At 63.9% G+C, this 57,671-nt stretch carries 46 protein-coding genes and 2 pseudogenes (1 of these 48 cut by a window edge); 18 read left to right on the forward strand and 30 right to left on the reverse strand.

Annotation, left to right across the window (positions count from 1 at the left end; genetic code table 11):
• The first annotated feature begins 51 nt into the window (after positions 1-51).
• Positions 52-1,122 carry a diguanylate cyclase gene (locus tag LIX93_RS14665; RefSeq protein ID WP_226504777.1) on the forward strand — a complete coding sequence of 357 codons (1,071 nt, stop codon included), beginning with the start codon at positions 52-54 and terminating at the stop codon, positions 1,120-1,122.
• A 244-nt stretch (positions 1,123-1,366) separates the two neighbouring features.
• Here LIX93_RS14665 and mntP read toward each other — a convergent pair whose 3' ends face one another.
• Together mntP and LIX93_RS14675 are read right to left on the reverse strand one after the other, a co-directional pair.
• Positions 1,367-1,933 carry a manganese efflux pump MntP gene (gene mntP / locus LIX93_RS14670; protein ID WP_226504778.1) on the reverse strand — a complete coding sequence of 189 codons (567 nt, stop codon included), beginning with the start codon at positions 1,931-1,933 and terminating at the stop codon, positions 1,367-1,369.
• A 254-nt stretch (positions 1,934-2,187) separates the two neighbouring features.
• Entirely contained in the window at positions 2,188-2,853 is a 666-nt protein-coding gene (locus tag LIX93_RS14675) for an ATPase (RefSeq protein ID WP_226504779.1), read from the reverse strand.
• Positions 2,854-3,054: 201 nt separating this feature from the next.
• Here LIX93_RS14675 and LIX93_RS14680 point away from each other — a divergent pair, with 201 nt between their 5' ends.
• Both LIX93_RS14680 and yfcF read left to right on the forward strand, forming a co-directional pair.
• A complete protein-coding gene (locus LIX93_RS14680) occupies positions 3,055-3,612 on the forward strand; it encodes a thioredoxin domain-containing protein (protein WP_226504780.1) in 558 nt (185 codons plus the stop codon).
• 127 nt (positions 3,613-3,739) lie between these two features.
• Entirely contained in the window at positions 3,740-4,366 is a 627-nt protein-coding gene (yfcF, locus tag LIX93_RS14685; protein ID WP_226504781.1) for a glutathione transferase, read from the forward strand.
• Here the strand turns inward: yfcF and LIX93_RS14690 are convergent, their stop codons facing one another.
• Positions 4,367-5,698 carry a PLP-dependent aminotransferase family protein gene (locus LIX93_RS14690; protein ID WP_226504782.1) on the reverse strand — a complete coding sequence of 444 codons (1,332 nt, stop codon included), beginning with the start codon at positions 5,696-5,698 and terminating at the stop codon, positions 4,367-4,369.
• Positions 5,699-5,788: 90 nt separating this feature from the next.
• Here LIX93_RS14690 and LIX93_RS14695 point away from each other — a divergent pair, with 90 nt between their 5' ends.
• Complete coding sequence (locus LIX93_RS14695) at positions 5,789-6,685, forward strand: DMT family transporter (RefSeq protein ID WP_226504783.1); 897 nt, start codon at positions 5,789-5,791, stop codon at positions 6,683-6,685.
• A 54-nt stretch (positions 6,686-6,739) separates the two neighbouring features.
• On the opposite strand, the gene LIX93_RS14700 is transcribed toward LIX93_RS14695, so the two are convergent.
• Together LIX93_RS14700 and LIX93_RS14705 are read right to left on the reverse strand one after the other, a co-directional pair.
• The gene (locus LIX93_RS14700) at positions 6,740-7,126 is read right to left on the reverse strand and encodes an ester cyclase (RefSeq protein WP_226504784.1); all 387 of its coding nucleotides are present in this window, start codon (positions 7,124-7,126) and stop codon (positions 6,740-6,742) included.
• A 120-nt stretch (positions 7,127-7,246) separates the two neighbouring features.
• On the reverse strand, positions 7,247-8,011 hold the full coding sequence (locus tag LIX93_RS14705) for a sulfite exporter TauE/SafE family protein (protein ID WP_226504785.1): 765 nt from the start codon (positions 8,009-8,011) through the stop codon (positions 7,247-7,249).
• Positions 8,012-8,086: 75 nt separating this feature from the next.
• On the opposite strand from LIX93_RS14705, the gene LIX93_RS14710 reads away from it, so the two are divergent.
• Positions 8,087-8,968 (forward strand): LysR substrate-binding domain-containing protein, encoded by an 882-nt coding sequence (locus tag LIX93_RS14710; protein ID WP_226504786.1) that lies wholly within the window; start codon positions 8,087-8,089, stop codon positions 8,966-8,968.
• A gap of 18 nt (positions 8,969-8,986) precedes the next feature.
• Here LIX93_RS14710 and LIX93_RS14715 read toward each other — a convergent pair whose 3' ends face one another.
• Positions 8,987-9,388 carry a VOC family protein gene (locus tag LIX93_RS14715; protein WP_226504787.1) on the reverse strand — a complete coding sequence of 134 codons (402 nt, stop codon included), beginning with the start codon at positions 9,386-9,388 and terminating at the stop codon, positions 8,987-8,989.
• 65 nt (positions 9,389-9,453) lie between these two features.
• Here LIX93_RS14715 and LIX93_RS14720 point away from each other — a divergent pair, with 65 nt between their 5' ends.
• Complete coding sequence (locus LIX93_RS14720; protein ID WP_226504788.1) at positions 9,454-9,759, forward strand: hypothetical protein; 306 nt, start codon at positions 9,454-9,456, stop codon at positions 9,757-9,759.
• 60 nt (positions 9,760-9,819) lie between these two features.
• Here LIX93_RS14720 and LIX93_RS14725 read toward each other — a convergent pair whose 3' ends face one another.
• The 9 genes from LIX93_RS14725 to LIX93_RS14765 all read right to left on the reverse strand — a co-directional run bounded on the left by LIX93_RS14725 (position 9,820) and on the right by LIX93_RS14765 (position 21,337).
• Positions 9,820-11,544: a GGDEF domain-containing protein gene (locus LIX93_RS14725; RefSeq protein WP_226504789.1), complete on the reverse strand. Its 1,725-nt coding sequence runs from the start codon at positions 11,542-11,544 to the stop codon at positions 9,820-9,822.
• Entirely contained in the window at positions 11,541-12,584 is a 1,044-nt protein-coding gene (locus LIX93_RS14730; protein ID WP_226504790.1) for an extracellular solute-binding protein, read from the reverse strand. The genes LIX93_RS14725 and LIX93_RS14730 overlap by 4 nt, the downstream gene beginning before the upstream one ends.
• A gap of 430 nt (positions 12,585-13,014) precedes the next feature.
• Positions 13,015-14,280, reverse strand: coding sequence for a Zn-dependent hydrolase (locus LIX93_RS14735; protein WP_226504791.1), 1,266 nt, complete (start codon positions 14,278-14,280; stop codon positions 13,015-13,017).
• Positions 14,281-14,414: 134 nt separating this feature from the next.
• On the reverse strand, positions 14,415-15,587 hold the full coding sequence (locus LIX93_RS14740) for an amidase (RefSeq protein WP_226504792.1): 1,173 nt from the start codon (positions 15,585-15,587) through the stop codon (positions 14,415-14,417).
• Complete coding sequence (locus LIX93_RS14745) at positions 15,584-16,576, reverse strand: ABC transporter ATP-binding protein (protein WP_346015223.1); 993 nt, start codon at positions 16,574-16,576, stop codon at positions 15,584-15,586. The genes LIX93_RS14740 and LIX93_RS14745 overlap by 4 nt, the downstream gene beginning before the upstream one ends.
• Before the next feature lie 11 nt (positions 16,577-16,587).
• Positions 16,588-17,646: an oligopeptide/dipeptide ABC transporter ATP-binding protein gene (locus LIX93_RS14750; protein ID WP_226504794.1), complete on the reverse strand. Its 1,059-nt coding sequence runs from the start codon at positions 17,644-17,646 to the stop codon at positions 16,588-16,590.
• A gap of 2 nt (positions 17,647-17,648) precedes the next feature.
• On the reverse strand, positions 17,649-18,542 hold the full coding sequence (locus LIX93_RS14755) for an ABC transporter permease (RefSeq protein ID WP_226504795.1): 894 nt from the start codon (positions 18,540-18,542) through the stop codon (positions 17,649-17,651).
• Positions 18,543-18,544: 2 nt separating this feature from the next.
• Positions 18,545-19,498, reverse strand: coding sequence for an ABC transporter permease (locus LIX93_RS14760; protein ID WP_226504796.1), 954 nt, complete (start codon positions 19,496-19,498; stop codon positions 18,545-18,547).
• 165 nt (positions 19,499-19,663) lie between these two features.
• On the reverse strand, positions 19,664-21,337 hold the full coding sequence (locus LIX93_RS14765) for an ABC transporter substrate-binding protein (protein WP_226504797.1): 1,674 nt from the start codon (positions 21,335-21,337) through the stop codon (positions 19,664-19,666).
• A 325-nt stretch (positions 21,338-21,662) separates the two neighbouring features.
• Between LIX93_RS14765 and LIX93_RS14770 the strand changes: the two genes are divergently transcribed.
• Positions 21,663-22,679 (forward strand): substrate-binding domain-containing protein, encoded by a 1,017-nt coding sequence (locus LIX93_RS14770; protein ID WP_226504798.1) that lies wholly within the window; start codon positions 21,663-21,665, stop codon positions 22,677-22,679.
• A gap of 39 nt (positions 22,680-22,718) precedes the next feature.
• Here LIX93_RS14770 and nadE read toward each other — a convergent pair whose 3' ends face one another.
• The 3 genes from nadE to LIX93_RS14785 are packed head-to-tail and all read right to left on the reverse strand — an operon-like array spanning position 22,719 to position 25,439.
• Positions 22,719-23,555, reverse strand: a complete 837-nt coding sequence (nadE, locus tag LIX93_RS14775) for an ammonia-dependent NAD(+) synthetase (protein ID WP_226504799.1) — start codon at positions 23,553-23,555, stop codon at positions 22,719-22,721.
• Positions 23,555-24,784 (reverse strand): nicotinate phosphoribosyltransferase, encoded by a 1,230-nt coding sequence (pncB, locus tag LIX93_RS14780; RefSeq protein ID WP_226504800.1) that lies wholly within the window; start codon positions 24,782-24,784, stop codon positions 23,555-23,557. Before pncB ends, nadE begins: the two co-directional genes overlap by 1 nt.
• Positions 24,785-24,791: 7 nt before the next feature.
• Positions 24,792-25,439 carry a nicotinamidase gene (locus LIX93_RS14785; protein WP_226504801.1) on the reverse strand — a complete coding sequence of 216 codons (648 nt, stop codon included), beginning with the start codon at positions 25,437-25,439 and terminating at the stop codon, positions 24,792-24,794.
• Between the two features lie 166 nt (positions 25,440-25,605).
• Here LIX93_RS14785 and LIX93_RS14790 point away from each other — a divergent pair, with 166 nt between their 5' ends.
• Entirely contained in the window at positions 25,606-26,319 is a 714-nt protein-coding gene (locus tag LIX93_RS14790; protein WP_226504802.1) for an NUDIX hydrolase, read from the forward strand.
• On the opposite strand, the pseudogene LIX93_RS14795 reads toward LIX93_RS14790, so the two are convergent.
• Together LIX93_RS14795 and LIX93_RS14800 are read right to left on the reverse strand one after the other, a co-directional pair.
• Positions 26,308-26,436: pseudogene (locus LIX93_RS14795) on the reverse strand (LysR family transcriptional regulator); the annotation flags it as partial. The gene LIX93_RS14790 and the pseudogene LIX93_RS14795 overlap by 12 nt on opposite strands.
• Before the next feature lie 55 nt (positions 26,437-26,491).
• Positions 26,492-27,415, reverse strand: coding sequence for a LysR substrate-binding domain-containing protein (locus tag LIX93_RS14800; protein WP_226504803.1), 924 nt, complete (start codon positions 27,413-27,415; stop codon positions 26,492-26,494).
• 106 nt (positions 27,416-27,521) lie between these two features.
• On the opposite strand from LIX93_RS14800, the gene LIX93_RS14805 reads away from it, so the two are divergent.
• From LIX93_RS14805 to LIX93_RS14815, 3 genes and pseudogenes are all read left to right on the forward strand, one after another.
• Entirely contained in the window at positions 27,522-28,310 is a 789-nt protein-coding gene (locus LIX93_RS14805; RefSeq protein ID WP_226504804.1) for a 2OG-Fe(II) oxygenase, read from the forward strand.
• A gap of 94 nt (positions 28,311-28,404) precedes the next feature.
• Entirely contained in the window at positions 28,405-29,262 is an 858-nt protein-coding gene (locus tag LIX93_RS14810) for a transporter substrate-binding domain-containing protein (RefSeq protein WP_226504805.1), read from the forward strand.
• 60 nt (positions 29,263-29,322) lie between these two features.
• Positions 29,323-29,745 (forward strand): annotated as a pseudogene (locus LIX93_RS14815) (glyoxalase); the annotation flags it as partial.
• A gap of 56 nt (positions 29,746-29,801) precedes the next feature.
• On the opposite strand, the gene LIX93_RS14820 reads toward LIX93_RS14815, so the two are convergent.
• Positions 29,802-30,299 carry an MgtC/SapB family protein gene (locus LIX93_RS14820; protein ID WP_226504806.1) on the reverse strand — a complete coding sequence of 166 codons (498 nt, stop codon included), beginning with the start codon at positions 30,297-30,299 and terminating at the stop codon, positions 29,802-29,804.
• An 863-nt stretch (positions 30,300-31,162) separates the two neighbouring features.
• Between LIX93_RS14820 and LIX93_RS14825 the strand changes: the two genes are divergently transcribed.
• The 5 genes from LIX93_RS14825 (at position 31,163) to LIX93_RS14845 (ending at position 43,634) form a co-directional block, all read left to right on the forward strand.
• Positions 31,163-39,799, forward strand: coding sequence for a glycoside hydrolase family 94 protein (locus LIX93_RS14825; protein ID WP_226504807.1), 8,637 nt, complete (start codon positions 31,163-31,165; stop codon positions 39,797-39,799).
• A gap of 74 nt (positions 39,800-39,873) precedes the next feature.
• Entirely contained in the window at positions 39,874-40,599 is a 726-nt protein-coding gene (locus LIX93_RS14830) for a Crp/Fnr family transcriptional regulator (protein ID WP_226504808.1), read from the forward strand.
• Positions 40,600-40,704: 105 nt separating this feature from the next.
• A complete protein-coding gene (locus tag LIX93_RS14835; protein WP_226504809.1) occupies positions 40,705-41,139 on the forward strand; it encodes a hypothetical protein in 435 nt (144 codons plus the stop codon).
• Entirely contained in the window at positions 41,136-42,620 is a 1,485-nt protein-coding gene (locus LIX93_RS14840) for an ATPase domain-containing protein (RefSeq protein ID WP_226504810.1), read from the forward strand. Before LIX93_RS14835 ends, LIX93_RS14840 begins: the two co-directional genes overlap by 4 nt.
• Positions 42,621-42,626: 6 nt before the next feature.
• A complete protein-coding gene (locus LIX93_RS14845; RefSeq protein WP_226504811.1) occupies positions 42,627-43,634 on the forward strand; it encodes a HAMP domain-containing sensor histidine kinase in 1,008 nt (335 codons plus the stop codon).
• A gap of 24 nt (positions 43,635-43,658) precedes the next feature.
• Here the strand turns inward: LIX93_RS14845 and LIX93_RS14850 are convergent, their stop codons facing one another.
• Positions 43,659-44,369, reverse strand: a complete 711-nt coding sequence (locus tag LIX93_RS14850) for a FadR/GntR family transcriptional regulator (protein WP_226504812.1) — start codon at positions 44,367-44,369, stop codon at positions 43,659-43,661.
• A 331-nt stretch (positions 44,370-44,700) separates the two neighbouring features.
• On the opposite strand from LIX93_RS14850, the gene LIX93_RS14855 reads away from it, so the two are divergent.
• Entirely contained in the window at positions 44,701-46,068 is a 1,368-nt protein-coding gene (locus LIX93_RS14855) for an MFS transporter (RefSeq protein ID WP_226504813.1), read from the forward strand.
• Positions 46,069-46,092: 24 nt separating this feature from the next.
• Positions 46,093-47,445 carry a glucarate dehydratase gene (gudD, locus tag LIX93_RS14860; RefSeq protein WP_226504814.1) on the forward strand — a complete coding sequence of 451 codons (1,353 nt, stop codon included), beginning with the start codon at positions 46,093-46,095 and terminating at the stop codon, positions 47,443-47,445.
• Positions 47,446-47,600: 155 nt separating this feature from the next.
• On the opposite strand, the gene LIX93_RS14865 is transcribed toward gudD, so the two are convergent.
• The 8 genes in view from LIX93_RS14865 to LIX93_RS14900 are tightly spaced (at most 12 nt apart) and all read right to left on the reverse strand, a layout consistent with a single transcriptional unit that may run on beyond the window.
• Entirely contained in the window at positions 47,601-49,232 is a 1,632-nt protein-coding gene (locus LIX93_RS14865) for an ABC transporter ATP-binding protein (RefSeq protein ID WP_226504815.1), read from the reverse strand.
• Positions 49,229-50,041, reverse strand: coding sequence for an ABC transporter permease (locus LIX93_RS14870; RefSeq protein WP_226504816.1), 813 nt, complete (start codon positions 50,039-50,041; stop codon positions 49,229-49,231). Before LIX93_RS14870 ends, LIX93_RS14865 begins: the two co-directional genes overlap by 4 nt.
• Positions 50,038-51,024, reverse strand: a complete 987-nt coding sequence (locus LIX93_RS14875) for an ABC transporter permease (protein ID WP_226504817.1) — start codon at positions 51,022-51,024, stop codon at positions 50,038-50,040. Before LIX93_RS14875 ends, LIX93_RS14870 begins: the two co-directional genes overlap by 4 nt.
• Positions 51,021-52,616 (reverse strand): ABC transporter substrate-binding protein, encoded by a 1,596-nt coding sequence (locus LIX93_RS14880; RefSeq protein ID WP_226504818.1) that lies wholly within the window; start codon positions 52,614-52,616, stop codon positions 51,021-51,023. The genes LIX93_RS14875 and LIX93_RS14880 overlap by 4 nt, the downstream gene beginning before the upstream one ends.
• Positions 52,613-53,977 (reverse strand): LLM class flavin-dependent oxidoreductase, encoded by a 1,365-nt coding sequence (locus LIX93_RS14885; protein WP_226504819.1) that lies wholly within the window; start codon positions 53,975-53,977, stop codon positions 52,613-52,615. Before LIX93_RS14885 ends, LIX93_RS14880 begins: the two co-directional genes overlap by 4 nt.
• Positions 53,978-53,989: 12 nt before the next feature.
• Entirely contained in the window at positions 53,990-56,446 is a 2,457-nt protein-coding gene (locus tag LIX93_RS14890) for a TonB-dependent receptor (protein ID WP_226504820.1), read from the reverse strand.
• A gap of 6 nt (positions 56,447-56,452) precedes the next feature.
• Complete coding sequence (locus LIX93_RS14895) at positions 56,453-57,421, reverse strand: ABC transporter substrate-binding protein (RefSeq protein WP_226504821.1); 969 nt, start codon at positions 57,419-57,421, stop codon at positions 56,453-56,455.
• 9 nt (positions 57,422-57,430) lie between these two features.
• Positions 57,431-57,671, reverse strand: partial view of a class II aldolase/adducin family protein gene (locus LIX93_RS14900; protein WP_226504822.1) — the final stretch only. Its footprint extends 587 nt past the window's final position; 241 of the gene's 828 nt are visible here — the last part of the coding sequence; the start codon falls outside the window, past its right edge; it ends in the stop codon at positions 57,431-57,433.

The raw sequence follows: 57,671 nt of genomic DNA on the forward strand, positions 1-57,671 counted from the left end.
TCATAGCGCCCGCCCCTTCTCGTCGCGGCCCTCGTCATTAGGTGATTCGCGATGACCACTCGTCCACGCAAAGGTCTTTCATTCGTCAAGCGCATGTACATGCCACGGGTCGTAGGGACCGGACTGGGCTTCTTTTGCGTGGCGATCGGCATCTGGCCCCTCGATCCGCCGTGGTGGACCTGGGCGCTGATGTTCCTCCATGCCTTCGCCTGGCCGCATTTGGCATTCCTGATCGGCCGTCGCGCCCGCAAGCCTTTTCGCACCGAGCGCCGCAGTTTGCTGTTCGATGCGTTTGCCGGGGGGGTGTGGGTGGGCGCCATAGGCCTCAATCCGCTGCCGAGCGTGATCATTCTATCGATGATCGCCATGGACAAAGTGGCCGCGGGCGGCTGGAACATGCTGTTTCGCACTTTGCTGATGCAAGCGCTGGGTATCGCCGCGGGGCTATGGTTGTTCGCTCCACCGTTGTTCCCGACCACCAGCCAGCTACAGATGCTCGCCTGCCTGCCGGTGCTCGTGGCGTACCCGATGGCCATCGGCATGATGTACAACCGCGTCACCCGGCAACTGGCTCAGCACAAGCGCATCCTGGCGCGCTTGAGCCAGACCGACAGCCTGACCGGCCTGATCAACCACGGTGCCTGGAAGAACCTGCTGCTGCGCGAGTTTACCCGCGCCCAGGGCGGTGCCCGGCACCACAGCATGGCGTTGATCGATATCGATCATTTCAAGCAGATCAACGATGCCTATGGCCATCTGGTCGGGGACGCGGTCTTGCGGACGGTGAGCAAGACCTTGTCCAGCCATCTGCGCAAGACCGACCTGGTGGGCCGCTATGGCGGCGACGAGTTCTGCGTGATTCTGCCGGATACCACCGCGCCGCAGGCCAGGGACATCCTCGAGCGCTTGCGCCGCGTGGTCAATGAATTCGAATACCCTGGCCTGCCGCAACTGTCCTTGAGCCTGAGCATCGGTATTGCCTCGTATGGCCCGCACCTGGCGGCGCCGGACATGTGGCTGCACGAAGCGGACATGGCCCTCTATGACGCCAAAAGTGCCGGACGCAATACCGTCACCGTGGCCAACGCCGCGTTAGGGCGTGGCACCGCGTCAACGGGGTGAATCCGAGCGGCGCGAGTTGACTGCGAGGGCCTCTTCGCCAACAAGCTCTGCTCCCACTGTGCCGCATCTGAGCCGTACACCCGTGGGAGCAAAGCTTGCTCGCGAAGGGGCCGGTCCAGCTTGCCCAGCACCCTGTAATCTCCCGTAGGCGCAGGGCTCAGGAGCGGTGATCACCGTGGGAACAGCTGAGTCGTACTCCTGTGGGAGCAGGCGGCGACGCGGCCGGTCGCCGCACCTACTCTGTTCAGGCCGACAGATGCTCGTACAGAATGGTCGCGCCCACCAGCATCAGCACCACACCCCCGATGATCTCGGCGCGCTTGCCAACCACGTTACCTAGCACACGGCCCAGCATTACGCCGATGGTCACCATGGTCATGGTCGCCAGGCCGATCGCTGCGGCTGCCACGAAGATATTGACGTCGACGAAGGCCAGACCCACGCCCACTGCCAGTGCATCGATACTGGTGGCGAAGGCGGTCACGGCAAGAATCCAGAACGAATGCTGGTCGGGTTTTTGCTCTTCTTCTTCGTCGTCGTGCTTCACGCCGTTATAGATCATGTGCAGACCGAGAATCACCAGCAGGGTAAAGGCGATCCAATGATCCCATTGCTGCACCCAGCGGGTCGCCGCCTGGCCGACGGCCCAGCCAATCATGGGCGTAATGCCTTCGATCACACCGAATATCAGGCCGGTGCGCAGCGCTTCTGAAAGACGAGGTTTGTGCAGGCTGGAGCCCTTGCCGATGGCCGCCGCAAATGCGTCGGTAGACATGGCCAGTGCCAGCAGAATGAGGGAAATGGGATTCACGGGTTACGTCCAGTCGGGCTATGAGTCAACGACACCTCCACACGCCCGACTTTAGGCATGAAAGTGTCGCTGGTCTCACCAACCGGAACGGTGTTCGCACCACGGCATGCTGCCGAGAATGTTGATACGAACGCTTGCACGTTGCTGTGCAAGCAGGCTACTCCCCAACGAAGGCCGCGATAATAACAGCCTGAAATGAAAAATCCAGCCAAATTTTTTTGGCTGGATCGGGGGCGGCTCGCTAATTGTAACAGTTAGTTACTTGCCACCCGGGCACCGTCGCCGGCACCGACCAGCGCCTGCAAAGAGCCGTCGAACTGCTGCAGGGCATTGACCTGCAACTGGCGCTGCTGGTCGATCTGCGCGGCAATCTGCTCGGCGCTCTTGTCGTGCACCCACACGGCAGACATCTGTTTCATTCCGGCGCCTTGGGCCTTGCCGATGTACTGCAGGTTGGCGTCGTAAAAGGTCGCCACGTAGCGCGCTTCAACCTGGCTGTTGCGCTGAGTCACCAGCTGGCTGTAGGCGTCGAGCATCACCGTAACGTCAGGATGAGCCTGCATCAGCGCATCGAGGTTGTCGTACACGGTGACTTTGGCGAAAGTCTTTTGCAGCGACCCCTGCAGCCAATCGATGGCCAGGCGCGGGTCGGAACTGTTGATGAACGCGTTGCGAATCCGCGTATCGAGCGTGCTGCCGGGCGCGCCCTGCTGGGCCATGGCGTGGTAGCGGGTGAGGTAATCGAGGGTACCGACGGTATTTTCGCTGTAGAGCACGCCCACGGTCTGCGACGACTTGAGGGTCACAGGGCTGTTGGCCACAGGCTGCAGGTGGCAGTTGTCACGACCGGTAGCCCCGGCAGTGGCGACGAATGCTCCAGTCAGTACGGCAACCAGCGTCAACAGCGTAGAAATCCTCATGGCAAGTGTCCTTCACAAGCAGGGTGGTGATGTGGCTATCCTCCTCCTTTTGCGCAAAAACAGTACTTGCAAAAATTGATGGTCACTATCGATTGCATGAATGGTGCGAATGGTTATTAGGTGGGCCAGATTGCAGTGACAGCTGAAACCTTTCACCCGATAAGGTCGTCCATAGCCTTATCCATTCCAGGAGAAACGATCATGTCCGACTTCCATGCCGATGCACTTACCTGGGGCCATGGCCCGCGCGTTTTTGAGGTGTTTCTCGAGCCCACCTGCCCCTTCTCTGTGCGTGCTTTCAACAAACTCGATGCACTGCTGGCGCTGGCCGGTGAAGCGCGCGTGACCGTCAAGATCCGCCTGCAATCGCAGCCATGGCATCTGTATTCCGGGGTTGTCACCCGCGCCGTGCTGGCAGCCTCCACAATGGAAGGTGGCAAACAATCGGCCAAAGCGGTGCTGGCAGCGGTAGCCGCCCATCGCGAGGAGTTCGAGTTCGAGAAACATGCCTTTGGCCCGAACATGGACGCCACGCCCAACGACATCATCGCCCGCCTCGAAGCCTACAGCGGTATCAAACTGGCCGAAGCCTTTGCCCGGCCGGAGCTGGAACAGACGATCAAATGGCAGTGCAAATATGCGCGCCAAAACGGCATCCATGTATCACCGACGTTCATGGTCGACGGGTTGGTACAACCGAATATCGGCAGCGGTGATTCGGTGGAGGACTGGGTCAAGCAGATGCAGCTGCAAGACTGACAACAAGGGCGCCGTCGTGCTGCCTTGCGGCGCCCATTCCTGGAGGGAATACGCGCATGAAAATCCTGCATTGTATTTCCTCTGCGTGATCTCGTAGCGTGTCCTCTCCCCCACAGGAGTGACCGCCATGAAGCCGCTGCAGCTCTATACCGACAACCTGTTTCTCAGTCCCTATGCCATGTCGGTGTTCGTCGCTTTGCATGAAAAAGGCCTCGACTTCGATCTGCTCGAGCTCGACCTCGAAGCCGGTGAACAGCACCGCGCAGGGTTCGCCGAGTTGTCGCGGACCCAACGCGTGCCGACGTTGGTGCACGGCGATTTCGTCCTGGCCGAGTCCTCGGCGATTACCGAATACCTGGAAGAGGCGTTCGCCCAAGTGCCGCTCTACCCTCGCGAGCTCCAGGCACGGGCCACCGCGCGGCAGATCCAGGCGTGGCTACGCAGCGATTTGCTGGTAATCGGCCAGGAGCGATCCACCTTGGTGGTCTTTTGCGGGCAACATTACGGGCCGCTGTCGGCGCGGGCGCAGGTCGCCGTCAGCAAGTTGCTCGAGGCGGCGCAGGCATGGCTGGCTGATGGCCGCGAGTACCTGTTCGGCGAGTGGTCGATCGTCGATGTCGACCTGGCGCTGATGCTCAACCGCCTGATCCTCAATGGCGACACGGTACCCGCTGCATTGCAGGCCTATGCGCAACGGCAATGGCAGCGCCCCAGTGTGGTGAAGTGGCTCGAGTTGCCACGGGCTGCGCTGTAATCAGGTATGGGCCTGCACCACCCATTTCACCCTGGCCAGCGCCTCGCGTAGCGTCTGCAGACTCACCGAGCCCAGCGCCAGGCGCAGCGCATGGGGCACCGGCGCACCGATTGCGAAGGGCTCGGCAGTCGACACAGAAATCTGCTCGCGCATCAGCGCCATGGCGATCTGATCGGCGCGGGCATCTTCGGCCAAGGGCAACCACAAGAAGTACGACGCGCGATGACTGTGCCACGACAACCCGGCCAGCGCCTGCGCAGCGACGGTCTGCCGAGCGCGGGCGTCAGCACGTTTTTGCACCTCCAGGGCGGCGACGGTACCGTCTTCGAGCCACCCTGTGGCAATGGCGGTCAACACACCTGCGGTGTTCCAGGCCGTCGCGCGGATACTGCGCTCGAGTGCCGGAACCAACGCAGCCGGTGCAGCGATGAAACCGACGCGCAAACCGGTCGCGACACTTTTCGACAAGCCCGAGACATACACCGTGCGCTCGGGCGCCAGGGCCGCCAAGGGCGCTGGCGGGTTGTCCGCCAAAAACGCATAGGCCGCGTCCTCGACGATCTGCACGCCATACAGACGCGCGATGGCCACCAACCGCACACGTTGCTCGGCAGGCATCACCCAGCCCAATGGATTGTGCAGGGTCGGCATGCTGTACACCGCACGCACCGGTCGACGCCGGCAAAGCGCCTCGAAGGCGTCGAGGTCCGGCCCTGTGGCAGTGACGGGGATCGCCACCAGTTCCAGGCGCAGGGCTTCGGCCAGCACCTTGAACCCCGGATAACTCAACGCATCCGCCGCAACCACGTCACCGGGCTGCAACAGCGCCATCAGCGCTACCGCCAGGCCATGCTGCGCACCATTGACGATCAACACCTGCTCGGCGGGCACTTGCACGCCGCGCTCGATCAAGTGCCGCGCCACCGCTGCGCGCTCGTGCAGGCGACCGCCGTGGGGGTGGTAGCGTAACAGCGATTCAAGGTCCCCGGACAACGCCAACTGCCGCAATGCCGCGCGCAACATCTCGGCCTGTCCTGGCAGCGACGGGTAGTTGAAATTCAGGTCGATCATGCCAGCGGCCACGTCCTGTTGATCGATCCCCAACCCGCGCGGCAACGCGATCTCCCGGACGAACATCCCTCGCCCCGCCTCACCACTGACCAGGCCCATGGCTTCGAGCTCGGCATACACGCGGCTGGCGGTGACCAACGCCATCCCTTCGCGAGCCGCCAGGTCCCTGTGGGTGGGCAGGCGCGTACCCGGCGGCAGAGCGCCGTTACGAATGTCGACGGCCAAGCTATCGACAAGAGTCTTGTAACGCGGGGGTGGCATCGGTAACTGTATCCATGACAATTTTTTGATTGTCCTGATACTCGCTCCTAGGATGGGCGCCTGACAACCCCTGCGACCGAAGTGAGCGCCATGGAAAAGACCTCTCGACTGCACGAACCGGCCTTGAGCCACAGTACCCGCGGATGGATCAACGGCTTGATCGGCGTGGTGATCTTCAGCGGCTCGCTGCCCGCAACGCGGCTGGCGGTCACCGCGTTCGATCCCTTGTTTCTGACTGCGGCGCGGGCGACCCTCGCGGCTTTGTTGGCCGTGATCCTGCTGTGGCTGTTCAAACCTCAGCGTCCGGCACTCGCGCAATTGGCCGCATTGATCGTGGTGGCGGCAGGCGTGGTACTGGGGTTTCCGCTGCTGACGGCGCTGGCCTTGCAGCACGTGACCGCAGCCCATTCGATCGTGTTCCTGGGGCTGCTGCCATTGGCGACCGCCATTTTTGCGGTGTTGCGCGGCGGCGAACGGCCACGGCGAGCGTTCTGGATTTTTTCATTGTTCGGCAGTGCGCTAGTGGTCGGTTTTGCGTTGAGCCAAGGCCTGACGGCAGCACCCAAAGGTGATCTGCTGATGCTGCTGGCCATCGTCGTCTGCGGCCTGGGTTACGCCGAAGGTGCGAAGCTGTCGAGAACCCTGGGCGGTTGGCAGGTGATTTGCTGGGCACTGGTGCTGGCACTGCCGGTGATGGCGACTTTGACGGCCGTGCTGATGCCCGCTTCTTTTGTGGCGATCAGCCCCAGTGCCTGGTGGTGCCTGGCCTATGTGTCGCTGTTCAGCATGCTGATCGGCTTCGTGTTCTGGTACCGGGGGCTGGCCCAGGGCGGTATCGCCGCGGTGGGGCAATTACAGCTGTTGCAACCGTTTTTCGGCCTGGCGCTGGCGGCGGGATTGCTGCATGAACAGGTGAGCGCCGGGATGGTCGGGGTGACAGTGGCGGTGATCGTCTGTGTGGCCGGGGCCAGACGGTTTTCGCGCTAGCGAGTGAGTAAACAGTTGGCCCTTGGCGGGCAAGCCTTGCTCCCACGGCGCCAACTACAGCTGCCTCTCGATCGCCGCCTTGTCGACGATCGACCACACCTGCCAGATCTTCCCTTCGCGATACTCGTAAAAAACGTTCTCCGTGAAATACAACCGCTTGCCGTTCACCGCCAAGCCGAGAAACTCGCCCTTGGGTGAGCAATCAAACTCCAGCCGGGCGGCGATGTGGGGTGGATCGCACATCAGCAGGCCGATGTTGAACTGCAGGTCCGGGATGTCGGAAAAGTCCTTTTCGAGCATCTGCCGGTAGCCAGCCACGCCCAGCGGCCGGCCGTTGTGATGTACGTCCGGGTCGACGAATTCGCCAAGATGGCCCCAGTCCTGCTGGTTCAGGCAGGCGATGTAACCGTGATAGTGATCGACTAGAACGTGCTTGAGCATTTGGGGATTCCGTCTGCAGAGGTGTGGCAGGCTTTGGCGCTATCGCAACAACGGTAGGTGCGCAAAAGGGCCCGGCGCGGGTGCCCGTCGCGGGTGTGATCGTTGGACGCTGGATGATGGCTAACCGTTCACCAGCAGATGCAGCCCGAGCGCGCCCATCCCGACAAAAAATATCCTCCGAAACCACAACCCATTGATGCGGCCGCGCAGCCATTGCCCCGCCAGCATGCCCAGCAGTGCTGGCGCCACCGCCAGTACCGACGCCCCCAACTCGGCGGTGCCCAACTGCCGATGCCACAACAGGCCACCCGCCAGCGCCAGGGTCGATACGGTAAACGATAGACCTAGCGCTTGCACCAACTCGTCACGACTCAACCCCAATGCACCGAGGTACGGCACGGCAGGAATCACGAACACACCAGTCCCTGCCGATATCGCCCCGGTCAGCAACCCACATAACGGCCCCACCCCTACCTCCCAGCGCCGAGCGATGCGCAGGGCCGGCGCCGCGAGTCCTGCCAGTGCGTAAATCAGCAACGCTGCGCCAAGGGCTCGCGCCATCCCCGTACCGCTGCCGAGCCCGAACCACAGCGTGCCAAGTACCGTACCCAGTACAATCCCCAATTGCATGGGCCACAGGCGCAACCCTACGCTGCGAAAATGCCCGCCGAAGGCCACCTGCCAGATATTGGTCAATGTCGCCGGCACGATCAACAAGGCGGCAGCCTGCACCGGAGCCATAGCCAAACCCAGCAGCCCCATGGAGACGGTAGGCAAGCCCAGGCCAATTACTCCTTTCACCGTGCCTGCGGCGAAGAACGTCGCCAATACCATCAAGGTGAGGGCCAGCCCGAGCTGTTGATAGAACGCGAGGATGTCTGTCATGGCGCTATCCTGCCCGTTCCCGGCACGGCTGAACATCTGCCATATACTGAGTCAGCCTCTTGTCTGGACAGAGCCATGCACTTCGACCTGATTGACCTGCGCTTGTTCATCAACACGCTGGAAGCCGCCAATATCACCGCCGGTGCTGAACGAAGCCACTTGTCCCTGGCAGCGGCCAGCGCGCGGATTCGAGCCATGGAAGCTTCGCTGGGTACGCCGTTGCTCAACCGCACTCGGCGCGGCGTCAACCCGACCCCGGCGGGTTTGGCGCTGGGCCAGCACGCACGGCACGTACTGCAACAGGTCGACCATCTACAGTTCGACCTCGCCCAATTCGCCCAAGGCAGCCAAGGCCAGGTTCGCCTGTTGTGCAACACCGCCGCGCTGACCGAGTACTTGCCGGAACTGCTGGCGGGATTTCTTCAACGCTTCAGCGGCGTCGACCTTGATGTTCAGGAGCGCCCGAGCCTGCAAAGCGTGCAGGATCTGCGCGATGGCAGGGCCGACCTGGCGATTCTTTCCGACGCGGTCGATACCAGCGGACTACAGACGCTGGCGTTTCGCGACGACCCGCTGGTGCTGATCATGCCCCGTCACCATCCTTTGACCCAGACGCCAAGTCCTGACTTCATTGCCAGCCTCGACCATCGCCACGTCTGCCTCGGCGCCCAAAGCGCCCTGGCGCTGCATCTGGACGAGCAAGCCCGACGCAGCGCTCGACGTTTGGCCGTACGGGTGCGAGCCGAGGGTTTCGACGGTTTGATTCGCATGGTCGCCCATGGCGCAGGGGTCGGCGTAGTGCCCCGCGCGGCGGCCGAGCGCTGCCACGGGCATCTGGATTTCATCATCGAGCCGCTGAGCGAACCGTGGGCCGCGCGCAAGCTTGTGCTTTGCGCTACAGACTTCGCCAGCTTGCCGGGGTATGCCAGGGGGCTCGTTGAATTGCTGCAACAATAGTGAAACGTGGGTGATCTGCTACCCCAGCCCATGCGCATGGACGAAACACAATTTGTTGCCCTCCGGATCGCGGCAATAGGCGCCGTAATAATCCGCGGCATAGTGCGGCCGCAATCCTGGGCCGCCCTCGTCCGTCGCGCCCATGGCCATTGCCGTTTCCCACGCCTTGCGCACCTGCTCCTGAGAGCACGCGGCGAAGCTCACCTGCGTGCCATTGCCGGCCGAGGCTGGCAGACCGTTGAAGGGCAACTGCACGTAGAACTGCGGCCAGGGTTTGCCAGGCGCGTGCCACCCGGCGCCTGGCGGCCCGCTGTCGTCTTCGTCCGGCATTCGGACCAGCCCCAGGTGCGGCAGAACCGCCGCATAAAACGCGATCATGGCGCCCAGGTCGCGTGCACCGAGCTGAATGTGGCTGAACATGGTATCTCCCGATGCTGAATGACCAGCAGTCTAGACGGTTGCCGGATCATCCCAAGTGCAAGCGAATGGCATCGCCAACGATCTTCGCCAGGCGCTCCAGGCGGCATGGTGTGGGCTATGCGGAACTGGCCACCCAAGCCGGCGCCGAACGCTCCGGCACGGCTCTGGCGATGGGCAACACGGGAGTGTTTCTGGTGCTGTTCGGCACACCGATCGTGGCATCTGCGCTGGTGGCGCATTGGGGCTGGGGGACGTTGTGGCTGGGGTGTGCAGTGTGCGGGGTAGCGGCGGCGGGGTTGTTTCCTCGGGTGGTGCGCAGCGCCAGCCCTTCGAGCGCATCGATACCGGAACCGCAAGTCGTGGGTCGCTGACGGCAGCGACAAGCTTGCGAAATGCCTGAACGGCCGCAGCAGGCCTGTACACTGAGCGCCCTACGCCTCATCCACCCTATCGAACGAATAACAATTTTTGCCCGCGCTCTTGGCCTTGTACATCGCGTGATCGGCATGCTGCATCAAGGTGCCGATGTCATCACCGTCGCGTGGGAACAGGCTGACGCCCATGCTGGCATGGATGTTCACGCTGTGGCCACCGATCAGCAACGGCAACTGCAGGCAAAGGTGCAGGCGCTGCAACAGGGTGACGATCTTCTGCGGGTCCTGGACGTTCTCGAAGAAGATCACGAATTCATCGCCGCCCAGGCGCGCCACGTTGTCGACGCCATCGCTGGCCGAGGTCAGCAGCCGCGCCACCGCCACCAGTACCTGATCGCCGAAGGCGTGGCCGTACTGATCGTTCAACTGCTTGAAATGATCCAGATCGACGAACAGCAGGGCCATTTTCTGGCCGTTGCGCCGTGCCGCCAACAGCGCTTGGTCGAGCAGCTCGAAGCAGCGTCGGCGATTGGGCAGATGGGTCAACGGATCGTGGCGGGCCAAATGTTCAAAAGCAGCGCGGCTGCGGGTGAGGTCTTCAAGCTGACTGAGGATTTCCTGCTTCATGGCCAGGAAACTGCGCGCCAACACCCCTAGCTCATCCTGCCGCGGCGCCAGGGTGCTGATCTTGCGCTCGCGAGAAAACAGCTCGACGGCGTCAGTCATCTTGCGCAGCGGGCGGATCAACGCGCGCGAGACGATAAACGCTACCAGCAACGCCAGCAGGCTGAAGAACAGCGCGATGCGGGCGATAGCGGTGCCGGCCCGTGAGGCCTGCGCCAGCACGTGGGCCTGGGGCTGGCCGAGGCCCAGCACCACGAATGGCTCGGAGTTGCGGGTGTCGTTGGACAGCCGCACAAAGGCGGCCACCAGACGATCCTCGCGAGGCTGCTCGACGCTGCGGCTGATCAGGCTATGGGCACTGGTGTCGCCCAGCAGCGTGCTCACGTCGGGAAACTCGTCCTGCAAAAACAGGCGCCGCCCCAGATCGAACCCGAACGTGCGGCGATGATCCGGATGCACCAGCAGGTCGCCCCAACGATTGGCCAGATAGACCTGATACTCGCTTGGCAGGTCGCTTTGCAGCTGGGTGAACAACTGGTCGAGGTCGACGTTGATCACCACCAGAGCGAAGATCTTGCCGTCCGCGTCTGCTACCGGCGTGCTGACATGCAGCGTCGGCTTGTCCAGCCCGGAATGCGCGCCCTGCTCGTGATTGATCACGATCGGCGAGATGCGCACCTCGCCTGGCTTCAGGCGCAGCGCCTCGAACACGTAGGAATAGTGGGCTTTTTCCTGCAGATCGGCGCCCTCGACCCGGACGATTCGCTGGCCGTCACGGTCCTCTCGCACCCATTCCAGGCCATGGTCGGTGGCGCTGATCAAGCGGATCTGCATGTAGTCCGGATGCGCGAGCAGCATCGCCCGGAACGACGCCGCCAGATCATCCTGCACGGTCGCACGCTGGCGCGGATCGCCGAGACTGCTCAGGCTCGCCAGGTGCGGGCCATTGCTCAACACCGTGGCGTCCAGCGAAATGTTGCGCAAGCTGCTGTGCAGGTTGCGCCCCAGCACCTGCGCCGAGGTCAGCAGATCGCGCTCGGCGGCCTGCAGCATCACTTCTCGTGAGTTGTTGTAGATCGAATAGCCGGCGAGCACCGTCGGCAGCACTCCGAAGACCGCCATCAGGCAGCCGAGCTTGAACGCGATACCGAACTTCATCGCACCTCCAGCAGCGGCGGTCGCTCACCGGAGACGATGCGCTGCCAGAGCGCGGCACGGCGCGCGTCGTCTTCGACCGGGCGCAGCCATATCAGGTGAACGGAGGTACTGGCGCCGTCCGGGTCCTGCAAGGTGTTGGCCAGCCCCTGGCGCTCGCTGAGCAAACGGCTGACCTGCGGCTCGAGCATGTAGTTGATCCACAGGCTCGCCAACGCCGGATCCTGTGCACCACGGCTGATGGCCCAACAGTCGAGCCAGGCCAGCGCGCCTTCGCGGGGGATGACGTAGCCGACATCCGCACCCGCATCTTGCAGCTGTTTGAGCTGCTGGCGGCCATAGTTGGCGAAGAGCAACGCCGCCTTATGGCTGCGAAACAACTCGGCGGCCTCCTCTGGCAGCGTGTAGAACGTCAGCACGTTGCGACGCAGCGCAATCAGGCGCTCGGACACCTTGGGGAAGTCCTCGGGCTTGATCTGGAACGGATCGCCGCCCAGCGACAGACTGGCCAGGGAAAAATTATGATTGCTGGTGTTGAACGCCAGGACCCGGCCCTGGAATTGCGGGTCCCACATGGCGTTGATGGAGTCCGGCGGCTGACTGAACTGCTTGCGATCGTAGATCAGGCCCATGTCCGACCACACATACGGCACCGCGTACAGCTTGCCGTTGACGCGGATATCGGGAATGCGTGAGTAGTCGCGAAACCGCGGCAGTTGCTGAGCGGTATTACTCACGCGCGAGGGCGTCAGCGGCTGCAGCAGGCCCTGATCGGCATAGTTGTGGATTTCCGCGGTATTGGCCGCGATCACATCGAAGTTGGCGCCTTTGTTCTCGCCGATCTTGCTGCGCAAGGCCTCGTCGCTGCCCACCAGGGTGATCTCGACCTTGACCTTGTAGCGCTTCTCGAAGGTCTGCACCACATCACTGTCGGCATATCCCGGCCACGTCAGGACCCGCAGCGTGCGCGGCTCTTCGGCCAGCGCCTGGGCAGCGGTCAGGAACACCAATAGGGCCAACCAGAGGGGACGCAAGTAGGGCATGGGCGGAGCTCGGGCATGCGATGGCGCCGAGTATACAGATGGCAATGTGCCGCTGCTCATTATCGTGATTTGGAGGTGGACCTTTGGTCGGATGGTCGGCTCCTCCCAGCACTTTACTCAAGCCCGACTTTTCAGGGAGCGTACGCCACCGTGACCGCCCCTTTGACGCGCCATTGGTGGGCTTCCTTGAGAAAATGCGCCGGACCACCCCGTCCGCTAGCTCCTGAAGCGCCCTGCTCTATAGAGAGAAACTGCCCGAAAACCCGCTGGGAAAGGTCCCAAGCGTAAGCAGTGCAAATGAGAAGAAATCTTAGATACCAGCTGCCGCCCGCCTACGCTTCGCACGGCTGGCCGAGGGTATAGCCTCTGGTGCTGAGCCTTCATGGCTGCCGATTCCGGCCAATTCAAAATCCAATCAGGCCTGCGGCCTCTACCCCGCCGCGCTGACCATCGCCCGCAACAACACCGCACACCCGGCGCCTAAATCCTCCGGGGTGGCGTTTTCGATTTCGTTATGGCTGATGCCTCCCTCGCAGGGCACGAAGATCATCCCGGCCGGGCCCAGTTCGGCGATGAAGATCGCATCGTGGCCGGCGCCGCTGACGATATCCATATGGCTCAAACCCAGTTGCGCGGCAGCGTCACGCACCGCATCGACGCACTCGGGGGCGAAGTCCAGCGGCGGGAAGTCGGCGGTGGGCGTCAGCACACAGGTCAAGCCATTCTGTGCGCAGGTTTCATCGATGGCCTGTCGCAACTCATCGACCATCGCCTGCAGCTTGTCGCTGTGCAGATGACGAAAATCAATGGTCATCTTCACCTCGCCGGGGATCACATTACGCGAGCCAGGGTGCAGGTTCAGGCAGCCAACGGTGCCGCAGGCATGAGGCTGACTGGCGTTGGCGATGCGGTTGACCGCAGTGACCACATGGGCGGCGCCGACCAGGGCGTCCTTGCGCAGCGACATCGGCGTCGGGCCGGCGTGGGCCTCGACGCCGCTCAGGGTCAGGTCGAACCATTTCTGCCCCAGGCAGCCCATGACCACACCGATGGTCTTGCGCTGGTCTTCGAGGATCGGGCCCTGCTCGATATGCGCTTCAAAGTAGGCGCCCACTGCATGGCCCAAAACCGGCCGCGGGCCGGCATAGCCGATGCGCTGCAGCTCATCGCCGACGCCCAGCCCTTGCTCGTCGCGCTTGGCGAGGGTCTCGGCGAGGTCGAATTTACCGGCGAAGACGCCCGAGCCCATCATGCACGGCGGGAAGCGCGAACCCTCTTCGTTGGTCCAGACCACCACTTCGATCGGCGCAGCGGTGTCGAGATCGAGGTCGTTGAGGGTGCGGATCACTTCCAGCCCAGCGAGCACACCAAAGCAGCCATCGAACTTGCCCCCGGTGGGTTGCGTGTCAATGTGGCTGCCGGTCATCACCGGTGCGCGTTGCGGGTCACTGCCGGGGCGGCGCGCGAAGATATTGCCGATGGCATCGACGCTGACCTCGCAGCCGGCTTCAGTGCACCACTGCACGAACAGGTCACGGGCCTGACGATCGAGATCGGTCAGGGCCAGACGGCACACGCCGCCCTTGACCGTAGCGCCGAGCTGGGCGAGGTCCATCAGGGACTGCCACAGGCGCTGGGTGTTGATCAGGGGGGCGCTGGTATTGAAGGGGCTGGTGGCGGTGGACAGGTTATTCATGATGGTTCTCCAATGACAGGTGTGCAGTCGTCGCCGGCCTCTTCGCGGGCAAGCCTTGCTCCCACAGTGCAAACGGATCCAGCGTTGCACCGGTGGGAGCAAGGCTTGCCCGCAAAGGCGCCCGCATGGTCACCTCAAATTCCAGCGATACGCACCGCCAGCTTGACCAAACTCAGATCACTCCCCCGCGGCCCCATCAGCGAGATCCCCAGCGGCGCGCCGTCCTTGTTGACCAGCGGCATGTTCAACTGCGGCATGCGGCACAGCACGGCGATGGCCAGCAAGTGGTGAGAGATCTGCCGGGTTTCTTCGATCTCTTCATCCTTGGCGCTCAGCAGCGGCGCGATGTCTGGCACGGTCGGCATCACCAACACCCGATTGCCCAGCAGCGCGTCCCAGCGCGCCGCGAAGGTTTCACGGAACGCACAGGCACCGTCGTACTGCTCATCGGTCACTGCCTTGGACCAGGCGAAACGTGCGGCCACGTCAGGCCCGAGGGCCAGGCCGTTGCGCTCGATGAACTCGCCTTGCGCCTCCCAGGCCTCACGTCCCTGGATATAGCGGAACGCCCAGTAGGCTTCTTTCAGGGACGGTAGTTCGCCGTCGAGTGTTTGCAGCGGGCCACCCACGGCACTGATCTGCGCCAATGCCGGGGCCAAGGCATCGATGGAAGCCGCCGGTAGCATCCCGAACAATTCGTCACTGCTCAACAGCTGCGGTTGCGCAGGCAGAGGTGCCGAGTCCTCGCCCAGCAGGCACTCGCCCACCAATCCGAAAAGCTTGGCATCGCGGGTGAAAAACCCGGCGGTGTCCATGCTCTCGCACAGCGCCTGAGTGTTTGCCAGCGAGATGCGCCCATGACTCGGGCGCAGGCCGAACAGCCCGCAGTAGCTCGCCGGCGTGCGCACCGAGCCGCCGGTGTCGCTGCCTATGGCAAAGTCGCACAAGCCGTTGGACACCGCCGAGGCCGAGCCCGACGACGATCCGCCGGGAATTCGATCATGGGCGGCGCCATTGCGCGGCGTGCCGTAGTGAGCGTTCTTGCCGCTCATGGAGAACGCCATTTCGTTGGTGTGGGCCTTGCCGATCAGTTCGGCGCCGGCATCGAGCAGGCGCTGGATGGTCGGCGCGGTCTGCGTCTTGATCCCGGACATGGCCAGCACGTGAGGATTGCCGCCGCCCGTGGGGTAGCCGGCCACGTCGAACAGGTCCTTGGCAGCAAAGGTATACCCGGCCAACGGACCGCTGGCCGCGTGGGGCACGGCGACGACGGGATAGGGCATGAAGGCAAAGGCGGAATCGGTCATGACAAGGACTCGCAAAGGGGTTGAACAGGCACCGGCTGCCAGTGGTGGCAGCTCACGCGGTGGTCGGCGATAACGGTTTCGATGGCAGGCACGGTGCTGCGGCATACATCGGTGGCCTGCGGGCAACGCGGGGCAAAGGTGCAGCCGGCCGGCAGATTGGCAAGGTCAGGGGGCGCGCCGGGGATGCTGATCATGCGCTCGCCCTTGCGCAGGCCGTCCTTGGGCCGGGTGCCCAGCAGCACCTGGGTATAGGGGTGCCGCGGGTTATCGAGCAACTCGGCCAGCCTGGCCTGTTCGACGATGCGCCCGCCGTACATCACGGCCACGCGGTCGGCCACCTCAACAGCGGCGCCGATGTCGTGAGTCACGAAAATGATCGACAGCCCCAACGCTTGCTGCAGTTCGCGCAGCAGGATCAGAATCTGGATCTGCACCGTGGCGTCCAGCGCCGTGGTCGGCTCGTCCGCCAACAGAATCTGCGGCTGACAGGCCAGCGCCAAGGCGATCATCGCGCGCTGGCGCATGCCCCCGGACATCTCGTGCGGGTAGGCGTCCAGGCGTTGTTCCGGGCTGGGAATGCGCACCCGCCGCAGCGCCGCCAGCGCCTGGCTGCGCGCCTCGGCCTTGGACAATGGCAGATGGCGGCGCAATGCCTCGATGATCTGCTGGCCGATGGTGTAGACCGGGTCCAGCGCCAGCAGCGGCTCCTGGAAAATCATCGCCGCCACCGGGCCGCGCAGGGCCTGCAACTGGCTGCGGGATAACGCCATAAGGTCCCGGCCGGCGATCTCGATCTGCCCTTCGATGCGCGTCGAGCGCTCGGAATGCAAACGCATCAAGGCGCGCAAGGTGACGCTCTTGCCCGAGCCGGATTCGCCAATCAGCGCCAGCACTTCGCCTTTGGCGACCTCCAGGCTGACGCCATTGACGGCCGACAAGGTCTGCCCCCCGCGCTTGAACCGCACCTTGAGGTCGCGCACGGCGACCATGGGTTGTTCGCTCATGCCAAGGCTCCTGTAAAGATCAACTCGGCCGTCGGGCTCTGGCTGTGCCCTGCCCCCGGCTGCACCATCAGGCACGCGGCGTAATGGCTGTCGCTGGTAACCGCCAGGGTCGGCGCGGTGTGCCCGCAGATCGCTTCGGCGTGCGGGCAACGGGTATGAAAACGACAGCCCGAAGGTGGGTCGATCGGGCTGGGTGGATCGCCCGAGAGCGGCGACACCAAGGTGCGCTGGTTCGGGTCCATGGACGGCATCGAAGTCAGCAACGCCTGGGTGTAAGGATGCTGCGCCGCCGAAAACAGCGACTCGGCGGGCCCGACTTCGACGATTTCCCCCAGGTACATGACCATGATCCGATCCGACAGATAACGCACCACGTGCAGGTCGTGGCTGATGAACACGTAGGTCAGTTGCAGACTGTCCTTGAGGTCCTGAAGCAGGTTAAGCACTTGCGCTTCGACGGACTTGTCGAGAGCCGAGACCGCTTCATCAAGGATCACCAGCCGTGGGTTCACCGCCAGGGCGCGGGCGATATTGACCCGCTGGCGCTGACCACCCGACAGCTCGTGGGCGTAGCGGCCAGCGAAGCGCCCCGGCTCCAGGCCCACACGGTCGAGCAAGTCGCGCGCCCGCTCCAGGGATTCGCGGCGGCTGACGCCATGCACCGAAGGCCCGAAGGCCACCGATTGCTCCATGGTCATGCGCGGATTGAGCGACGAGTAGCTGTCCTGAAAGACCATCTGCACCTGCCGCCGATAATCACGCAGCGGCAGTTGATGACCGCCCACCGGCATGGCATCGAACACCAGCTCGCCGCTGTCGTGGGCGATCAACTGCATCAACAGCCGCGCGGTGGTGGACTTGCCGCAACCGGACTCGCCGACCACGCCGAGGGTCTCGCCCTTGTGCACCACGAAATCGATGCCATCGACAGCGCGCACCACATTCTTTTTGCCTAACCCACCTTTCACCAGGCTCTTTGTTATAGAGAAATGCTTGACCAGTTTCTCCACCTTCAACAGGGGTTGCGCCGGACCGCCAATATCACGTTGCTTCATGCTCAGCTCCTGATCGCCATGGCCGCCCGCAAGCGGTCGGCGAGCACGTTGAATGAGATCGAGGTGATGAAGATCATCGCCCCCGGCAGCGCCGACACCAGCGGCTGGGTGTAGATCGCGGTGCGCAGCGTGTTGAGCATCAAGCCCCACTCCGGCTCTGGCGGGGTCACGCCAAGGCCGAGGAACGACAGGCCGGACGCGAGGATCATCGACACCGAAATCAACCCGGTGGTGAACACGAAGATCGGCCCCAGCACGTTGCCCAGCACCTGAGTACGGATGATGGTGAAGGCGCCCGCCCCCGAGGCCCGCGCCGCTTCGATGTAATCGCGGTTGCGCACCTGGGTGGTAACGCTCTCGGCGATCCGCGCCACTTGCGGCACGAACACCAGGGTCAGGGAGATCAGCGCATTGTTGACCCCTGCCCCCAGGGCACCGGAAAAGGCGATGGCCAGCAGCACCGACGGGAACGCGTAGAACACGTCTACGGTGCGCATGATCAGGCTGTTCAGCCAGCCACCGAAGTAGCCGGCGATCACCCCGATGGCGCCGCCGATAAAGAACGCGAAGATCACCGGGGTGATGCCCATGAACAGCGACAGCCGCGCGCCCAGCATCAGGCGCGAGAGCAAGTCCCGGCCCAGCTCGTCGGTGCCCAGCGGGAAGCCTGGCGTGCCGATCGGCTTGAGGCGTTTGAACATCGAGGTGGTGAACGGATCACCCGGCACTATCCACGGGCCCAATACCGCCAGCACCAGCAACGCCAGGATCACCAGGGCCACCGCCAGGGCAACCGGGTCGCGGCGCACGCGCCCGAACACTTCACGCCAGTAGCCTGGCGAACTCTCGACTGCTGCGATGACCGGCGCGGCCGGTCGTACCATCGACAGGTTCATGCTCAGCCCCTCTTGATACGTGGATCGAGCAGCGTCTGCAGGATGTCGACCAGCAGATTGAGCGCGACGAAAAACAAGGCCAGCACCCAGATCGTGCCCTGCAGCAACGGCAGGTCACGCTGGAAGATCGCCGAGTTGAGCAGCAGCCCGGTGCCGGGCCAGGCGAATACGGTCTCGACCAGGATCGAACCGCCCATGAGGTAGCCGATCTGCAGGCCCATGACCGCCATGGCGGTGGGCGCGGCGTTCTTCACCACATGCAGGAACAGCCCCCATTCGCCAAGGCCCTTGGCGCGCAGGCCGATGATGAATTCCTGGGAGAGGATCTCCGCCACCTGGGCGCGCACGGTGCGGGCGATGATGCCGGTGGGGATCACCGACAAGGTGATCGCCGGCAGGATCATGAACTGCAGGTGCGCCCAGTCCCATGCCCAGGCCGATTGCCCCATGGGGCCGCCACCGGTGGCGGGCAGCCAGCCCAGTTGGGAGGAGAACACGATGACCATCAGCATGCCCAGCCAGTAGTGCGGCACGCTGACGCCGATGGCCGAGAACGCCGAGGCGATCTTGTCCAGCCAGCTGTCCTGAAAGTACCCGCCGACAAAGCCGAACAGGCTGCCGAGGACGAAGCCGAGCAGGGTTGCCAGCACCGCCAGGCGCAAGGAGTAGCTGACGGCGTTGAGTACTTCGCTGGCGACCGGCCGGCCACTGGCGATGGACATGCCCAGGTCGCCATGCAGCGCGTGCCAGATCCACAGGCCGAATTGCACGGGCAAGGGTTTATCGAAGCCATAAGCCGTTACCAGTTGTTGGCGCAGGGCCTCGGAGGCATCCGGCGGCATCACCGACACCAGCGGGTCGCCGGGGGCCATGTGCACGAGCATGAAACACACCAGCGCCACGCCCAGCAGGATCGGGGTCGCCAGCAGCACGCGGCGAAAGATATAGGCAAGCATGGGCTTTCCTCTTGGGGTCGTTCACGGTTTTGCGGTGGCCTGGCGGGCCTCTTCGCGGGCAAGCCTTGCTCCCACAGAGCGAACAGTTCCAATGTCGTACATTTGTGGGAGCAAGGTTTGCCCGCGAAAGGGCCCTAAAGAGCCCCCCTCCTCCAGCAGGCTTCTCTAGTCCTGCTTGGACACCAGCGTCAGATCGATAAACCAGCTCTGCGGCTGCACCACACCGGTGACTTTCGGCGAGATGGCTCGCGGACCGACGTCGTGAGCGACGAACAGAAACGGCACTTCATCGACGATCGCCGCGTGCAATTTGCCGGAGGCCTCATCCAATGCCTTCGGATCGAAGGAATTGCGCACCTGGGTGATCAGCTTCTCGACCTGCGGCGAGGCGAAGTAGCCCCAGTTGTTGGAGACCGGCGGGAAAGCCTTCTCGCTGGAGAAGCGCACCATGCCGAAGTACGGGTCCATGACCGCCGCGCTGACGTTGATCGCGTTGGCGCCCTGGGCCGCAGGGTCCTTGGCGCCCAGGCGCCAGCCGCTGAACAGGGTGTTCCATTCGGTGACGGCGATGTCGACGTCGAAATAGCAGCTCTTGAGGCTTTGTTGGATGTATTCGTTCATCGGCAACGGCTGCATTTGCCCGGAGCCGGACGCCGAGGTCAGGACCTTGACCTTGACTGGATGGTCCTTGCTGAAGCCCGCATCGGCCATGAGTTTTTGCGCTGCCGCCTGGTCATAGTGGATCTTGAATTCAGGGTTGCCGTACCACGGCGAATCCTTCTCGTAGATGCCCGTGGCCTCCTGCATGTAGCCGCCCAGATAGGCTTTCAGCTCGCTGCGATCCAGGCACAGGTTGGCGGCCTGGCGCACGCGCTTGTCCAGCCATGGCGACCCGGGGGCGAAGGAGAACTGCCAAGGCCACAGGTGCGGCTGGCCGTTGGCGTAGATCTTGAAGCCCTTGCTTTTGATCTGGTCCATGGCATCGGGGGCCGGCGCTTCGATCCAGTCGACCTGGCCGGACAGCAACGCGGCGGTGCGAGCGTTGGCCTCAGGCAGCGGGATCAGTACCACGTGGTCGACCCGAGGGATGCGTTTCGGGTCCCAGTAGCCGGGGTTCTTGTCCAGCACCAGCTCCTGGCGCGGCACCATGCGGTCCATCTTGAACGGGCCGGTGCCCACCGAGTGGGCGGCGAAGGCAGTCCAGGCGAGCTTCGAGCGTTCGGCCGGATCGGTGGTGGTCGCCGGCACGGCGTCGAAGTCCTTCTGCCAGGCGGTCGGCGAGGCCATGAACAGGTTGGTGAGGTTGTAAGGCAGCACCGCATCCGGTTCGCTGGTGGTCAGCTCGACCGTGAGATCGTCGATCTTGTGCGCGCTGCGCAAGGTCGGCATGCGCGAGACGGTCATACCGATCTGCCCCGGTGCATATTGCGCGGCTTGCTTGTCGAGCACCTTGTTGACGTTCCACACCACCGCATCGGCGTTGAACGCGGAGCCGTCATGGAACTTCACTCCTGGGCGCAGCTTGAAGATCCACTTGGTGTGGTCGTCGGGCTTGACCGCCCATTCGGTGGCGAGGCCCGGCACCAGCGTGCTGGGTTTTTCGCCTTGGGAAAGGTCCCACTCCACCAGGGAGTCGAACATCGTGATACCGGTAAAACGATTGCCCTCGTAGCCTTGATCCGGCTGGCCGTAGGTCAATGGGATATCCGCCGCGGTCATGGCGATACGCAGAGTGCTTTCGGCCATCGCGGCCAATGGCGACAAGGCGCCGATGGCGATCGAGCAGGCCAGTGCCAGGCGGGTGAAGCGGCGTGCGCGAGTTGCTGAAGCGTGCGTCATGGCGTATGTCCCATCAGTCAGGTAAGGAGAGCTGGGAGGGTCCAAGGCAATGGCCATACCAACTTTTACCAGATGGTCTGGCGAAATATTCACCACAGCCTTTTTTCGCCTTATTTTCAGATAGATAAGTGTTTTAAAAAATCATCCCGCAAAACCACCCAAACGTTTGGGTAGTGTTGCGTGATGTTTCATGCAATCTTTTGGTACGCGGCGCTCCATAGTGGCGCAGCCGCATCGAGATGATGCTTTGACGCCCACCAGCGTGCGCAAATGGCGGCGGAAAATGCGATGCTCCCACTCAGCTTCTTGCGCTCAGGCCCACCTCATGAACAAACGCCCGGCCACGCTTCGCGGTATCGCCCAGGCACTCGACATCCATGTGTCGACGGTGTCCCGCGTGCTCAACGGCAACCTCGACCACGCCGGGCGGGCCGCGTCCAAAGAGACCATCGAGCGCATCCGCGCCCTGGCCGCCAGCCTCGATTACCAGCCCAATACCCATGCGCGCACCCTCAAGACCCGGCACAGCCACGAGATCGCCGTGCTGGTACCGCGGCTGTCGGATATCGTCCTGGCGACCATCTATGAAGGCATTGACGAAGCCGCCGGTGCCGAGCGCTATACCACCTTCGTGGCCAACACGCTGGACCTCCCGGAGCGCCAGCGCGAACGTGCCGAACGCGCCCTGGCGCGCAATGTCGCGGGCCTGATCATCAGCGATGTGCATTGCACGGCCGAGCCGGGTTTTCTGGAAGAACTGCAGGAGCGCCAGGTGCCTTTCGTGCTGGTCAGCCGCCGCCGCGGCGAGCATTGCTCGGTCACCTCGGACGACGAAATGGGGGGCCGCCTGGCCGCCGAGCATCTGTACTCCCAAGGCCATACCCGGGTTGCCGTGATCGCCGGCGAGCCGCACAGCAGCAACGCGCGGGACCGCACCGCAAGTTTCGTGGCGTATTACCGCGAACGCGGCATAGAGATCGGCGCCGAGCGCATCATCCCCGGCCACTTCGACACCGAGGCCGGGTTCAGCATCGGCGAACGCTTGCTCGCCCATCCACAGCCACCGACGGCGATCTTCGCCGTCAACGACTTTCTGGCGATCGGTCTGTTCGGCGCGATGCGCCATCGCGGCCTGGTGGCCGCCCGCGACATCGCCGTGGTCGGCTACAACGACACGCCCCTGGCAGCCCACCTGCAACTGACCAGCATCAGCACCAGCATGCACGCGCAGGGAATGCGCGCGGTGGAAACCCTGCTCATGCGCATCAAGGGTGAGCCGGTGCAGTCACATCGGTTTCCGGCGGCGTTGATTGTGCGGGACAGTAGTGTGTGTTCGCCCTGAGGCTCGGCGGCCTCCTCGCCGCCGCCCGTCACTCGACCTTCATTCAGGCACGATCGGCAACGCCCGTTTGTGCGCCGTCTTGAGATACGCCGCTTCGATGATCGCCACCGCCCCCGCTGGCAGCGGATTGCCTAGCAGATAGTTGTCGATGTCAGCGTAGGTGCAGCCGTAGGCCACCTCGTCCAGCTTGCCCGGCACTAGCTCTTCAAGGTCCGCCGTGGGCGGCTTGCCGACTAGTTGCGCGGGCGCGCCCAAGGTCTCGGCCAACAGCCGTACCTGGCCTTTAGTCAGCCCCGACAGCGGCGCCAGGTCACAGGCGCCATCGCCGAACTTGGTGAAAAAGCCCATCACCGCTTCCGCACCGTGGTCAGTGCCGACCACCAAGGCGCCGACGAAGTTGGCGATGGCGTATTGCGCCAGCATCCGGCTGCGGGCCTTGACGTTGCCCTTGGCGAAGTCGGTGAGCTCGGCGCTCGGCTGCAGGCCGTCGAGGTGGATATTGGCCATCAGGCCATCCACTGCGTCGGCAATATTGACGGTGGTTACCGCGTCGGCCTGGATGAACTGCAGCGCCAGCTGCGCATCCTGCTCGTCGGCCTGGGTCTTGTAGGGCAGGCGCACCGCGACGAACTTGACCGCGTGCCCCTCGCCGCGCAACTGCTCGACCGCCAACTGGCACAGGCGCCCCGCCGTCGATGAATCGACCCCGCCGCTGATGCCCAGCACCAACGCCTTGGCGCCGGAGTCGAGCAGCACGCCCTTGATGAATTCGACTCGGCGGGTGATCTCGGTGCGGGCAGTGGCGGTATCGATGATGCTTGGATCGATACCCAGTGCGGCCTGGATGTCGGCTTGCAGACGGGTTTGAATGTTCATCACTTGGCTCCCTGGTCGTTGACGGTGTCGACGCCGAACACGCTGGCGGCGTAGCGCAAAAAGCTTGGGTCTTCGCAGACGTTCTTGATCGGATCGTCGGAGAACTTCACTACCGGCTGGCCGTGCACCTTGACCAGCTTCATGACGATGCTCAGCGGCTCGACGCCTTCGACGTCGCAGGCCAGATTGGTGCCGATGCCGAAACCCGCGCGGGCGCGGCCACCGACGTGGCGGAAAATATTCAGCGCCTTCTCGAAATTCAGGCTGTCGGAGAACATCAATTCCTTGCTCCTGGGGTCGATGCGCAGCGCCTCGTAACGGGCGATGACCTTGTCGGCCCACACGCACGGATCACCCGAATCCTGGCGCAAGCCGTCATAAAGTTTGGCGAAGTAGAGGTCGAAGGTCTTGAGGAAAAAGTCCGTCGAGATGCAATCGGTCAACGCGATGCCCAGGCGCCCGCGGTACTCCTGTACCCAGCGTTCCAGGGCCATGCTCTGGCTCTGATCGAGGCGCGTCAGCTGCTGGTGGACCATTAGCCATTCGTGGGCCATGGTGCCGATCAGCGGCAGGTTGAATTCATAGGCCAACTGCGCGTTGGAGGTGCCGACGAACACCCCGGGGAAGTCGCGCTGCATCACGCTGACCACTTCACGCTGAGCGGCGAACGACAAACGCCGGCGGGTGGAGAAGTCAGACACCCGCAACTGCGACAGCTCCTCTTTGGAGGCGTTTTTCTCCAGCCATTCGAACTTCTGATAGAGCCGATCGCGCACTTGGCTCAAGGTCGCATCCGGGTAGCGATGGCGATTGCGCAGCTCGCTGACGGTGGCCAGGATCGGCATTTCGAACAGGATGCAGTGCAGCATCGGGCCGCGCACGCGGATGGCTAACTGGCCGTCCTCGACACCGATGTGCACGTAGCTGAACTTGAAGCGGAACAGCCCCAGAAAGCGCTGAAAATCAGGCGTCAGGTATTCACGAAAGCGCGCATCGAACAAGAACCGCAGCTCGTCATCGCGCATCTCGAGGCTGACCAGACTTTCGAGCTGCTCGCGCAGGTCCGGAATCAGATGCGTCAAGTCTTCCCTGGAGCGAACGATGAACTTGTACTCGACCTCGACGTTCGGCAATTGGTGCAGCACGGCCTGCATCATCGAGAACTTGTAGAAGTCGTTGTCCAGCAGGCTGTTGATGATCCGTGGTTGTTCGTTGTATGCGCTTTCCATGATGCCGTTACTCCTGAGTGGCCGCGATCAACGCCGGTTGATCGCTGATGACCTGAATCCCTGCTTGCTGCATCGCCGCCAGCGCGTCGATGCCACCCTGTTCACTGATACCGCGGCAGGCAGGCAAGTACAGCAGCACCGCAAACCCCGCTGAGGCCAGTTGCAGGGCCGTGGTCTTGACGCAAAAGTCCAAAGCCAAACCGCCAACGATCACGCGTTCGATGTCCTTGGCCTTGAGGAACTCGATGACACCCGTGGACAGCTTGTTGTCCAGATCGTGGTAGCAGGCGCCGTAAGGATGCAGATCCGGCTCCACGCCCTTCCACACGAAGTAGTCGTAGTCATAGGGAGTGGGTAATTCGTCCAGCAGGGTGAAGCCTTCGGTGCCCGGTACGCAGTGGCTGACCCAGGTGAGGTCGGCATGCTTGAGGCCGGTGGGCTGGAGCATGTTCTCGTGGCCGGTCACGAGCCAGGCGGGATTGCTGGCGTGGGCGTCCTTGCTGCCGACCCGTAGGCTGGCGAAACGAGCCATGAAGTTCAGCTCGCTGCCGATCTGCTCGCCACCTGCCACCGGCAGCTCGTCAGGGCACAGCGGGGTGAAGGACTTCTGCGCATCGACATCGAATGACGCGGTGGTGCGTTTGCTTAGAGTCATATCGTGTTCCTCCGTTGCCTGACTACAAAGTACACGTGATGTACCGTTATATCAACACTCGTCAAAAAACAATTAAAATTACTCTGCCAAAGGTGTAGCAAGGAGGCTTTCGAATTGCATACATGGTATCCGTCATGTACTTTTACCCCAAAGGAGAATTCTCGACATGCCCCAGACCGCACTCGAACACGGCAAGAGAATGGACTACCTGCACACCATCGACATGGTCGTGCTGCATTATTGCCGCAAGACCCAGGCCATCCAGGTATTGCTCAACCGCCGCCAGCAAGCCCCCTTCGCTGACAGCTGGGCGCTGCCGGGGCTGGTGCTCAACGGCAGTGTGCGCGATGTGACCATGGACGAAGGCGTGCAGCGCCTGGTGGCATCGAGCAAGATCGGCCTGGCACTCGACTATATCGAGCAGGTCGCCACCGTCGGCGATGCCTACCGAGATCCGCGCTGCTGGTCGTCCTCGACCATCTATCTGGCGATTCTGGCCCAGCCAGCCGCCTTGAGCGACGAGCAGAAATTTGTGTCGCTCAAGTCCCTGGAAAGCCGCGAGACGCGCCTGCCTTTCGATCACAACGAGCTGGTCGACAAGGTTCGCGAGCGGTTGTATTCGAAGTCGCTGTACACCAGCTTGCCGTTGCTGTTTCTGGGGCAGGAATTCAGTGCGCCGGAGGCGACGACGGTGTATTCGGTGGTACTGGGGCGGCCGGTGCTCAAGACCAGCATTCGCCAGCGGTTGTTGAAGCTGGTGGATGAGGGGTTTATCGCTGAGACCGGGCGCAAGAAATCCGGCGAGGGGATCAAGGCGCAGGCCACGGTGGAGAATCGGCGGCCGGGAGAGGTGTTCTATTTTGATCGTTCATTCGCCTGAACCCGGATGCCCCGCGACCGGCGCTTGCTCAGCCATCAACTCGGTAACCCACTCGATAAACACCCGCACCTTGCTGCTGATAGGGCGATTCGGTGGAAACGCGACGCACAACGGCAACAACGCGCTGCTGAAGGGCACTGGACCAGTCCCCATACGCTAGCGCACGTGTGAATCAGCGGGACGAGCCCGTACTACCCAGGGTCTCCCCACCCAGCAGCTCGATAAACCGCTGTACATTCGCACGCTTGCGCTTATCCGCCGGGACGAAAGCGCAATAGGCATGCCCCAACGGCAACGAAGCAGCCGACAACGCCAACAGCCGCCCCGCTTCGAGATCCGCCTGCGCCAACAGTTTCTGCCCCAAGGCAATCCCGCAGCCCAGCCGCGCCAAGGTAATCGACAGGCTCGACAACCCCGATCTGCGCCCCTGCGCCGGGTCCGGCGCTGGCTGTCCAACTTGCTGGGCATACCACTCGCTCCAAGTCGGATGCGACGCGTAATTGGGCCCCCACTGCGTATGGATGAACAGACTTTCGTGCACTTGGGACAGATCGAACGTCGGATTGCCATGGCGATACCAGAGTTCCGGCGCACAGAGCGGCACTACCTGATCATGGAATAGCGCAATGGCGGTCAACGACGGGTAGTGATAATCGCCGTAGCTGACGCGGATATCCACGTCATGCCGCGCCAGGTCGACCGGATCATCTTCCACCCGCACGTCAACCGACAACTGCGGGTAGATCTCCAGCAGGCTGGCCAGCTTGGGCGCCAGCCAGCCCTCGGCCAAGGAGAACGGCACGCTGACGATCAGCCGCGTGCGCATCTCACCCTCGAGAATGCGCGTGGTCATGGTCGCGATTTCGTCCAGCGCGCGCGAAGTCTGCGGATAGATCGCCAGGCCGGCGTCGGTCAGCGACAGGCGATTACCGTTGCGCATGAACAGCTTCTTGCCAAAATACTCCTCCAGATGACGCACCTGCTGGCTGACCGCTGCCGCCGATACGCCCAGCTCCCGGCCGGCCATGGCGAAGCTGCCCAGGCGGGCGGCCACTTCGAAAGTCCTGACGGCATTGAGCGGCGGTAGTCGTTTCAAGAAAAAAGCCTCCCTAAGTTTTACTGTAGGGAGCCTAACAATTTGTAGCATTGATGCGAAGTTTTTTGCGGGTTAGCTTGAAGGCTCAACCATTGGAGCCGACGCAATGAACAACGTCATCGATCTGCAACGTTACCCGCTGGACCGGGAGGGGACTGAAGAATGGACCGCTTTGGTCCATAGGGCACGTGAGGATCTGCAACGCGACGGCATGTTCAGCCTCGAAGGCTTCGTGCTCGCCGAACAGGTGCAACGGGCCGCAGCGCAGATTCAGCCGATCATGGCCAGCCAGTCCCATACCCACAAGCGCTCGCACAACATCTACTTCAAGCCGCAGATTCCCGAGCTGCCTGCCGACCACCCTGCCCTTCGCAGTGTCGAGACCGTCAGCCACACCCTGTGCGCCGATCAGTTGCAAGACACCTTGGTCACCGCCGTATACGAATATCCCGGGCTGGTCGCCTTCTTGGCCGCGGTCATGGAAAAAACCGCGCTGCACGTCATGACCGACCCTTTGGCGCGGGTCAACGTGATGAGCTATCGCCAGGGCGAAACCCTGAACTGGCACTTCGACCGCTCGGAATTCACTACTACCCTGCTCCTGCAGGCACCCGACCAAGGCGGGGAATTCCAGTACCGCAGTGACTTGCGCAGCAACGACGACCCCAACTACGCAGGCGTCGCGCAGTTGCTCGAGGGGCACGATCCAAAGGTGCAGTCGCTGCAACTACAAGCCGGCACCCTGAATGTGTTCCGCGGCAAAAATACCGCGCACCGGGTCACCCCCGTGCGCGGCCAGCGTGAACGCATGGTGGCGGTGTTTTCCTACTACGAAAAACCGGGGGTGATGTTCACCGCCGAAGAGCAGATCGGCTTCTACGGTCGGGCGTCCTGAACCCACACATAACGCGTCAACCACAATAAAAAGGATCCTGTGCTTCGCCCTTAGCTCGACCCTGCCACCTTTAATCCAATCGTTGGGGAACTTCATGGGTCACACCTACCGCGTCACCAGTAAAATCCTCGCCTGCGCCGCCCTCAGCGCCAGCGTGATGTTCTCGGGTTTTACCTTGGCCAAGGACTGGAGCACCGTTCGGGTCGCCACCGAAGGGGCCTATGAACCCTGGAACACTACCCTGCCGAGTGGCGAGATTTCCGGGTTCGAACCCGAACTGCTCCAGGACTTGTGCACCCGGCTCAAGCTCGATTGCCAACTGCAGGCGCAGGATTGGGACGGGATGATCGCCGCCTTGAACGCCGGCAAGTTCGATGTGCTGATGGATGCCATCGTGATCACTCCGGACCGCGCCCAAGTGGTCGCCTTCTCCCACCCCTATGCCAACACTCAAGGCGTGTTCGCCAGTGCCGATCCGAAGATCATCGCCTCCATGCCCAGCACCGACGTGCTCAAGCTCAGCGGTGATGCAACGGCGGACAAAGCCGTCATCGACACCCTCAAGGCATTGGTCAAGGGCAAGGTGCTGGGCATCCAGTCCGGGACCGCCTACACCGAATTCGTGGAAAAGAACTTCAACGACATCGCCACCATTCGCGAATACAAGAAGTCCGGCGAGCACATGATGGACCTCAGTGCCGGGCGCATCGACCTGGCCTTCGACGACGTGACTTTCTTCGCCTCCGCGCTGGAAAACCCGGACAACAAGGCCGTGCACATGGTCGGGCCGAAGATCGGCGGGCAGATCTGGGGCCCAGGCGAGGCCTTGGCGTTTCGCAAAAGCGATGACGACCTGCGCGAGAAATTCAATCAGGCACTGACCGCGGCGCTGGCAGATGGCACGGTGCAACGGCTGTCGCAGAAATGGTTCAAGGCGGATATTCGGCCCTGATCGAAGCTCACGCTTGTGCCCCCTGGCCTTCAAGTCGGGGCGCATTGTTGGTCCGGGGCCGAGGCGTTCTACACGCGCCTGGGCTTCGTCTGCACCGACCGTTTCATCGGCACAGACCCCTTCCTGCGCCCGGCCGGCACACTGGATCACCACACCTTATTCTTCATTCAGACTCCGCCGTTCATGAAGGGCATCGAGCACTTCACCTTCCACATGGCCGGGCCGACGGAGGTGATGCTGCCCGGCACCCGGTTCGTGGAAAAGTACTACGAGTCGTTCTGGGGGCTAGTCCGCCATCAGTTGGGTTCAAACTGGTTCTGGTACTTCAACAGCCCGCTGGGTTGCCACGTGGAGTACGACGCCGACATGGATCTGCACGACGACAGCTGGGCGCCGCGCACCGAGCCTTCGAGCGCTGATACTTCGCAGTGCTTCCTGTTCGAGCATCGGGAGAAATGGATGCCGTGGGGCAAGCCGGAGCAGATCGCCAGGCGGGCGCAGCCCTGTGCCGCGGCACCCAGCGCCAGGGGTGCCAAACCTCAACGCGGCTCACTCTCGAAGCGACTCAGGAGCCACGGCATCACGCTGAGCACCAGCAGTGCCAACAAGGTGCTCAGCAATGCCGTGGCTTCCTTGCCCATGCCGGTGGCTACACCAATCGCGGCGGTCATCCAAAGGCCCGCCGCAGTCGTGAGGCCTTTGACGCGTTGGGGGTCCCGGGTGCTGTTCTTGAGTATCGTGCCAGCCCCCAGGAAGCCGATACCGGCCACCACGCCCTGAACCACACGGCTCATGGCGTCCTGCTCGGCGCCACCAAGGCTGGGTACCAACACGAACAGCGCCGCACCCAGCGACACCAGCATATGCGTGCGCACTCCCGCCGATTTGCCTTGGGACTCGCGCTCGAAGCCCAGAATGCCGCCCAGTACCGCCGCCATCAATAAGCGGATGGTCACCCGCGTCAATTGCGAAGCGTCGGTGATATCGGCGAACTCGAGCACCAGCGTGTCACAGACTTCCTGCCACCATGCATTCATGGGTTTACCTTGGTTGTTGGATCTGAACCTTGAGACCGCGACGAGGGGTGCAAGTGCAGGGCCTGCGTCCTGTGTCCCTGAATATCCGCACCGTCGACGTCGTGCTGTGGGCGTCAGGTTACCGAGACAGTTGTGGTCGTGGGGGTTCTGCTTTCGAGCCGGCCTTGGGGTCGCTGCCCCCGCCATTGGCCCCTCGCTGACGCTCGGGGTTCCCGCGCTTCGACGCACTGACGAGGGGCACGCCCCGATGGGCCTTCCGTGGCCCAACGGGGCTTAGCCGGCATCCATACCGGCGATCCCCTCGTCAGTGCGTCGAAACGCGGCCTGCTGGAAGGGGGCCGCGACCCCAAGGCCGACTCGAAAGCAGAACAGTGACATCAGTGCCGTTGCTTCAAAAAAGCTTTAGGACGCTCCCAAAATCTTGGCTGGTCCTTTGCTGCGGGCCTGTGCGGCGCGCCCCTCCAGCAGGCCGCGTGGAGGTGCCTGAAGAGAGGGAGATCCCGGCAGGATGCCGGGTCAGGCGCGTTGGGCCAGGGATGGCCCATTGCGCCGTGCCCTCTCTTCAGGTGCCGGAACGCGGGTACCCTGAGCCTAGGCGAAAGGCCAATGGGCAGGGCGAGCCGCACAGGCCCGCAGCAAAGGACCACACACCGATCTAGAAGCTCCTAAAACCCACCAACGATAGAACCACTATGTGTGCCACCGAACAGACAGCCACCGCCGCCGGTATTCACACTCAGGGTGCGAAGCTCCGCTCACCCAGGCACGTACCGGTGCCGGCATCCCTGCTGCGCACCCCGCCGGGCTGTGCATTGCGCCAGCGCTGACGAGACTGCTGGCGCGAGTGTCAGACCTAGGATTTTATGACAAGCATATGGGCGCCTGTCCGGTTGCTGCTGTCCCGGCTGACGACGTTGTACCGAACCGGCAACTACCCCCCGGTCAAATTCGCCTACGAGCAGATCCTGCGCGCCGAGCTGTTCAATGCCGAGCAGATGGCCGATCACGGGATCGCCCTGGCCGGCCAACATCAGCTCAGCGCGCTGTCGGCACGGGACTCGCTGCTGGGTCGACTGGACGACAACGAACGGCTGCTCAACCGCAGTTGCAGTGCGCTGACCTTGGCGCAGCGCAGTAGCCGGCGCGTCACCCCTGCCGCCGAGTGGCTGCTGGACAACTACTTTCTGGTGGAAGAAAACATCCGCACCGCCAGGACGCACTTGCCTAAAGGCTACAGTCGCGAGCTGCCGCGCCTGATCAATGGCCAGTCCAGTGGCCTGCCGCGGGTCTATGATATTGCCCTGGAGACCATCTCCCACGGCGACGGCCGCTTCGACGAGCAAAGCCTGCAGCGCTTTATCGTCGCCTATCAAACCGTCATGCCCCTGGCCCTCGGCGAACTCTGGGCGATCCCCATCATGCTGCGCCTGGCCTTGATCGAAAACCTGCGCCGGGTGGCGTCGCGGGTCATGGCCAACTGGGACGACCGCAACCTGGCCGATGACTGGGCCGAGCGCCTGATCGAGGTCTCCGAGCGCGACGTCAAAAGCGTGGTGCTCACCGTAGCCGACATGGCCCGCTCGGCACCGCCACTGACCGCCGCCTTCGTCGCCGAAGTCGCCCGCCGCCTGCAGGGGCAAAGCGCGGCCCTGGCACTGGCGCTCAACTGGATCGAGCAGATGCTCGGCGAAAGCGGCTCGAGCATCGAACGCCAGGTACAGCTCGACGCGCAGCAGCAATCCGCCGATCAGGTGTCCATCAGCAACAGCATCGGCAGCCTGAGGCTGTTATCGGCGACCAACTGGCGTGACTTCGTCGAAGCCGTCAGCCATGTCGAGTACGCCCTGAACGACGACCCCGCAGCGATCTACCCGGCCATGGACTTCGCCACCCGCGACAGCTATCGGCACATGATCGAGCGCCTCGCCCGGCGCAGTCGCCACTCGGAAATCCAGGTGGCGCAGCTGGCCGTCGCGCTGTGCGCCGAACACCCACCCCAGGTGCCCGCCGGGACGCCCACCCAGCACATCGGCTACTTCTTGATTGGCGCGGGCATCGCCGAACTTGAGCGCAGACTCAACGCGCGGGTGCCCTTTCATGAGCGCTGGAAGCGCCTGCTGCAACGCTCGCCGCTGGCCTTCTACCTGGCTCCGGCATCCGTGCTGACGGCGATCCTGGCCTTGCCATTGCTCGCCTCCGCAGGGCGCGATGGACTGTCTTACTTCGCGCTGCTGGGCCTCGCGGTGCCGTGCCTGGTGATGACCAGCCGGCTGGCGTTCAGCCTGATCAACTGGTGGGCGACCTTCAGCCTGGCGCCGGTGATGCTGCCGAAGATGGACTACAGCGACGGCATCCCCGACCAGGCCCGCACCCTGGTGGTGATCCCGACCCTGATCGCTTCGCGTCTTGATGTCGAAGAATTGGCCGAGGGCCTTGAAGTGCGGTTTCTGGCCAACCGCGACGACAACCTGTTCTTCGCCCTGCTCACCGATTTTCACGATGCCCCCGAGCAGACACAGCCGCAAGACGCCGCACTGCTCGAACAGGCCGCGCATGCCATCAACCTGCTCAACCGCCAATACGCCGATGGCTCGACTGATCGATTCTTCCTGCTGCATCGCCCGCGCCGCTGGAACCCCGGCGAAAACGTATGGATGGCCCACGAGCGCAAACGCGGCAAGTTGAATGACCTGAACGAACTGTTGCGCGGCCAGGGCGCCGAGCGTTTCAGCACCGTCGTCGGCGACATTCAGGCGCTGCAATCGGTGCGCTACGTGATCACCCTCGACACCGACACGCAACTGCCCCGGGACGTCGCACGCCAGTGCACCGGCGCCATGATGCACCCGTTGAATCGGCCGATCTTCGATGCCAGCCAGGCCACCATCATCGCCGGCTATGCGCTGCTGCAACCGCGGGTCGGCATCAGCCTGACCAGCACCCCACGCTCGCTGTATTCGCGCCTGTTCGGCAACGGCGGCGGAGTCGATCCTTACACCCGGGCGGTCTCGGACATCTACCAGGACCTGTTCCAGCAAGGCTCCTTCATTGGTAAAGGCATCTACGACGTCGATGCCTTTACTCAAGCGCTCGAAGGCCGCCTGCCCGACAACCGCATCCTCAGCCATGACCTGATCGAAGGCAGTTATGCGCGCTCGGGCCTGTTGAGCGATGTCGAACTGTACGAGCAATATCCTTCGCATTACAGCGCCGACGTCAAACGCCGCCATCGCTGGATTCGCGGCGACTGGCAACTGCTGCCCTGGACCGTGCCGTGGACCCGCAACGTCAACGGCGAATGGGCGCGCAACCGACTGGGCATCATGGCCCACTGGAAACTCTTCGACAATTTGCGCCGCAGCCTGGAGCCGCTGGCGTCGCTGGTGATCCTGGCCTGGGGCTGGTTCGCCAGTAGCGAGCCGCTGGCCTGGACGCTCACGGTGCTGGGCCTGTTGGTGGTGCAGCCGCTGCTCAAGACTCTCACCGATGCCCTGCACCCGCCGGTCAAGGTGCCTTACTGGCAGTACCTGCGCGACCTTGGCGCCAGCTTGCTGCAGGATCTGGCGCGCGTCGCCGCGACCCTCGCCTGGCTGCCTTTCGAGATGTACTACAGCAGTGATGCCATTGCCCGCTCGCTGTGGCGCATCACCTTCACCCAGCGCCTGATGCTGCAGTGGCAGCCGTCGCGCGAGGTCGAGCGGCACTCGGAAAACCGCCTGGCCAGGCGTTACCGCGAAATGTGGATCGGGCCGTTGTTCGCCATGGTCGGGCTGATCGCGCTGGTCAATGAGCCGCTGACGCTGGTCATCGCCCTGCCCTTGCTGCTGTGCTGGGCGGCCGGGCCCTGGGTGGCGTGGCGGCTCAGTTCGGCGCCGCAGCACCAGCGGTTCGAGCCCTCGGTCGAGGTGCTGCGCTTTTTGCGGGTGCTGAGCCGGCGCACCTGGGCGTTCTTCGATGAATTCGTCGGCCCGCAGGATAACTGGTTGCCGCCGGACAACATCCAGGAAGAGCCCAAGGCGAGTGTCGCCCACCGCACCTCGCCCACCAATATGGGCATGGCGCTGGTCGCGCACCTGGCCGCCCACGACTTCGGCTACCTGAGCACGCAGCGGCTGGCCAGCCGGCTGTCGGCCTCCCTGAACAGCATGAACGCGCTGGAGCGCTACCAGCAGCACTTCTACAACTGGTACGACACGCAAACCTTGCAACCCCTGCGCCCGCATTACATCTCCACCGTCGACAGCGGCAACCTCGCCGGGCTGCTGCTTACCCTGCGCGCGGGGCTGCTACAGATGCCGGACGCGAGACTGTTCGGCCTGGCGATTCGCAGTGGCTTGCGCGATACCCTGGATACGCTGATCGAGAGCCGCGGGGCCGCCGAATTCGGCGACCTGCGCCAACGCCTGGATGATGCCGACGGGTCGCTCGATATCGATGCCTTGCTGTCGCTGCTAAGGGACGCGCAGGCTGAAGTGTCAGCGTTCGGCGGCGAAGAGGCCGGTACAGACAATGATGCAACCTACTGGCGACACGCATTCAACGCCCAATGCCAAGACTGGATCACCGAGCTCGAACGCTACCGCCTCCCCCCCTGCCTCCCCGGCCGCGTGCCCCCACAACACTCCCTGCGCGCCCTCGCCCAACTGCTTCAAGACGACTGGCCCCGCGAGCACCACAGCCGCGTAGCCAGCGTACGCAGCAGCGCACTGAACGCCATCGAACAGCTCGACACACTCAGCGGCCTGGCCGGCGCCCTGGCGCACATGGACTTCGGGCTGCTCTACGACCGCAAGCGCGATCTGTTCTCCATCGGCTACACCACCGAAGAACGACGCCTGGACACCGGCTACTACGACTTGCTGGCCTCCGAGGTGCGCCTGACCAATTTCGTGGTCATCGCCCAGGGCCAGATCCCCCAGCGCGCGTGGTTCACCCTCGGCCGCCTGGCCGGCGACTGCGGCGGCGTGACGACACTGATGTCGTGGTCCGGCTCGATGTTCGAATACCTGATGCCGATCCTGGTGATGCCTAACTACGACGGCAGCCTGCTCGACCAGACCTGCCGCGCCGCCGTGGCCGTGCAGATCGAACACGGCAACCGCCTGGGCATTCCCTGGGGCGTGTCAGAGTCCGGCTACTACACCCTCGACGCCCAATTCAATTACCAGTATCGGGCGTTCGGCGTACAAGGCCTGGGCCTCAAGCGCGGGCTGGGCGATGACATCGTGGTCGCGCCTTACGCCAGTGCGCTGGCGTTGATGGTCGACAGCGCGGCAGCCAGCAGCAACCTGCAACGCCTGGCTCGCCAGGGCGCGATGGGCCGTTACGGGCTGTACGAAGCGGTCGATTACACCGAGGCACGGCTGCCACCCGGCCAGCCCTTCGCGCTGGTGCAGTCGTTCATGGCGCACCACCAGGGCATGAGCCTGCTGGCCCTGACCAGCGTGCTGCTCGATCAGCCCATGCAGCGGCGCTTCGAATCCGATCCGGCGTTGCAGTCCGCCCTGCTCCTGCTGCAAGAGCGCGTGCCCAAGGCCTCTGCGCCCTACCTGCAAGCCGCGCAATCGCCGCCACTGAGCGACGCCGAAGGTCAGGACACCCAACTGCGAATATTCAGCCACCCCGGCCACAAACGCCCTGCGGTGCAGCTGCTCTCCAACGGCCGCTATCACGTGCTGCTCAGCAGTGCCGGCGCAGGCTACAGCCGCCGCGACGATATCGCCATCAGCCGTTGGCACGAGGACATCACCCAGGACAACTGGGGCACGTTCTGTTACTTGCGCGACGTCGCCACCGGCGCCTTCTGGTCTGCCGCCTTCCAGCCCACGTTGCGCAAGACTGAGAGCCACGAGGCCATATTCAGCAACGCCCGCGCGGAGTTTCGCACTCGGGAGCTGGATTTCGACTCGCACCTGGAAATCGTCGTATCGCCCGAAGACAACATCGAGCTTCGCCGCCTGCACGTCACCAACCGCGGGGCCGCGGCGAAGACGCTGGAGATCACCACCTACGCCGAAGTGGTGCTGGCCCCCGCGATGGCCGATGCCATGCATCCGGCGTTCAGCAAACTGTTCGTGCAGACCGAATTGCTGCCGGCCTTGCAAGCGATCATCTGCAGCCGTCGCCCGCGCGCCAGTGACGAGAGCCCGCCGTGGATGTGCCATCTACTCGCGGCCCATGGCGTCGATATCCAGGCGATTTCCTATGAAACCGACCGTGCTCGGTTCATCGGCCGCGGCCGCAATCTGGCCACGCCCGCCGCCCTGGATGCTGACTGCGAACAGCTGTCCGGCAGCGCCGGGCCGGTGCTCGACCCGATCGTCGCGATCCGCTGCCGCATCACCCTGCAACCCGGCCAGCAGGCCACCATCGACTTGGTCACCGGGGTGGCGGACCACCGCGAAGAGTGCCTGGCGCTGATCAACAAGTACCGCGACCGGCACCTGGCCGATCGGGTCTTCGATTTGTCCTGGACCCACGGGCAGGTGTTGCTGCGCCAGCTCAACGTGTCCATGGGCGATGCACACCTGTTCGAACAGATGGCCTCGTCCCTTGTATACGCCAACCCGGCTTTGCGCGCGGACAGCGCCGTGCTGATCAGCAACCGGCGCAACCAGCAGGGCCTGTGGGGGCAGTCGATTTCCGGCGACTTGCCGATCGTGCTGTTGCAGATCCACAGCCTGGATAACATCGAACTGGTGCAGACCATGATTCAGGCCCACGCCTATTGGCGACAGAAGGGCCTGGTGGTCGACCTGCTGATCTGGAACGAAGACAAGGTCGGCTATCGCCAGCAGTTGCAGGACGCGATCATGGGCCTGGTGACCTCCGGCAGTGAAGCGGCGCTGGTGGATCGCTCCGGCGGGATTTTCGTGCGCACGGCGCAGCAACTGTCGAGCGAAGATCGAACCCTGATTCTGTCGGTGGCACGGCTGGTGTTCAGCGAGGGCGCCGGTTCGCTCGCCGAGCAGGTTCATCGCCGCCGCGTGGTGCCGGTGTATGCACCGTTTGTGGCGACGCAAAAATACCGTCCGACGCCGCTGCCGGCCAAATCGGCGCCGCGACCCCGGCTGCTGAGCAATGCCTACGGCGGCTTCAGTGCCGATGGCAGCGAGTACGTGATCGACGCCACGGCGGCGCGGCCAACGCCTGCGCCCTGGGTCAATGTCATCGCCAATGCTCACGTGGGCACGGTGTTGTCCGAGACCGGCAGCGCCTACAGCTGGACCGATAACGCCCACGAGTTTCGCCTGACGCCGTGGCACAACGACCCGGTGACTGACCTCAGTGGCGAGGTGATCTACCTGCGCGATGAAGAAACCGGGCGCTTCTGGTCCGCCACCCCCCAGCCCTGCCCCGGCACTGGCCGCTATCTGACTCGCCACGGCTTCGGCTACAGCGTGTTCGAGCGCGAAGGCGACGGCCTGCACAGCGAGCTGTGGGTTTACGTGGCGCTGGACGCGCCGATCAAGTTTTCCCGGCTGATCGTGCGCAACCTGACGGATCGCAGCCGCACCCTGAGCGTTACCGGCTATGTGGAGTGGGTGCTGGGCGACCTGCGCAGCAAGTCGGCCATGCACGTGGTCACGCAATCGGACCCGGTCAGCGGCGCACTGTTCGCCCGTAATGCCTTTTCGGTGGAGTTCAGCGACCGCGTGGCGTTCTTCGACACCGACGGCACCGACCATCGCGTCACCGGCGACCGCACCGAGTTCATCGGCCGTGGTGGCAGCCTGAAAGCGCCGGCCGCGATGCAGCATGCCGGGCTGTCCGGGCGCATCGGCGGTGGCCTGGACCCCTGTGCGGCGATCCAGGTCACCCTGCAGCTGGCCGCCGGGCAAAGCCGCGAAGTGGTCCTGCGCCTGGGCGCCGAGCAGAACGCCGAGGCCGCCACCGCCCAGGTGCAACGTTACCGCGGCGTCCAGGCAGCCGCCGAGCAATTGCACAAGGTCCGCGAGCATTGGCGTTCGCTGTTGTCGGTGATCCAGGTGCAGACCCCGGCCGCAGAGGTCGACGTGATGGTCAACGGCTGGTTGATGTATCAAGTCATCGCCTGTCGTTTCCTGGCCCGCAGCGGGTTCTATCAATCGGGGGGCGCCATCGGTTTTCGCGATCAGTTGCAGGACAGCATGGCGATGATCCATGCCAGTCCCGCGCTGGTGCGCAAGCATTTGCTGTTGTGCGCCGGCCATCAGTATCCGGAAGGCGACGTGCAGCACTGGTGGCATCCGCCGCTCGATCGCGGGGTGCGCACCGATTGCTCCGATGATTTTTTATGGCTGGTGGCGGCGACCAGCCGCTACGTGGAAATCACCGGTGATGTGGCGGTGCTGGATGAGCCCGCAGGTTACCTGCAAGGCCGCACCCTGAACCCGCAAGAGGAGTCCTACTACGATCTGCCGGGGGTGTCGCCGCTGCGCGAATCGCTGTACCGACACTGCGTACGCGCCATCGAACACAGCCTGCGCCGGGGCGAACACGGCTTGCCGCTGATGGGCGGTGGCGACTGGAACGACGGCATGAACCGCGTCGGCTATCAGGGTCGCGGCGAAAGCGTGTGGCTGGGCTTTTTCGCCAACCAGGTGCTCAAGCGTTTCGCCCTGGTGGCCGGGCAGCAGGGCGACGCGGAGTTCGCCCTGCGCTGCAACGAAAACGCCGTGCTGCTCAACGAGCGGCTGGAGAAGACCGCCTGGGATGGCGCCTGGTACCGCCGCGCCTGGTTCGATGACGGTCAGCCGCTGGGCTCGTCGATCAACACCGAGTGCCGTATCGACTCCATCGCCCAGAGCTGGTCGGTGCTCTCTGACGCCGGCTCCGCCCCCCGTCAGCGCCAGGCCATGCAGGCGCTTGACCGCTACCTGGTCAAGCCCGATATCCGCGCAGTGCTGCTGCTCGACCCGCCTTTCGATAAAGGCGCCGAAGACCCGGGCTATATCAAGGGCTACGTGCCCGGCGTGCGCGAGAACGGCGGGCAATACACCCACGCCGCCGTGTGGGCGGCCATGGCCTTCGCGCAATTGGGCGACAGCGCCAAAGCCTGGGAGCTGCTACACCTGATCAATCCCGCCGACCCAGCCAACAACGCGGCCATCGAAACCTACAAGGTCGAGCCTTATGTGATGGCCGCCGATGTCTATGGCGCTGCACCCCATGCCGGCCGCGGCGGCTGGACCTGGTACACCGGTTCCGCCGGCTGGATGTATCGCCTGGCGACCGAGTCGCTGCTGGGTGTGCAGCGGGTCGGCAACACGCTGCGCATCGAGCCGTTGCTCCCCGCCCATTGGCCGGGCTTTACCCTGAGTTATCGATTCGGCGCCACTCAGTATCACTTCGATGTACGCCGCAGCGACGCGAATGTCAGCTCGATGAGCGTCGATGGCCAGATCATCGAGGGCCGTACGCTGCACTTGATCGACGACGGCGTCGAGCGCCGGGTGCGGGTGGAGTGCCCTGCGCCAGTGGCGCACACCCGTGCAATGGCCCAGGGGGTGGACCATTAGCGGTTAATCCCCTGCGCCAAGAAATACAAGCGTACTCTGGACCAATCCGGCTGTTTTCTCCTTTGGGGCTCGTCATGTCCGATCCACCGCTACCGACCGGCAATCACTTGCTGGCCGCCCTTACCTATGAAGAACTGGCGCGCCTCGCCCCGCATCTGGAGGTGGTCCCCCTGACGCTGGGCGAGGTCCTGTACGAGCCCGGCGACACCTTGCGCCACGTGTACTTCCCCACCAACTGCATCGTGTCCTTGCTGCACGTCACCGAAAGCGGCGCGTCGGCGGAAATCGCCGTGGTCGGCAACGAAGGGCTGATCGGCATCGCCCTGTTCATGGGCGGCGAGAGCACCTCCAGCCGCGCCGTGGTGCAGAGTGCCGGCAGTGCGTTGCGCCTGCCGGGGCAGAAGCTCAAGGACGAATTCAATCGCCACGGCGATCTGCTGTGGCTGATGCTGCGCTACACCCAGGCGCTGATCACCCAAATGTCGCAGACCGCCCTGTGCAATCGCCACCACTCCATCGACCAGCAACTGTGCCGCTGGCTGCTGCTGTCGCTGGACCGCCTGCCCGGCAATCAACTGACCATGACCCAGGAGCTGATCGCCAACATGCTCGGCGTGCGCCGCGAAGGCGTCACCGAAGCGGCGGGCAAGCTGCAACGCCAGAGCGTGATCGAATACAGCCGCGGGCACATCAAGGTGCTGGATCGCCCGCAGTTGGAGCGGCTCAGTTGCGAGTGTTATTCGGTGGTGAAGACCGAGACTGATCGGTTGCTGCATTACACGCGGCGCCAGGAAAGGTGACCCACGTCAGCCGCGTGGCTCTAAAAACCCTAGCTGAACCAATCAATCCTTCGCGGTTGTTGAATAGGGCGTACCATCAGGTCTGCCCCCAGGAACCCGATCACGATGTCAACGGATAGCGACGCAAGCCTGGACTTCCAGCTGTTCCTGGTGTGCCGAGCAGGTGATGGCGCGGACAGTGCGCTGATCGCCGCGGCGCTCAGTGCCACCCTGCAAGACCTCGACACCGTGCTCTCGCCCGTTATAGGCAGCAAGGGGGTCGCGGCGTGGTTGCGTCGCAGCCTGCAATTGACCGGCTCGCCCCTGGCGGAGCTGAACGGGCTGCCTGAAGGTGCCCAGGAGCCTCTGGACCCTGCATGCGTCTTGGCCCTTCTCGGCCAGCGTACCCCGCAGGAGGCACTGCTGCTGGGCGAACAGTTCCTGCAGACGCTCTATCGACTGCTCGGCACCTTGATCGGGCCATCCCTCACCGCGCGCCTTCTTGATGCCGTATTCGCAGCTCCGCTCAGCGCGCCCCCGGCGCAGGATAGTTCGCCATGAACAGCAAAGTGACCATCAATCGTCTGGCCACCGGCGTACCGGGGCTGGATGAAGTCCTGGGTGGCGGCCTGCCGGAATTCTCGTTCAATCTGATCGCAGGCCCCCCCGGCTGCGGCAAGACCACCCTGGCGCACCAGATCATGTTCGCGCTGGCCACGCCCGAGCGTCCGGCGCTGTTCTTCACCGTGCTTGGCGAGCCACCCCTGAAAATGCTGCGCTACCAGCAGCAGTTCGACTTTTTCGACAGCGACGCCATCAATCATTCGGTGCGCTACATCAATCTGGCGGACGAAACCCAGGCCGGCAATCTCGACGAGGTGCTGCGCCGGATCGTCGCTGAAGTCGAAGCCCACGGCCCGGCCCTGGTGTTCGTCGACTCGTTCCGTTCCGTGGTGCTCGCCAGCCAGACCGCAGACAACCCCAACAACAACCTGCCGCAGTTCGTGCAGCAACTGGGCATGTTGATGACCACCTGGCAGGCCACCACCTTCCTGATTGGCGAATACTTCACCGAGCTCGACACCAACCCGATCTTCACCGTGGCGGACGGCTTGATCTGGCTGCGCCAGAGCGTTCAGCGCAACTCCATGGTGCGCAAGATGGAAATCATGAAGATGCGCGGCCAAGCGACGCTGCCGGGGTTGCACACCTTTCGCATCGACGGCAGCGGCATCAGCGTGTTCGCCCCGGCGGGTGCCAGTCCGCAGCCCGCGACCCAGCCACCGCCCGGCGCATTGCCCAAGCGTCTGCGCATGGGTTGCGCGAGCCTTGATGAAATGCTCGGCGGCGGTCTGCCCCAGGGCTATTCGCTGCTGGTGGCCGGGCCGTCCGGATCAGGCAAGAGTATTCTCGCCGCCAGCTTTCTGGCCCAAGGCGCCAGCGAGGGCGAAACAGGCGTGATCGCGGTGTTCGAGCAGCGCCCCGATCGCTCGCAGAATCCGACCCTGGCGCGCCTGGTCGAGGAAGGCAAGGTCGGCCTGGTGGACAGCCGCGCGCCGGATCTGTCGATAGACGAGATCGTGCACTTGCTGCTGGCTGAAATCACCCGCCTCAAGGCTACCCGTGTGGTGATCGACTCGCTGTCCGGCTTCGAGCTGGCGTTGGCCCCGACCTTCCGCGCTGACTTTCGCGAGTCGCTGTCGCGGATGGTCAATGCCCTGACCGGGGCTGGCGTCAGTGTGCTGATGACCTCCGAGCTGGAAGATCGCTACACCGATCTGCGCTTCAGCCCCTACGGCACCGCGTTCCTCACCGATGCGATCATCGTGCAACGCTACATCGAGGTGCAGAGTCGGCTGTTGCGCATCATGGCCGTGGTGAAGGTGCGCGCCAGCGCCCACAGCGATGAGTTGCGCCAATACCGGATCGATGACCAGGGCTTGCAGATCGGCGACAGAGTTGCGGATCGCGAAGGGCTGCTGGGCGGCAGCCCCACCCGGCAACACGTCAGCCTGGCGACAGCGGGAGAGGACAATGTGTGATCTGCCATGAAAGAGCTGGAACTGCAGATGGCCAGCGCCACCAGCGAGCTGCAGCTGCTCGGGGAGAAGACCCTCGAAGCCCGCACGGTGCTGGCGGCACTGCAACGCACCCTGGTCGAGACCCAGGACCGCATCAGCGACCGACAGAACATCGCACAGTTGCTCGAAGCCAACGAGCAACTGGTCATCGCCATTCTTTCGGCACAGTCCGAGGTGGCCGACGCCCCCGTCATCCCCGGCCCTGCACAGGCGCCGCAGCTACGCGAAGCCAATGAGCAGCTGACCATCGCGGCACTCAGCGCGCAAAACCTTCAAGGGCTGGCCGAACGCGCCCTGGCCCAGGAGCGCAAGATCCTCGCCATCGTTGCTCACGAGCTGCGCAACCCGCTGACCCCGATCAGCCTGATCGCCGGGCGCATCGCCAAGGTGTCGAGCACCGAACTGCCCCGCTTGCAGGCGCTGCTGGAAGGCCAGGTGAGCTACATGGCGCGCCTGGTGGACGACCTGCTGGATGTATCGCGGGCCACCACCGGCAAGCTGCGCCTGCAACTGCAACCGCTGGATATCGTGCCCTTGGTCAGGACGGTGATCGACAGCTGCCTGCCGGTGATCGAGCAGCGGCAGTTGGCATTTTCCAGCGACTTGCCCGACCACCCCTTGCGAATCAACGGCGATACGGTACGGCTGACTCAAGTCGTCACCAACATCATCACCAACGCGGCCAAATACACCCCCCGCGGTGGCGCGGTACAGCTGTCGATGCACGCTGAAGACGGTGTGGTGATGCTGAGCATCGCCGACAACGGCATTGGCATCTCCCCCGAGGCGCTCTCGGAGATATTCGAGCCCTTTGTCCAGGACACCCAGGCGGTGGGGTTCAATGGCGCGGGCCTGGGGATAGGGCTGACGGTGGTGCGTGAACTGGTAGAGGCCCACGGCGGCGCGGTGGTCGCGCTCAGCGACGGGCCGAACCAGGGCAGCACGTTTATCGTGACGTTGCCACTGCTGGGTTGAGTCGGTGCGGCAGCCCTGAGCGGGTCAAGACGCCGTCATCCGCTCCAGACTATTGCTCAAATGCAGCCACATCGCCGCCCGCGCCGCGTCCGGATCCTGGCGGCGAATGGCCTTGAGAATAGCCTCGTGCTCCTGATTGGCCTGGCGACCGAACGGGGTCAGGTCGGTGGCGCCCCGCTCCTGCGCATTGATGCGGGTGCGCGGAATTACCGAGCTGCCGAGATGATGGATGATGTCGGTGAAGTACACGTTGCCGGTCGCCTCGGCGATCAGTCGATGGAAACGCACATCGGCCTCGACGCTGCTGTCGTTGTTGGCCAACGAGTTCTGATAATCATCCAGTGCCTGGCGCATCTGCAGCAGTTGCGCTTCGCTGCGGCGTACGGCCGCCAGGGCCGCGGCTTGAGTCTCCAGGCCCAGGCGCAGTTCGAGGATGCCGCGCACGCTGAGCTCGGTATCGCGGGTCAGGTGCAAGCCCTGGCGCTCGTCGCGTGCCAATACGAAGGTGCCGATACCGTGTCGGGTTTCCACCAGCCCTGAGGCCTGCAGTTGGGAAATCGCCTCGCGCACTACGGTGCGGCTGACGCCATGCTCACGCACCAGGGTCGATTCGGAAGGCATCTTTTCGCCGGGAGCGATCTGGCCGAGGCGGATGCGCTGGATCAGCCCGGCCACGATTTCGTGTGCCAGGCCGGGGGAACGCTTGCGATCGGGAGCTTGGGGTTCGTCTTGCATGGCGGGGTCCGTCATCTTCAGTGGGCGGATATTAGCACCTGTGGCCTGGCGGTTCAGCGGCGCTGCGGCGGGCCCCTTCGCGAGCACGCTTTGCTTCTACAGGGTGCGCAGTTCCGGCAGCGAAAGGGCCAATAAAGAGACTCTCTAGCTCGTCAGACAACTAAAGATCAAAACAAATATCACCCAATGGTTATTGCATAAAATCAGAATTAACTCGTATGATGTCCGTCATCTGGGCGCCACTGGCTGGCCATGACGTCCTGACTCAGCCAGCGGCTAGATCCGCCAGCGCCTGCAGCCCCCATAAAAATAATCAGCGGGAGTTCCGACTGTGCATGACTCAACCAACGCCCCTACTGCGTCCGCGGGCAACCCCGTGCTGGCGCGGGCCATCTCCAAGGTCAAGCGGCATGTCCTGCCGCTGTTCGTCATCATGTTCATCGTCAACTACCTCGACCGCGTCAATATCGGCTTCGTGCGCACGCACATGGAGCACGATCTGGGCATCGGCGCCGCGGCCTACGGCTTTGGCGCCGGGTTGTTCTTCATCGGCTATGCGCTGTTTGAAGTACCCTCCAACATGCTGCTACAGAAGGTCGGCGCACGTATCTGGCTGACCCGCATCATGTTCACCTGGGGCATCACCGCAACGCTGATGGCCTTCATCCAGAACGAAACCCACTTCTACATCCTGCGCTTTCTGCTGGGCGTGGCCGAAGCCGGGTTCTTCCCAGGGGTGATCTACTACTTCACCCGTTGGTTGCCAGGCGTCGAGCGCGGCAAGGCGATCGCCATCTTCCTCAGCGGTTCGGCACTGGCTTCGCTGATCAGCGGCCCGCTGTCCGGCGTGCTGTTGCAAATTACCGGGCTGGGCCTGCATGGCTGGCAGTGGATGTACATCATCGAAGGCCTGGCCTCGGTGGCGCTGTGCGTGTTCGTGTGGTTCTGGCTCGACTCCAAACCCCATGATGCCAAGTGGCTGAGCGCTGAGGAAAAGGATGCTCTGGTGGGTGAAATCGACCGCGAACAGCGCGAGCGCGATGCTGCCACCATCGTCAGACCGACCATCGGCATGCTCCTCAAGGACCGCCAGATCATGCTGTTCTGCGCGCTGTACTTCTGCATTCAGCTGACCATCTACGCCGCCACCTTCTGGCTGCCCAGCATCATCAAGAAAATGGGCGACCTCAGCGACATTCAGGTGGGCTTCTACAACTCCATCCCCTGGCTGATCTCGATCGTGGCGATGTACGCCTTCGCTTCGCTGTCGGGCAAGTTCAAGTTCCAGCAGGCCTGGGTCGCCTCGGCGCTGCTGATCGCGGCGCTGGGCATGTTCCTGTCGACCACCGGCGGGCCGATCTTCGCCTTTATCGCCATCTGCTTCGCGGCGATTGGTTTCAAGTCGGCCTCGTCGCTGTTCTGGCCGATCCCCCAGGGCTACCTGGATGCGCGCATCGCTGCAGCAGTGATTGCCCTGATCAACTCGATCGGCAACCTCGGCGGCTTCGTGGCACCCGCCACCTTCGGCTTCCTCGAGCAATCCACCGGCTCGATTCAAGGCGGCCTCTATGGCCTGGCCGGGACCTCGGTGATCGCCGCGATCCTGGTGTTCTTCGCCCGCACGCTCCCCAAACCGGGCGCGGCCATCTCCCCTACAACACCGACCCCCGCCGCTTCGGCGCTGGGCAAGTCGCACTGACCCCCTGCGAGAGGAATCGAAATAATGAATTCGGAACTCAAACACCACGCCAGCAAAGCACCTGTCGTCACCAGCCTGGAAGTCATCCCGGTAGCCGGCCACGACAGCATGTTGATGAACCTCAGCGGCGCCCACGGGCCGTTCTTCACCCGCAACATCGTGATCCTCAAGGACAGCGCCGGTCACACCGGCGTCGGCGAAGTCCCCGGCGGCGAGCGCATCCGCGAGACCCTCGAAGACGCCCGCAGCCTGGTGGTCGGCCAGCCCATCGGCCAGTACCAGCGCATCCTCAACCAGATGCGCAGCACCTTCGCCGCCCGCGATTCGGCCGGCCGCGGTCTGCAGACCTTCGACCTGCGCATCACCATTCACGCCGTCACTGCGATGGAAGCCGCCCTGCTCGACCTGCTCGGCCAGTTCCTCGAAGTACCGGTTGCCGCGCTGCTCGGCGAAGGCCAGCAGCGCGATGCAGTGAAGATGCTCGGCTACCTGTTCTACATCGGCGACCGCAACGCCACCAACCTGGCTTACCGCAACGAAGCCGACGCCAGCGACGACTGGTTCCGCCTGCGTCACGAAAAAGCCATGACGCCCGAAGCCGTGGTGCGTCTGGCCGAGGCCGCCAAAGCTAAATACGGCTTCAACGACTTCAAACTCAAAGGCGGCGTGCTGCGCGGCGCCGAGGAAATCGAAGCGGTCACCGCCCTGGCCGAGCGCTTCCCGGATGCGCGCATCACCCTCGACCCCAACGGCGCCTGGTCCCTCAAAGAAGCCATCAGCCTGTGCCGCGACCAACATCACGTGCTGGCCTATGCCGAAGACCCGTGCGGCGCCGAAAACGGCTACTCGGGCCGTGAAGTCATGGCCGAATTCCGCCGCGCCACCGGCCTGCCGACCGCCACCAACATGATCGCCACCGACTGGCGCGAAATGGGCCACGCCATCCAGCTGCAATCGGTGGATATCCCGCTGGCCGACCCACACTTCTGGACCATGCAGGGCTCGGTACGGGTCGCACAGATGTGCCACGAATGGGGCCTGACCTGGGGCTCGCACTCCAACAACCACTTCGACATTTCGCTGGCAATGTTCACCCAGGTGGCCGCCGCCGCACCGGGCGAGATCACCGCAATCGACACCCACTGGATCTGGCAGGACGGCCAGCGCCTGACCAAGGCCCCGCTGCAGATTGTCGACGGCCTGGTCAAGGTGCCGGCCAAGCCCGGCCTGGGCGTGGACATCGACATGGATGCCGTGGCCAAGGCTCACGAGTTGTACAAGGGCATGGGCCTGGGCGCGCGGGATGACAGCGTGGCCATGCAGTTCCTGATTCCGGGCTGGCGCTTCGATAACAAGGCGCCCTGCCTGGTGCGTTGACTTGATCGACGATGGCCACGGTAGCTGCCGCGGCCATTATCCAACAACTTCACGCGTTCAGCGACAGCGGTGATTTCCACCAGGGCACCGTAATGAAGCTGGCCGCAAGTGAACCGCAGCGACCAGCAGCGCCCGGCGATACGTTGCCCGCCGGTCTAGGCGCAGGACTGCGCCAGCAGTTGCCCGCCTTCCAGCAGCCCGGCGCCGGGAATACTGCCCAGCAACTGGCGCGTGTAGGCATGTGCCGGCTGCTCGAACAACTGCTGGCAGGGCCCCTGCTCCACCACCTTGCCAGCGCGCATCACCACCACCTGATCGGACAACCGCCGCACGGTCGCCAAATCATGGGAAATGAACAGATAGCTGAGGCCCAGACGCTGTTGCAGTTCGTCCAGCAAGGCAACGATCTGCGCCTGCACCAAGGCATCCAGTGCCGACAGGGGCTCATCGAGCACGATCAGCTCCGGCTCCAGCGCCAGGGCGCGGGCAATCGCTACACGCTGGCGCTGGCCGCCGGACAGCTGCGCCGGGCGAGTATCGAGTAGCTGCGTCGGCAGGTGGACCTGTTCGAGCAGGCTGGCGGCACGCGCCCGTTGCGTGGCGCGATCACCGATACCGAACGCGTGCAGCGGCTCGCTGATGATCTGCGCCAGAGTGAGGCGCGGATTCAACGAGGCATAGGGGTTCTGATACACCACCTGAATGCGTCGGCGCAGGGCTTGCCATTGCCGCCGGTTGAAGGTGGTCACCTCCTCGCCGGCAAAATGCACCTGGCCGTGGTCCGCACGTTCGAGCCCCAGCAGCAGCCTGGCGGTGGTCGACTTGCCCGATCCGGACTGCCCCACCAGGCTGGTGGTACTGCCCTTGGCGATGGTGAACGAGACGTCGTCGACAGCTGCGGGTTGCGGGTTGAACCAGCTCGAGAACGACTTGACCAGCCCGCTCGCCCGCAGGATCACCGGGGCGTCATGGCGCACGCTTTGCCGGGCCACCAGCACCTGGCGGGCGGGGGCGGCTTCCAGCAACGCGCGGGTATAGACCTGCCGCGGCGCGGTGAACACCTGCCTGGCCGGCCCGGCCTCGACGACGCGACCACCCTGCATCACGATCAGATGATCAGCGCGCTCCAGCGCCACGCCCAGGTCATGGGTGATCAGCACCACCGCGCTGTTGCGCTCGCGGGCCAGCTGTTGCAGGCAATCGAGCACCTGGCGCTGCACCTCGGCATCCAGGGCGCTGGTGGGTTCGTCGGCGATGATCAGCGGCGGATCGTTGGCCACGGCCATGGCGATCAGCACGCGCTGGCGCATGCCGCCCGACAGCTGATGCGGATAGCGCCGCTGCAAACGATGCGCCTGCGCCAGGCCGACACGCGTGAGTAGCTCGACGCAGCGCTCGCGGGCCAGGCGACGGGGTACACCGTGCACGGTCATGGCTTCGATCAGTTGCTCGCCGATGCGCTTGACCGGGTCCAGCGACTGGCCCGGGTCCTGGGGCACGAAACCTACGGTGCGCCCGCGCAGGGTTTTCCAGAGTGCCTCGCTGGCGTCGGTCAGGTCATGGCCCGCCATGATCAGCCGCCCGCCCGTCAGCCGTGCGTTGTCTGCAAGCAAACCGATCAGCGCCGAGGCAGTGGTGGATTTGCCCGAGCCGGACGCACCGACGATGGCCAGCACCTCGCCTGCCGCCACCGTGAAACTGACCTCACTGATGCCGGGCACAGGGCCGGCGTGAGTGTGGTAATCGATGCTCAAGTCCTGGACCTGCAAAACGTTGTCGGCACTCATGGTCTTACCTCGTTGTACTGTTGCAGGGCGCGCCCCAACTGGTTGGCAGCCACCACCGTGCAGGCCACGACCAGCCCGGGCAGGCTGGTGTACCACCAAGCCGCGAGCAGATAGTTGCGCCCCTCCGACACCAGCAAACCCCATTCCGGTTGCGGCGGCGGCGCGCCGAAGCCGAGGAAACTCAGGGCCGACACCGCCAGTACCGCGCTACCGAATTCCAGTGCCGCCAAGGCCAGCACCGGCCCGGTGGCGTGGGGCAGGATGTGCCGGGCAATCACCGTCCAGGGCCCGACGCCGCAGGCATGCGCTGCCTCGACGAAGGTGCTGGCCTGCCAACGCATGACCTCGCCGCGCACCAGCCGGGCAAACGTGGCCACCGACGACAACCCCACCGCCAAGGCGATATTGACCGTGCCGAAGCCCAGCACGGTAATCACCGCCATGGCCAGCAATAGGGTCGGGATGGCCATCAACACTTCGACGATGCGCATCAGCAAGCCATCGACCCAACCGCCGAAGAATCCGGCCAGCACGCCCAGGACGATGCCGCACAGCAACGCGATCAACACCGCCAGCAGGGTCGCGCGCAGCGACAGCCCGGCACCGTGCACAGTGCGGCTGTACAGGTCGCGGCCCAGTTGATCGGTGCCGAACCAATGCGCGGCGCCGGGGGCCTGCAAGGCATGGGCCGGCACGCCCAACAGAGGGTCCTGCTGGGCGAACAGATCCGGCCACAGTGCCCAGCCGATCGCCAGCGCCAGCACGATCAAGCCCAATGGCAACAGCGGCCGACGCCGCCACAGGTTCATCGGGCACCGCCCAGGCGCGGATCAAGCAAGGGATACAAGGCGTCGACCAACAGGTTGACGCTGACGAAAATCAGCGCTGCCAGTAACACCACGCCCTGCACCATGGGAATGTCCTGAACGCTGACGGCGGCCTGGGCGAGACGCCCAATGCCCTCGCGGGAAAACACCGTCTCGGTGACCACCGAGCCGGCCAGCAGATTGCCGACGATCACCCCCGACAGACTCAGCACCGGTACCAGCGCGTTGTGCAGGCTATGGCGCAGCACCACCTGAATTCGTCCAAGGCCCTTGGCGCGTAGCACATCGATGAAGGGTTGACGGCCCACCGCCGCCAAAGACCGCGCCAGCACTTGAGCGATGACGGCCGAGGTCGGGATCGCCAGCGTCAGCGCGGGCAACACCAAAGAGGCCCAACCGCGATTGCCCATGGCCGGAAACCAGTGCCAGCCGAACGACAACCACTGCAACAGCAGCAGCCCCAGCCAGAACGTCGGCAGCGAAACCGCAACCGCCGGCAAGCCCAGCAACGCATCGCGCAACCAGCGCCAGCGACTCAACGTGGCCGCCAGTGCCAGGCTGACACCGGCCAGCAGCGACAAACCCAGCGCCACGATGCTCAGCGCCGCAGTGGCCGGCAAGGCTTGCCACAACGCCGGCACCACTGGCTGGCCAGTCTGTATCGAACGGCCCAGGTCGAGCTGCAGCGCCCGGCCCAGGGCGATGGTGTATTGCGTGGCCAAGGGCTGGTCCAGATGATATTCGGCACGCAGTGCCGCCACCTGCTGCGCGTCCACCGCATTCTGTTCGCCGCTCTGGTTGAGCATGATGCTCACCGGGTCGCTGGGCAGCGCGTAGAGGATCAGGAACGACAAAGTGAAGGCCGCCCACAGCACCAGCGCGGCCTGGCCCACGCGTGCCAGCGCGCGCACCAGCAGCGCACCGATGGGAATGCGCGCGCGGGTCAAGGTCAGGGCCTGGCTCATGGTTGCACCCAGGTGTCATAGAACTGCAAGCGTGACGATGCTTCGTAATGCAGGCCGTGTACCTTGGGCCCGTGAGCGATCACCGTCGCCAGCTCGATCAGTGCCAGGGCGTGCCCGCCCTCGATCAACTGCTGGCTGGCATCATCGATCAATGCCTGGCGCTGTTTGGCGTCCAGGGTCGCCGCCGATTGGGCGAGGCGCTCGTCCACCGGGCCAGGCTCGCGTTTGCTGACGTTATAGCCGGGGGCCTGGAACACCGTGCGCAACACATCGGGGTCGGCACGCGTGAGGTTGAGAAACCGAGCGCCATAGTCGCCGCTCGCCTGAATGGCGGTGACCTGGCTGATGGTGGTCTTGTTGAGCTGGAGCTCCACACCCACTTCGCGAAACTGTTGCTGGACCAGCTCCAGAATCGGCACGGTCTGCCAGTACGTCAGTTTGAACGACAGGCGCTGGCCGTTCTTCTGCCGGATACCGTCGGCGCCGGGCAGCCAGCCGGCTTGCTCGAGCAAGTTCCGCGCGGCGCCGGGGTCGGCCTTGAGCAACGGTGACAAGTCACGGTAATACGGCGTGCTGCTGGCCAGCAGCGCCGTGGCCGGGCGTTGATAGCGCGAGATGATCGGCTGGAAATCCGCACGATTGATGGCCTTGTTCAGCGCCTGGCGCACCCGGCCATCGGTGAACAGCGGCGAGGTTTCGTTAAGCACCAGCACATACACCACCCCCGGATTGGCCCGTGTCAGGAGCTTGAGGCCCTGCTGCTCGATACTGCCTTCATCCTGCGGCGATACCGCCGTGTTGACGTCGATCTGCCCGGACGCGAGGCTGCCCAGGCGCACACCGGACTCGGCGATGATAGTGAACTCCAGGTTATCCAGCCAGGCGCGGCCTGGGTGAGAGGCCAGGCTCGACGGCCAGGCGTAGTCCTTGCGCGCCTGCAGCGACACCGCCTGGTTGTGCACGAAAGCCTTCAAGGTGAACGGCCCGGAGCCGATCAATTGGCCCTGGCAACGATCGGCCGGCGCCAGCGCCACGGTGCTCGGCGCCAGCAGCCCCAGGCTCATGGTCGAAGTCGCTTGCAGGAACTGCGCGTTGGATTGTTTGAAGCGCACCACCACGGTATGGGGGTCTGGCGTCTGGATCTGCTCCAGGCCGGCCAGGTAGGTACCGCCCAGTATGGAACGCGCGCCAAGGGCGACGATGCCTTCAAGGTTGGCCTTGACCGCCTCGGCATTCAGCGGGCTGCCGTCGCTGAAGGTCACCCCGTCGCGCAGATGAAAAGTGAATTGACGAGAGTCATCGGAGATTTCCCAGCGCTCCGCCAGCCACGGCACAATGGTGCCGGTTTTCGGGTCCTGATCCGTGAGGGAATCGACCAGTTGCCGGCCGACGTTCAACGCCGTGTTGTTGCCCGCCTGCTGGGGGTCGACACACTGCGGGTCACCGTCCAGCGCGACACGCAGCGTGCCGCCGACCTGGGGCGCGACATTTGCCACCTTGGCCGGGGCATCGGCTTGCGGCCCGCAGGCGGCCAGCAACACGACCATGGCACTGGCGAGCGCCACCACGGGTAAAAATACACGCTGGCTCATACCGACACCCCACGGGCCGCAGCGCGCCGGCCGGCATGCCGATTGGGGATGCGCGGCAAACCGAGGTTTTCCCGCAGGGTGGTGCCCTGATACTCGCGCCGGAACACCCCGCGGCGCTGCAACTCCGGTACCACCTGTTCGGCGAAATCGCTGATGCCCTGTTGCAGGCCGGAGAACATCACATTGAAACCGTCCGCAGCACCGGCCTCGAACCACGCCTGGAAGTCATCGGCGATACTCTGCGGGGTGCCGATCAGGATCCGATGCCCGCCCGCCGTGAGCTTGTTGAACAGCTGGCGCACGGTGGGCCGTTCGCGACGGATCAGGTCGAACACCAGTTTCTGCCGGCTCTTGTGGGTGTTGGTGTCGAACTGCTCGGGCGGCAGCGGAACCACCGAATCGAAGGGCAACTGCGACAGATCGAAGCCCAGGCTGGCGAAGCGCGAAATCGAGCGCAAGAACGCTTTGGGTTCGAGCAGCGCCTGCAACTGTTCGTATTTGTCTTCGGCCTCGGCCTGGGTACGGCCGACCACGGTGGACACCCCAGGCAGGACCTTCAAGTGCTCGGGATCGCGCCCCAGCGCGGCGGCGCGTTGCTTGATCTCCTGATAGAACGCCACGCCCTGCTCGATGGTGTGCTGCGCAGTGAAGATCAGCTCCCCGGCCCGCGCCGCCAGTGCCCTGCCCGAATCCGAAGAGCCGGCTTGGGCGATCACCGGGTAACCCTGCGCCGAGCGCGAAGCATTGAGTGGTCCACGGACCTGGAAGTGCTTGCCGTGATGGTCGAGCACGTGCAGTTTGTCGGTGTCTGCCCAGCGTCCGCTGGCCTTGTCCTGCACGAAGGCGTCGTCTTCCCAGCTGTCCCAGAGACCGGTCACCACGTCGTAGAACTCTTCGGCGCGCTCGTAACGGTCGGCGTGCAGCACATGGGCGTCGCGGTTGAAGTTTTCGCCGCCGCCCAGCGACGTAACCAGGTTCCAACCGACCCGACCGCCACTCAGGTGATCGATCGAGGCCAGCTTGCGGGCGATGTTGTACGGCTCGTTGTAGGTGGTGCTCGCCGTGGCGATCAGGCCGATATGGCGGGTGGTCAGCGCCAGTGCCGGGAGCAGCACCAGCGGGTCCCAGCGCACGCTGTTGGGGCCGTTGGCGATCAGCTCCAGGTCGGGCTCGATGTTGACCGTGTCATTGAAAAACAAGGCGTGAAAGCGGGCTTTTTCGAGGGTGTCGGCCAACTGGCGAAAATGCTCGAAGTCCTGAAAAGCGTTCGGCTGGGCGGAAGGATGGCGCCAGCTCGAACCGGTGATACCGGCGCTGGGGATGAACGCGCCGAGGATGATCTGCTTGTGCGAGGTACTCATGGCCAATCCTTGTCAGAAGTTGTAGCTCAGGCGCGTGTACCAGAAGCCGCCGTAGGGGTCGAAAGGCGAAATACTGCCAAAGCGCGGGAAGCCGTTGATGTCGCCCGCCGGGTAGCCGTTGTTGTCGGCGCGCACGTCGAACAGGTTGTTGGCGCCCACCGCCACCTCAAAGTCGTGGGTCACGGCGTAGGCGACTTCCAGATCGGTCAGCCACTTAGCGCCGTAGGTCACGTCGTAGTCGGGGTTGGCGTCGCGGGCGGTGACCTTGTCGTAACGGGTGAGTGCGGCGTTGACGGTGAAGCGGTCGATCTTCCAGTTGCTGCTGAAAATCAACTTGGTCTTGGGGTTGGCGACGGTCAGGTAGCCCTGGGCAACCCGGTCGAACAACTGCAGGTTGCTGCCGGCCGCAGTGAGCGCCGCAGGGGTCGACTTGATGTCGTCCAGCTGGGTCTTGTTGTAGTTGAAGGCCACGCCATATTTGACCGCCCCATAGGCGCCGTAATCGACGCGATAGTCGGTGACCAGGTCGATGCCGCGGGTGGTGGTGTCGGCGGCGTTGGTGAAGTACTTGATCTGGTAGCCCGGCTTGAAGCCATTGGCGACCAGCACCTGATTGACCCCGGCGCCAGAAAGAAAGCCGGTCTGGGCGATGCGATCCTTGATCTCGATCTGGTAGGCGTCCAGGGTCACACTGGCGGCTGGCAGGGGCTGCCAGGTGAAGCCCAGGCTGAGGTTGCGGGATTTCTCCGGTTTCAACGACTCGGCACCGAGCGCTTGCGCCAAGGGCGAATCGACCCGCACCGATTTGGCCTCGACGAACTGCGCCACGCCATTGACCAAGGTGTACTGGTTGGAGGTTTGCGCATATACCGACTGCGACAGCGATGGGGCGCGAAAGCCGTTGCTCAGGGTACCGCGCAGGGCGAAAGTCGAGGTCAGGTCGTAGCGCAGCGATAGCTTGCCGCTGGCGGTGTTGCCCGAGTCGTCATCGTAATGCTCGAAACGCCCGGCCACGCCGACGTAGAACTTCTCGGTGGGGTTCAGGCCCAGGTCCACATAGCTGGCGTAGCTGTTGCGGCTGGCCTGGCCGGCGTCTTCCGGGGTCAGGGTAATCGCGCCCTGGGCGCCTACGGCAGCGGGCCTGCCGGCCAGGGGGCCGCTGGGGTAGATATAGCCGCCGTTGAGGTAGGCCAACGCATCATCGGATTCGGTCTTGTAGCGCTCATGGCGTTGCTCCAGGCCGGCAGACAGTTGCAGGGGCTTGCTCAGGCCGACCTCGAAAGCGCGGGTAATATCGAGGTTGTTGGTCCACTGATCGAAGGTGCTGGTATAGGTGTCGAAGTGAGTCGGGCTGCTGGGCCCCAGCGAGGCGTTGAGGGTTTCGTCGGCGCCGGAGTGGCCGACGTCGCGGCCGAAGGTCGAGCTCAGGTCCCAGTGCCATTCGCCGGCCAGCCCCTTGGCCCCTGCCGCGGCCTGGTAGTCGTCTTCGTCCAGGGTGTAGAACGGCGCCGTGCCGTCCGGGTAGATCGCCGGAATGATATTGGTGGAGTTGGGCCGGCGGTAGTTCTGCCCGCCCTTGGCTTCGCGGTGGCTGTAGGTCGAGAACGAGTACAGGCTGACGTCATCCTGCAGCGGCAGTTCGGCGTTATAGCCGACCTTGATGTCCTTGATTTTCGGCAGGCCGTTTTTCTGCACGTCGTGGTCGACCGTGGCCTCACGCGGGTCGGGCGAGCCGTCGGCCTGGGGGTAGTAGAACGCCCCGGTGGCGGCGCGCGAGCGGGTGGCGGTCTGCTGCGACTTGGCATCCAGCGACAGGTTGAAGAAGCCATCGTTGGGCAGCGCGAAGCCGTTGTTGAGCGTCTGGCGAAGGGTGCCGCCATCGCCCTTGTAGTATTCGCCATACGAGGTGCTGGCCGTGCCGCCGTGATCGTTCTGCTTGAGGATGATGTTGATCACCCCGGCGATGGCGTCCGAGCCGTATTGCGCCGAGGCACCGTCGCGCAGCACTTCGATGTGATCGATGGCGCTCACCGGGATCATGTCCAGATCCACCGGATTGGTGCCGTAGGCGGCGGTGGAGTCGAGGTTGATCACCGCACTGTTGTGGCGGCGCTTGCCGTTGACCAGCACCAGCACGTTGGAGCCGTTGAGGCCGCGCAGGCTATAGGGCCGCGCGATGCTGTCGTTGGACGATCCGGACGGGCGCTGCTGGAACGACGGCAAGGCTTTCGACAGCGCAGCGCGCAGGCTGCCACCACCGGCCTGCTGCAGCTGCGCACCACTGATGACGTCGATGGGCGCGGGGCTGCTGGTGACGGTGCGCGCTTCGCTGCCGCGCGAACCGGTGACGATAACGGTGCCGAGGGTGTCGTCGGTGTCGGTGCTGTCGGCAAAGGCCGGTTGCAGGGCGAAGCCGGCCAGCAGCAAGGGGGCAAGACGCAGCGAGACAGCATTGGCGATCAGCTTCATGTCGATTCAACCATTCAAAAGGGAAGAGAAATCGTTGCGCCACAGTGGGCGGACATCCACCGGGCGGGGCAGCAAGCCGCTGTTGAAAAATGTATCGGCGACCTGCTGCTGGGTGTTCACGGCGGTGTCGTTGAAGGCCACCAGGCGCCCTGGTCGGCTGCGCCGTTCGGCCTGTTGCAGGTACAGCGCCTGATCGATCCCAGTCAGTGCCTGGCTACGCGCAGCCCAGGCTTGCGGGTGCTGTTGCACCCAGTCCCAGGTGGCCCGTTCGCGCAGCAGAAAGTCGCCGATGCGTGCCCTTCGTCCCGCGTCATCGAGCGCCTGGGCCGTGGTCGCGATCAGGTAATTGCTCGAGCCATAGCGACGGGTGTCGGGCAGCAAGCGTCCCTCCATGCCGGACTCGGCCTGCAAGGCACTGATACCGCCCACCACCACAGCATCTATGTGGCCGCTGCGAAACGCCGTGAGGGCGTCCTGCATGGGCATCGGCACCGGGGTGATGTCTTGCAGCGTCAGGCTGTTTTTCTGTAGCAGGTCGAGCAGGAAGAAATGATTGTTGGTGGCCCGCACGTAGCTGATGCTCTTGCCCTTGAGGTCGGCCACCTGGTGGATGGCGGACTGACGCTTGACCACCACGGCGGTGTCGTTGGCGTCCCCCTCGAACGAGGCGATCAGCGCCAGCGGCGAGCCTGCCGCCTGAGCGAACACCGGCGGTATCTCGCTCATGTAGGCGTAGTCGAGGTCGCCGCTGCGCAAGGCTTCGAGCACGATGTTGCCTCCGGCCGTGTCGACCCACTGTACCGGGTAAGGCGTCTGGTCCTGGCCGGCGAGGTCGAGAAACGACGCGGCCAGGCCCTTGTAGCGCCACACCCGCAGCGGGGGTTCGGCGGCCTGCAACGCCGGGGCGCCTAGCCAGCCGCCCGCGCACAGGGTGGCACCGACGCCGAGCAAGCGGCGTCGTGAGAAGTGCTGCATGGCGTGTCCTCAGTCCAGGAGGTCGGGTTCTTCGACGCGGATGCGGTCCCACAGCGGCAAGAAATTCAGCCAGCCAAAAAACTCGTGGCGCGCCTTGTTGCTCTCTGCTGGCGGATGGTCCAATGCCGGAATCACCGGCGCGCCCGCTGCGTGGGCCAGCAGATGGGCGCGGGCGGTGTCATCGGCAATGATGAAACGCCAGGCGGCGCTTTCCACCGACTCGCCGACCGTCCACAGGCCATGGTTCTGC

Origin of the sequence: Pseudomonas sp. MWU16-30317 (genome assembly GCF_020515695.1) — a bacterium.
Lineage (GTDB): Bacteria > Pseudomonadota > Gammaproteobacteria > Pseudomonadales > Pseudomonadaceae > Aquipseudomonas.

What these genes read in the sequence shown, in the direction of transcription:
- LIX93_RS14875 (WP_226504817.1), bottom strand. Translation starts at nt 51,024, where the DNA reads ATGAGCCAGGCCCTGACCTTGACCCGCGCGCGCATTCCCATCGGTGCG.
- LIX93_RS14745 (WP_346015223.1), bottom strand. Translation starts at nt 16,576, where the DNA reads ATGGTCGCCGTGCGCGACCTCAAGGTGCGGTTCAAGCGCGGGGGGCAG.
- LIX93_RS14820 (WP_226504806.1), bottom strand. Translation starts at nt 30,299, where the DNA reads ATGAATGCATGGTGGCAGGAAGTCTGTGACACGCTGGTGCTCGAGTTC.
- LIX93_RS14715 (WP_226504787.1), bottom strand. Translation starts at nt 9,388, where the DNA reads ATGTTCAGCCACATTCAGCTCGGTGCACGCGACCTGGGCGCCATGATC.
- LIX93_RS14785 (WP_226504801.1), bottom strand. Translation starts at nt 25,439, where the DNA reads ATGACTCTAAGCAAACGCACCACCGCGTCATTCGATGTCGATGCGCAG.
- LIX93_RS14695 (WP_226504783.1), top strand. Translation starts at nt 5,789, where the DNA reads ATGGAAAAGACCTCTCGACTGCACGAACCGGCCTTGAGCCACAGTACC.
- LIX93_RS14880 (WP_226504818.1), bottom strand. Translation starts at nt 52,616, where the DNA reads ATGAGCCAGCGTGTATTTTTACCCGTGGTGGCGCTCGCCAGTGCCATG.
- yfcF (WP_226504781.1), top strand. Translation starts at nt 3,740, where the DNA reads ATGAAGCCGCTGCAGCTCTATACCGACAACCTGTTTCTCAGTCCCTAT.
- LIX93_RS14810 (WP_226504805.1), top strand. Translation starts at nt 28,405, where the DNA reads ATGGGTCACACCTACCGCGTCACCAGTAAAATCCTCGCCTGCGCCGCC.
- LIX93_RS14845 (WP_226504811.1), top strand. Translation starts at nt 42,627, where the DNA reads ATGAAAGAGCTGGAACTGCAGATGGCCAGCGCCACCAGCGAGCTGCAG.
- LIX93_RS14680 (WP_226504780.1), top strand. Translation starts at nt 3,055, where the DNA reads ATGTCCGACTTCCATGCCGATGCACTTACCTGGGGCCATGGCCCGCGC.
- LIX93_RS14735 (WP_226504791.1), bottom strand. Translation starts at nt 14,280, where the DNA reads ATGAATAACCTGTCCACCGCCACCAGCCCCTTCAATACCAGCGCCCCC.
- LIX93_RS14805 (WP_226504804.1), top strand. Translation starts at nt 27,522, where the DNA reads ATGAACAACGTCATCGATCTGCAACGTTACCCGCTGGACCGGGAGGGG.
- LIX93_RS14865 (WP_226504815.1), bottom strand. Translation starts at nt 49,232, where the DNA reads ATGAGTGCCGACAACGTTTTGCAGGTCCAGGACTTGAGCATCGATTAC.
- LIX93_RS14765 (WP_226504797.1), bottom strand. Translation starts at nt 21,337, where the DNA reads ATGACGCACGCTTCAGCAACTCGCGCACGCCGCTTCACCCGCCTGGCA.
- LIX93_RS14760 (WP_226504796.1), bottom strand. Translation starts at nt 19,498, where the DNA reads ATGCTTGCCTATATCTTTCGCCGCGTGCTGCTGGCGACCCCGATCCTG.
- LIX93_RS14725 (WP_226504789.1), bottom strand. Translation starts at nt 11,544, where the DNA reads ATGAAGTTCGGTATCGCGTTCAAGCTCGGCTGCCTGATGGCGGTCTTC.
- LIX93_RS14890 (WP_226504820.1), bottom strand. Translation starts at nt 56,446, where the DNA reads ATGAAGCTGATCGCCAATGCTGTCTCGCTGCGTCTTGCCCCCTTGCTG.
- LIX93_RS14770 (WP_226504798.1), top strand. Translation starts at nt 21,663, where the DNA reads ATGAACAAACGCCCGGCCACGCTTCGCGGTATCGCCCAGGCACTCGAC.
- LIX93_RS14750 (WP_226504794.1), bottom strand. Translation starts at nt 17,646, where the DNA reads ATGAAGCAACGTGATATTGGCGGTCCGGCGCAACCCCTGTTGAAGGTG.
- LIX93_RS14705 (WP_226504785.1), bottom strand. Translation starts at nt 8,011, where the DNA reads ATGACAGACATCCTCGCGTTCTATCAACAGCTCGGGCTGGCCCTCACC.
- pncB (WP_226504800.1), bottom strand. Translation starts at nt 24,784, where the DNA reads ATGGAAAGCGCATACAACGAACAACCACGGATCATCAACAGCCTGCTG.
- LIX93_RS14885 (WP_226504819.1), bottom strand. Translation starts at nt 53,977, where the DNA reads ATGAGTACCTCGCACAAGCAGATCATCCTCGGCGCGTTCATCCCCAGC.
- LIX93_RS14720 (WP_226504788.1), top strand. Translation starts at nt 9,454, where the DNA reads ATGGCATCGCCAACGATCTTCGCCAGGCGCTCCAGGCGGCATGGTGTG.
- LIX93_RS14840 (WP_226504810.1), top strand. Translation starts at nt 41,136, where the DNA reads ATGAACAGCAAAGTGACCATCAATCGTCTGGCCACCGGCGTACCGGGG.
- LIX93_RS14690 (WP_226504782.1), bottom strand. Translation starts at nt 5,698, where the DNA reads ATGCCACCCCCGCGTTACAAGACTCTTGTCGATAGCTTGGCCGTCGAC.
- LIX93_RS14825 (WP_226504807.1), top strand. Translation starts at nt 31,163, where the DNA reads ATGACAAGCATATGGGCGCCTGTCCGGTTGCTGCTGTCCCGGCTGACG.
- LIX93_RS14665 (WP_226504777.1), top strand. Translation starts at nt 52, where the DNA reads ATGACCACTCGTCCACGCAAAGGTCTTTCATTCGTCAAGCGCATGTAC.
- LIX93_RS14700 (WP_226504784.1), bottom strand. Translation starts at nt 7,126, where the DNA reads ATGCTCAAGCACGTTCTAGTCGATCACTATCACGGTTACATCGCCTGC.
- LIX93_RS14835 (WP_226504809.1), top strand. Translation starts at nt 40,705, where the DNA reads ATGTCAACGGATAGCGACGCAAGCCTGGACTTCCAGCTGTTCCTGGTG.
- LIX93_RS14830 (WP_226504808.1), top strand. Translation starts at nt 39,874, where the DNA reads ATGTCCGATCCACCGCTACCGACCGGCAATCACTTGCTGGCCGCCCTT.
- nadE (WP_226504799.1), bottom strand. Translation starts at nt 23,555, where the DNA reads ATGAACATTCAAACCCGTCTGCAAGCCGACATCCAGGCCGCACTGGGT.
- gudD (WP_226504814.1), top strand. Translation starts at nt 46,093, where the DNA reads ATGAATTCGGAACTCAAACACCACGCCAGCAAAGCACCTGTCGTCACC.
- LIX93_RS14740 (WP_226504792.1), bottom strand. Translation starts at nt 15,587, where the DNA reads ATGACCGATTCCGCCTTTGCCTTCATGCCCTATCCCGTCGTCGCCGTG.
- LIX93_RS14675 (WP_226504779.1), bottom strand. Translation starts at nt 2,853, where the DNA reads ATGAGGATTTCTACGCTGTTGACGCTGGTTGCCGTACTGACTGGAGCA.
- LIX93_RS14755 (WP_226504795.1), bottom strand. Translation starts at nt 18,542, where the DNA reads ATGAACCTGTCGATGGTACGACCGGCCGCGCCGGTCATCGCAGCAGTC.
- LIX93_RS14870 (WP_226504816.1), bottom strand. Translation starts at nt 50,041, where the DNA reads ATGAACCTGTGGCGGCGTCGGCCGCTGTTGCCATTGGGCTTGATCGTG.
- LIX93_RS14710 (WP_226504786.1), top strand. Translation starts at nt 8,087, where the DNA reads ATGCACTTCGACCTGATTGACCTGCGCTTGTTCATCAACACGCTGGAA.
- LIX93_RS14730 (WP_226504790.1), bottom strand. Translation starts at nt 12,584, where the DNA reads ATGCCCTACTTGCGTCCCCTCTGGTTGGCCCTATTGGTGTTCCTGACC.
- LIX93_RS14895 (WP_226504821.1), bottom strand. Translation starts at nt 57,421, where the DNA reads ATGCAGCACTTCTCACGACGCCGCTTGCTCGGCGTCGGTGCCACCCTG.
- LIX93_RS14850 (WP_226504812.1), bottom strand. Translation starts at nt 44,369, where the DNA reads ATGCAAGACGAACCCCAAGCTCCCGATCGCAAGCGTTCCCCCGGCCTG.
- LIX93_RS14790 (WP_226504802.1), top strand. Translation starts at nt 25,606, where the DNA reads ATGCCCCAGACCGCACTCGAACACGGCAAGAGAATGGACTACCTGCAC.